A 57,671-nucleotide genomic window follows, 5' to 3' on the forward strand; every position below is an offset into this window, starting at 1 on the left:
CTGTAAAAGGTAAGAAGATCTGGGATGATGCTAATAACAAAGACGGTATTCGTCCAGACTCAATTACTGTAGCACTTCTTGCCAACGGTAAAGAAACTGGTAAGACTGTAACTGTTACAAAAGCAACAGCTCTTTCAGACAACGAGTGGGCCTTCGAGTTTACTGAGCTTGATCGTTACGCAAATGGTCAAGAAATCAAGTACACTGTCAAAGAAGTTGGCACTGTGAAAGGGTACACAGCAAAAGAAGATGGTAGGAACGTTACAAATACGCACACTCCAGAAAAACCAACACCAGGTAAACCAAATGAACCAGGAAAACCAGGACAAAAACCTCAACTTCCTAACACTGGTGAAAAAGCATCTAACGCAGCAGTAGTTGCAGGGCTTGCTTTGATGGCATTGACTGGTGGATTGTACTTTGTAAGCCGTAAAAATAAATAATCTAGCGTGAGAAAGATAGTTTTCATTTATTTTCTTAGGTTTAACCTGTGATAAAAAGACCAGAGGCTTCCTCTGGTCTTTTTAGGTAAAGGAGTAAAAGAAAAACCCGGTAATTAAATACAGGGTTAGTGATCATTTTATCATCATCAATTCGACAATCATTTCTATATAGATGATTAAGGTTAGGAGAAAACCAGCTCTCCAGAAGAATTTGATGAATTTAGGGTAATAAAAACTTCGTTTTTTGAGGAGGAAAAAGACAACTAGGAGGATTGCTAGGAGTGAAAGTGCTAGGCCAAGTCGCGGTAGAAAGTTGTGGGTAAAGGCTTTAGCAGTGATAAGGTAGTACTCGAATACCAAAAGTGGAAAAGCTAGATCCGCGAAATTAAATCCTATTTTCCTAAGTCCGAAAAACTTGGTGACAATAAAGCAAACCACCAAGGTTAATATCAATAATAAAATAGATGCTATTTTCATTAAAATCATACCCATATTGTATCATAAAAAAACGCTAAAGGAAATGAGAAACAAGGGAATTTGTAGGAAAGTCAGGCTTTTGAGATTGTTAGTGATTTTTGTTATAATGAAAGTTATGAAATCTTATAATACCTTGAATGATTATTATCGAAAACTCTTTGGAGAAAAGACTTTCAAAGTTCCTATTGATGCGGGGTTTGACTGTCCTAATCGCGATGGAACTGTGGCTCATGGGGGCTGTACCTTTTGTACGGTTTCGGGTTCTGGAGATGCCATTGTAGCACCAGATGCCCCTATCCGTGAGCAATTTTATAAGGAAATCGACTTTATGCACCGCAAGTGGCCAGATGTTAAAAAGTATCTGGTTTATTTTCAAAACTTTACCAATACCCATGAAAAGGTGGAAGTGATTCGGGAGCGCTATGAGCAGGCTATCAATGAGCCAGGTGTAGTAGGAATCAATATCGGAACGCGCCCAGACTGTTTACCTGATGAAACCATCGAATATTTGGCTGAGTTATCAGAACGAATGCATGTGACGGTAGAATTGGGCTTGCAGACCACCTTTGAAGCAACATCTGACCTGATTAACCGTGCTCATTCCTATGAATTGTATGTTGAAACGGTAAAACGCTTGAGGAAATATCCCAAGATTGAGATTGTTTCCCATTTGATCAATGGTTTGCCCGGTGAGACTCATGAGATGATGATCGAAAATGTCCGCCGCTGCGTAACGGATAACGATATTCAAGGGATTAAACTGCACTTGCTTCACCTCATGACAAATACTCGTATGCAACGAGATTACCACGAAGGACGCTTGCAACTGATGAGTCAGGACGAGTATGTCAAGGTCATCTGTGACCAACTGGAAATTATTCCTAAGCATATCGTCATCCACCGAATCACGGGAGATGCGCCTAGAGATATGCTGATTGGTCCCATGTGGAGCCTCAATAAATGGGAAGTGCTAAATGCTATTGAAACTGAAATGAGACGCCGCGGCAGTGTTCAAGGATGCAAGGCTGTAAAACAGGAGTTTGAAAATGAAAAGACCACTTGAGATGGCACATGATTTTTTGGCTGAAGTCGTGACAAAAGAGGATATCGTAGTGGATGCGACCATGGGCAATGGTCATGATACCCTTTTTTTAGCCAAGCTAGCCAAGCAAGTCTATGCCTTTGATATCCAAGAGCAGGCTTTGGAGAAAACCCAAGAGCGTTTAAATGAGGTAGGTTTAGAGAATGTCCAGTTAATCTTGCAAGGTCATGAGACACTTGATCAGTTTGTGACAGAAGCTAAAGCAGGGATTTTTAATCTGGGTTATTTGCCTTCTGCTGACAAATCCGTCATCACCCAACCTCAGACTACTATCGAAGCCTTAGAAAAGCTGTGTCATTTGCTTGTCAAAGGAGGACGGATTGCCATCATGATCTACTATGGTCATGAAGGAGGAGATACCGAGAGGGATGCTGTATTGGATTTTGTTAGCCAGTTGAACCAACAAGAGTATACAGCTACCATTTATCGGACTCTCAACCAAGTTAACAATCCACCGTTTTTAGTTATGATTGAAAAATTAGAAAGGTATAGACATGGATAAACAATACCTTCGTGAGAAGCTTGAGGCAATGCGCCAAAATTTTGTCGAGTCAACGCATCACGAGCGAGCAGTCGGGGTGCTCGACGAAGCACATATGAGCAAGAAAATGCTTAAAATCAAGAAAAAATTAGTGGCTCTTGAAATGGAACGATGCCAGAAAAAAATTGAGCACAAAGACTGTTCCAAGATTGATCAGAAAATTCAAGAGCAAAAGGAGATTTTTGAATCTTGTTGTAAAAAAGATTAAGGAGGAATTGTGTGGAATTACTCATTTACTTGATTCTATTTTTATTTGTCTTAATCATTTCAACTACGACCAATAAACTTCTCCCATTTTTACCCCTTCCTCTTGTGCAAATCCTTTTGGGGATTGGGATTGGCTTATTTGTTCCCGATGCGGACTTTCATCTCAATACAGAGCTGTTTCTAGCCATGGTTATTGGTCCCTTACTTTTCCGGGAGGCAGAAGAAGCTGATATTACGTCCATTTTGAAGCACTGGCGGATTGTTGTCTTTCTGATTTTTCCTGTGATTTTTATCTCGACCTTAAGCTTGGGGGGCATGGCTCACTTCCTTTGGATGACTCTTCCTTTGGCTGCCTGTTTAGCAGTTGGAGCGGCACTTGGGCCAACAGATTTGGTTGCCTTTGCGTCTCTTTCTGAACGTTTTCGTTTTCCTAAACGGGTTTCTAATATCCTAAAAGGGGAAGGGCTCTTAAATGACGCTTCTGGTTTGGTTGCCTTTCAGATGGCTCTTGCTGCTTGGACAACAGGAACCTTTTCTTTCAGCCAAGCTGGAACTTCCCTAGCGTTTTCTATCCTTGGTGGTTTTGTAGTCGGTTTTGTGACGGCTATGATCAATCGTTTTTTGCATACCTTTTTATTAAGTGTGCGAGCGATAGATATAGCCAGTGAATTATTGCTAGAGCTAAGTTTGCCACTCATGACCTTTTTTATCGCAGAAGAGTTTCATGTTTCAGGGATTATCGCAGTAGTGGTTGCAGGTATTTTGAAGGCCAGTCGTTTTAAGAAAATTACGCTCCTTGAGGCTCAGGTAGACACCGTGACGGAGACCGTTTGGCACACCGTGACCTTTATGCTAAATGGATCAGTCTTTGTTCTCTTGGGAATGGAATTAGAGTTGATAGCAGAGCCGATCTTGTCTAATTCTCTCTACAATCCCCTTCTTTTACTGCTTTCAGTTGTCGTTCTGACCTTCTTGCTTTTTGCGATCCGATTTGTCATGATTGCTGGTTTTTACTTTTTGAGAACGAGTCGACTTAAGAAAAAAATTCATAAGTACATGAAAGATATGCTTCTTTTGACCTTCTCTGGTGTCAAAGGGACAGTATCTATCGCGACCATTCTCCTCATACCAAGTCATTTGGAGCAGGAGTATCCTCTGTTGCTCTTCCTAGTAGCAGGCGTTACACTATTAAGCTTTTTAACGGGTTTACTGGTTCTCCCTCACTTATCTGAAGAACAAGAGGAAAGCAAGGATCATTTGATGCATATAGCGATTCTGAATGATGTAGCTGCAGAATTAGAAAAAGAACTGGACCATCACAAAAACAAACTTCCTCTTTATGCAGCTATTGATAATTATCATGGTCGGATTGAAAACCTCATCCTTAGTCTGGAAAATAAGAGAGTCCAAGAGGACTGGGAGTCCCTCAAGCTCCTTATCTTGAGTATTGAGAGTGACGGTTTGGAGCAAGCCTACGAGGAAAATAGAATTGGTGAGCGTAGCTATCGAGTTTACCAGCGTTACCTAAAAAACATGGAGCAGAGTATCAATCGGAATTTCGCTTCTAGAGTGACTTATTACTTCCTAGTTTCCTTACGGATACTGCGCTTTCTACTCCATGAAATGTTTACCTTTGGTAAGACCTTTCGCAGTTGGATGAATGAAGAATCTCGTAAACTACTAGCAGTTGACTATGATCAGATTTCAGAGTTGTATTTGGAAAATACCGAGCTGATTATCGAGAGTTTGGAAAACCTCAAGGGGGTTTACAAGAGTTCTCTGATTAGCTTTATGCAAGAGTCTCGTCTACGCGAGACGGCCATTATCGGAAGTGGTGCCTTTGTTGAGCGGGTTATCAATCGCATCAAGCCAAACAATATCGATGAAATGCTACGAGGCTACTATCTCGAACGTAAGGCAATCTTTGAATACGAAGAAGCTAAATTGATAACGGCCAAGTATGCCAAAAAATTACGCCAAAATGTGAATAATTTAGAGAATTATTCTCTGAAAGAGGCCGCAAATACCTTGCCTTATGATATGGTAGATTTAATCAGAAGAACTTAGATGATGAAGAAAATGACGGAGGATGGGACATGAAAAAGTGGTGGAAAGAGCTGATGGGCAGGCCCTTATTGAAAGCTTTTTTGCATTATTATCAAGCATCTGATAGTGAGTTGACCAGTGTTGCGGTTGCCTACTATTGGTTGATTTCAATCTTTCCTTTGCTAATGATAATGGTCAATATTTTGCCTTATTTTCAGATTCCGGTCTCAAATTTCTTACTTACAATCAAGGAATTCTTGCCTGATACGGTGTATGATGTGGTCGCTAAGATTGTCCGAGAAGTTCTGACTCAACCATCGACTGGTTTGCTGAGTTTTGCCGTTTTATCTGCACTCTGGACCTTTTCAAAATCAATGGATTTCCTCCAAAAAGCTTTTAACAAAGCCTATGGGGTGACCAAAAGTCGAGGGATTATCTCCCATCAGTTGATGAGTTTGCTTGTTAGCCTCGGCTTGCAGATTCTTTTTGCCCTAGCCTTGTTTTTGAGTATGTTTGGTCGTATGTTGCTCAACCTCCTCAAAACTTACTGGCAATCAGACAGTCCGCTATTCTCTTACCTGCAAGATTTTACAGGTCCTCTGGTCTATGCCATGATCTTTGCCATTCTAGTCATGATTTACTATTTCCTTCCAAAAGTAAAAACACCACGAATCCGCTATGTTTTACCAGGAAGTGTCTTTGTCTTGCTAACTCTTATCTTTTTATTGAATATCTTTTCTGTTTATGTCAATAGTTATGTCAATCATCTAGTTGACGTCCGATTTTTCAGTTCCATTATCGTGGTAGTCATGATGTTCTGGTTTATTCTCATTGCTAAAATCTTGATTATCGGGGCAGTTATCAATGCCAGTGTTCAGAGTTTGAAGGATCCAAGATTTCGTGGTAACACATCCATTTTAAAGAATGGGGAATAATAAAAATACGCTTTATTTACAAAGCGTATTTTGTTGCAAATGCAATAAAAATATGCTATTCTATCATCATAGATGCGAAAGGAGGAAACATGTCGTTATTACGCGAAATCGGAATTATAGCCCGTGCCTTGGACTCTATTGCCAATATCGAATTTCGTGATATAGACCTAGCTCGTGGTCAGTATCTTTATTTGGTTCGAATCAAGGAAAATCCAGGTATTATCCAAGAAGCTTTATCAGATTTGCTAAAGGTTGATCGCTCAACTGTTGCCCGTTCTGTAAAAAAGCTAGAAGAAAAGGGATTGATAGAGCAAAGAGCAGCTGTGGATAATCGGAAAAATAAGGAGTGGTTTGTAACAGAAAAAGGTGAGAGTCTCTATCCTTTTATTCTAGCTGAACGTCACTACTCGGAGAATTCAGCCTTAAAGGGATTTTCTAAGGAAGAAGCCAATGAACTGGAGAGTCTACTAATTCGGATTAGAAAAAATATTACAAGTGATTGGGATATGGTCAAAAAAGGCCAGAAAAGAGATTATTTATAATAAGAGGTGGAAGATGAAAGTTATCGTTGAAAATGAATTTTGGAGCTTGTTTCCAGAAGCACAGATTAGTGTTCTAGTAGTAAAGGGATTAGACAATACAGTTGATGAAAGCAAGGATCCCTATTTCAAATCTTTGCTAGACAAGGGAGCCAAGCGAGCTGAGGAGTATATCTCAGATGATAATTTCACACAAAATGAGGTCATTCAAGAATGGCGTCAGGCTTTCAGCAAGTTCAAAACGAAAAAAGGTGCTCGTTCTTCGATTGAAGCCCTACTTAAGCGGGTCAGTCAGGGAAGAGAGTTCAATCCCATCAATCCTTTAGTAGATATCTATAATAGTGTTTCATTATCTTATGCGGTTCCCTGTGGTGGTGAAGATTTGGAAAAAATTGCTGGTCATCTTCGTCTTGGAAAGGCCAAGGGAGGTGAATCATTTTTCCCACTAGGAGCTGAAAGCGATGCGCCTGCTTTACCTGAAGAAATCATCTATTATGATGATGAGGGAGCTGTTTGTCGCTGTCTCAACTGGAGAGAGGCACAGAGAACCATGTTGACAGAAGAGACAAAGGATGCTGTCTTAGTGATTGAAGCGATCAATGCTGAACAGGCAACACGTGCTCGGGCTGCCATGGAAGAATTACAGGATTTGGTGAAAGACTATTTTGGAGTTCAAGGGGAACTGACTCACCTTACTGCTGAAAATACGGAATTAGTCATTTAAACATCAATAGCTCAGTCATTTCTCTGGGGAGGAAATTCCCTTGAGAAACGGCCGAGCTATTTTTAATAGATAAACATGGCATCCCCAAAGCTAAAGAAGCGGTAGTGTTCTTGAATAGCATGGTGGTAAGCATCTAGGACTAATTCACGGCCTGCAAAGGCAGAGACCAGCATAACGAGAGTTGACTTGGGGAGGTGGAAGTTGGTTGAAAAAGCATCCACGACCTTCCATTCATAGCCAGGCTTGATAAAGATATTGGTCCATCCAGAATCTGCTTGAATTTGTCCGTCAAACTTAGAGCCGATGGTTTCTAGTGTACGGATCGAAGTGGTTCCAACAGCGATGACACGGCCTCCATTTTCCTTGACAGATTGAAGGGTGGTTGCTGCTTCATCAGAAAGTTGGTAGAACTCTGAGTGCATTTCATGTTCATCCAGATTGTCAACAGAAACGGGCCTAAAGGTTCCGAGTCCGACATGGAGAGTGAGATAGACTAGATGAACACCTTTGGCTTGGATTTCTGCTAGCAGTTCTTTGGTAAAGTGCAGTCCAGCAGTCGGTGCAGCAGCAGAGCCACTTTCTTTAGCGTAGACCGTTTGATAGCGTTCACGGTCATCCAGTTTTTCGTGGATATAAGGCGGTAATGGCATTTCACCTAGACTTTCCAAAACTTCTAGGAAAATTCCTTGGTATTCAAAGCGGACAATACGGCCTCCGTGGGTCAATTCTTCCGTAACGACAGCGCTGAGACGACCATCTCCAAAGCTGACGCGAGTACCGACCTTGAGGCGTTTGGCAGGTTTAGCGAGAACCTCCCACTCATCTCCAGCAGTATTTTTGAGCAGGAGAAGCTCCACATGACCTCCTGTTTCTTCCTTTTGACCATAAAGGCGGGCAGGGAGAACACGGGTGTCGTTCATGACAAGGGCATCACCTGGTTCCAACATATCGATGATGGAGTGGAAGTGCTTATCCTGCATTTCTCCCCTCTCCCGGTTTACGATGAGGAGCTTGGAGGCATCACGTTTTTCAAGTGGTGTTTGGGCAATCAAATCCTCAGGCAAGTGGAAATCAAAATCAGCTGTATTCATTTTTTTCATCATTCTTTCTAACTTCTAATTTTATCCATTATAACATGTTTCAAGTTTGGACGCTCTTTTTTTGGAAAATAAATCGTTTTCACTTGACAAAAATTGGTCTATACCATATAATGAATATAGAAATATGGAGGATATAAAATGAAAGTTATTAAAGTTGAAAACCAAATTGAAGGTGGAAAAGTGGCTTTTGAAATTTTGAAGGAAAAGTTGGCCAATGGTGCTCAAACATTAGGACTTGCGACAGGGAGCAGTCCGCTTGAGTTTTACAAGGAAATCGTTGAGAGTGACCTTGATTTTTCAAATCTAACCAGTGTAAACCTCGATGAGTATGTAGGGCTTGATGGGGACAATCCACAGTCTTACCGTTACTTCATGCAAGAAAACTTGTTCAACAAAAAACCATTTAAAGAAAGTTTCTTGCCACGTGGTGTTAAGGATAATGCTGAAGAAGAAGTAGAACGCTACAATCAAATTTTGGCTGACCATCCTGTTGATTTGCAAATCTTGGGAATTGGTCGCAATGGACATATCGGCTTTAATGAGCCTGGTACTCCATTTGACAGTCAAACGCATCTAGTCGAACTTGACCAGTCTACCATCGAAGCTAATGCTCGCTTCTTTGACAAGATTGAAGACGTCCCAACCCAAGCCATTTCAATGGGAATTAAAAACATCTTGGATGCCAAGTCTATCCTTCTCTTTGCTTATGGTGAGTCAAAAGCAGAAGCCATTGCTGGAACAGTGTCAGGCCCAGTAACTGAAAGTCTGCCAGCAAGTAGCCTACAAAACCACCCTGACGTGACGATTATTGCGGATGCAGCAGCGCTCAGCTTACTTGAAAAATAAAAAGTACAAGAACCGCTTGCTCTTTGGAGTGAGTGGTTTTTGAGATCTTGAATTGATATCGCTTAACAACCACCAAGCTCTCATTGTAAGTGGATAACGGAGAAAATTCTTGACAGTGCAGATTTTAAATATAGGTATCACGGTATCTATTGTAACAATTTGGTTCTTTCTAGGGAAGAAAGTGAAGATAATATAAGTTTATGGCAGTTTTCCTCTTGACATTTATTCATTTTGCATGTAAAATAGAATAGATCTTGAACTTGAAGGGAGTGAAAAAAATGTCTAAAACAGTAGTACGTAAGAATGAATCTCTTGACGATGCACTTCGTCGTTTCAAACGTGCGGTTACTAAAGCTGGTACTCTTCAAGAAACACGCAAACGTGAATTCTATGAAAAACCTTCTGTAAAACGTAAACGTAAATCAGAAGCAGCTCGTAAACGTAAAAAATTCTAATTTGAAATGAAAGGCTAGACTTGTCTAGTCTTTTTATTTTTAAATAAATACTGTAAATCCTGCAAAAAAAGGAAACTTCCAACTACAATTTGATATAATAGTAAGGAGAACTCGATTGAAGGAGGAAATTATGTCGGTTTTAGTAAGAGAAGTAATTGAAAAGCTCAGACTAGATATTGTATACGGCGAAGGCGAATTGCTCGAAAAAGAAATCAACACAGCGGACATTACGAGACCTGGTCTTGAAATGACGGGCTATTTTGATTACTACACTCCAGAACGGATCCAGCTTTTGGGGATGAAGGAGTGGTCCTATTTGGTTAGTATGCCTTCTCAAAACCGTTATCAAGTTTTGAAAAAAATGTTTCTGCCAGAAACACCAGCGGTCATCGTAGCCCGTGGCTTGGTGGTTCCAGAAGAAATGTTGAAGGCTGCTAGAGAATGCAGGATTGCGATTTTGACCAGTCGGACAGCAACCAGCCGTTTATCTGGAGAACTTTCTAGCTACCTTGATTCCCGTTTAGCTAAACGTACCAGTGTACATGGTGTCTTGATGGATATCTATGGCATGGGAGTCTTGATCCAAGGGGATAGTGGTATCGGTAAGAGTGAGACAGGTCTTGAACTCGTGAAGCGTGGCCACCGTCTAGTAGCGGATGATCGTGTCGATATTTATTCTAAGGATGAGATGACCCTTTGGGGAGAACCGGCTGAAATCTTAAGGCATCTACTTGAGATTCGTGGAGTTGGGATTATCGATGTTATGAGTCTCTATGGAGCAAGCGCTGTAAAAGATTCTTCGCAAGTTCAACTGGCTGTCTATTTGGAAAATTACGATACCCATAAGACTTTTGACCGTCTAGGAAACAATGCCGAAGAATTAGAAGTTTCTGGTGTAGCTATTCCACGTATCCGTATCCCAGTAAAAACAGGACGCAATATCTCTGTTGTTATTGAGGCGGCTGCCATGAACTACCGTGCTAAGGAAATGGGCTTTGATGCGACGCGTTTATTTGAAGAACGTTTGACAAATCTGATCGCTCAAAATGAGGTGAAACATGATTAATCCAGTTGCATTTGAAATCGGACCTTTTTCCATTCGTTGGTATGCCCTATGTATTGTGGCAGGCTTGGTCTTGGCAGTCTATCTTGCCATGAAAGAAGCTCCTAAGAAGAAGATTCTGTCAGATGACATTCTAGATTTTATATTAATTGCCTTTCCTGTTGCAATTTTAGGTGCCAGACTTTACTATGTGCTCTTCCGTTTAGATTACTATCTTCAAAATCCGGGTGATGTGATTGCCATCTGGAATGGTGGTTTGGCCATTTATGGTGGTTTGATAGCAGGAGCTATTGTACTTTATATCTTTGCAGATAGAAAACTCATCAATACTTGGGACTTTCTAGATATTGCGGCGCCGAGCGTTCTGATTGCCCAAAGTTTAGGCCGCTGGGGAAATTTCTTTAACCAAGAAGCCTACGGTGCAGCGGTAGACAGTCTGGATTATTTGCCAGGCTTCATTCGTGATCAGATGTATATTGATGGGAGTTACCGTCAGCCAACCTTCCTATTCGAGTCGGTTTGGAATCTGGTTGGATTTGCTTTGATTCTGATTTTTAGACGAAAATTGAAGGGAATCAGACGTGGTCATATCACTGCTTTCTACTTGATTTGGTATGGTTTTGGTCGTATGATCATCGAAGGAATGCGGACAGACAGCCTCATGTTCTTTGGTCTGCGAGTTTCCCAATGGTTATCAGTTATCCTTATCGGACTCGGTATTTTTATCATACTTTATCAAAATCGAAAGAAAGCCCCTTTCTATCATACAGAGGAGGAAAACTAAATGTTAGAAGTTGCTTATATTCTTGTTGCCATTGCTTTGATCGTTTGTTTAGTCTATCTGACGATCACCATTCAAAAAGCAGGTCGAATGATTGATGAGACGGAGAAAACCATTAAAACCTTGTCTTCAGATGTAGATGTTACCTTACATCATACCAATGAATTGTTGGTAAAAGTTAATGTCTTGGTTGACGATATCAATGTTAAGGTTGCGACTATCGACCCACTCTTTACGGCCGTAGCAGACTTGTCTGAGTCAGTGTCTGACCTCAATAGTCAAGCGCGTGTCTTGAGCAAGAAAGCTTCATCAGCTGGATCAAAAACACTTAAGACGGGTGCTGGATTATCTGCACTCCGTGTCGCAAGTAAATTTTTCAAAAAATAAAAAAGGAGAAATCTTATGGGAAAACTATCCTCTATCCTTTTAGGAACAGTTTCAGGTGCAGCTCTGGCCTTGTTCTTAACCAGTGACAAGGGCAAGCAAGTTTGCAGTCAAGCTCAAGATTTTCTAGATGATTTGAGAGAAGATCCAGAATATGCCAAAGAGCAAGTCTGTGAGAAATTGACAGAAGTGAAGGAACTGGCAACGAACTTTGTGCTGAAAACAAAGGAACAAGTAGAATCTGGTGAAATCACTTTTGACAGTGTCCTTGATCAAGCCAAAACATGTGCACGACAAGCGACAGAAGCATCAAAAGAAACCTTTAACAATCTCAAGGAGCAATGGCAAGAACAGCCAGCAACTCCAGATATCGTAGAAGACGAAGAAGAGATTATTATTGATATTACAGAAGAATAAAACATCACCATCTCTGGTTCTGGAGATGGTGATTTTTATCTGCAGCCTGTCTTTGTGGTATAATAAATACTATGCAGAAAAAACCAACATCAGCCTATGTGCATATTCCCTTTTGCACACAGATTTGTTATTATTGTGACTTTTCAAAGGTGTTTATTAAGAATCAACCAGTAGATAGTTATTTGGAGCATCTGCTAGAAGAGTTTCGTTCTTATGATATCCAAAAATTGCGAACCCTCTATATTGGAGGTGGGACACCAACAGCCCTGTCAGCTTCACAACTAGAAGTGCTCTTGGATGGCTTGACTAAACACTTGGACTTGTCGGTCTTAGAAGAATTAACCATTGAAGCTAACCCAGGAGATCTGGACGCTGATAAGATTGCGGTTTTGAAAAACTCGCCAGTCAATCGTGTTTCCTTAGGTGTGCAGACTTTTGATGACAAGATGCTGAAAAAGATTGGGCGCAGTCATTTGGAAAAGGATATTTATGAAAATATCGACCGCCTCAAACTGGCTGGCTTTGATAATATCTCCATCGATTTGATTTACGCTCTACCTGGTCAAACTATGGCTCAGGTCAAGGACAATGTGGCTAAAGCCATTTCGCTTGACATTCCTCATATGAGTCTTTATAGCTTGATTTTGGAGAATCATACGGTCTTTATGAATCGTATGCGTCGAGGGAAATTGCCCTTACCCAAGGAAGAGTTAGAAGCGGAGATGTTTGAGTACATCATCGCAGAACTGGAGCGAGCGGGTTTTGAGCATTATGAGATTTCCAATTTTTCCAAGCCTGGCTTTGAAAGCCGCCACAATCTCATGTACTGGGACAATGCTGAATATTATGGTATCGGTGCAGGCGCTTCAGGTTATGTGAATGGGGTGCGTTATAAAAACCACGGTCCAATCCGCCACTATCTCAACGCAGTAGAGGCAGGAAATGCTCGCATTACAGAAGAACACCTGAGTCAAAGGGAGCAGATGGAAGAAGAAATGTTTCTGGGACTCCGCAAGAAATCAGGGGTTTCCATGACACGATTTGAGGAAAAATTCGGACGGTCCTTTGAAGGACTATATGGAGAAATTGTCAGAGACTTGGTTCAACAAGGTCTTATGCAGATCGATGGTGATCGTGTCCGAATGACAAAGAGGGGTCTCTTTTTAGGAGACACTGTAGCAGAACGATTTATTTTGGAGTAGAACAATGGGCTTAACTTATCAAATGAAAATGAAAATTCCTTTTGATATGGCGGACATGAACGGTCATATCAAGCTGCCAGATGTGATTTTGCTGTCCCTGCAAGTATCAGGTATGCAATCGATTGAGCTGGGAGTCAGTGACAAGGACGTCTTGGAACGCTACAATCTGGTCTGGATTATCACGGATTATGAGATTGACGTGGTACGTTTGCCTCACTTTGCTGAAGAGATTACGATTGAAACGGAAGCTTTGAGCTATAATCGTCTCTTTTGCTATCGCCGCTTCACTCTCTACGATGAAGCTGGTCAAGAAATGATTCGCATGTTGGCAACCTTTGTTCTCATGGACCGCGATAGTCGAAAAGTTCATGGAGTCGAGCCTGAGATTGTTGCGCCTTACCAGTCTGAGTTTGATAAAAAACTCATCCGTGGGCCAAAGTATGCAAATCTAGAAAACTCGATCAGTAAAGACTACCATGTTCGTTTTTACGACTTGGATATGAATGGTCATGTTAACAACAGTAAATACCTGGATTGGATTTTTGAAGTCATGGGAGCAGATTTTTTGACCAAGTATATTCCAAAGAAAATCAATCTCAAATATGTCAAAGAAGTGCGACCAGGTGGTATGATTGCTTCAGCTTATGAACTCAAGGGACTAGAAAGCAAGCATGAGATTATCAGTGATGGCGAGATAAATGCCCAAGCTATGATTACGTGGCAAGAAATTGAAGGCAATTAGAAAGGGCGATATGGCTTATAAAGGTTATTTAATTGATTTAGACGGAACCATTTACAAGGGGAAAGACCGAATTCCGGCAGGAGAGGCTTTTGTCCATGAGTTGCAAAAGCGAGAAATTCCTTATCTCTTTGTAACCAACAATACAACTCGTACTCCTGAGAGCGTTCAAGAGATGTTGGCTAAGAATTTTAATATCAACACGCCTTTATCAACTGTCTACACGGCAACTTTGGCAACCATCGACTATATGAATGACTTGGGACTGGAAAAGACAGTCTATGTCATCGGAGAAGCAGGACTCAAGGATGCCATTCAGGCTGCTGGTTATGTGGAAGACAAGGAAAATCCTGCCTATGTGGTAGTTGGACTGGACTGGCAAGTCGACTATGAAAAATTTGCGACAGCAACTCTAGCCATTCAAAAGGGTGCTCACTTTATCGGAACCAATCCTGACCTCAATATCCCGACGGAACGTGGTCTCTTGCCTGGTGCTGGTTCACTAATTACACTTCTTGAAGTAGCAACACGGGTAAAACCAGTTTATATCGGGAAACCAAATGCTATCATCATGGACAAGGCGGTTGAGCACTTAGGCTTGAAAAGAGAAGAATTGCTCATGGTTGGGGACAACTACCTGACAGATATCCGAGCAGGGATTGACAATGGCATTCCAACGCTCTTGGTGACGACAGGTTTTACCAAAGCAGAAGAAGTGGCGGACCTGCCAATTGCACCAACTCATGTAGTTTCTAGCCTTGCGGAGTGGAATTTTGATGAAAACTAAACTGACCTTTTGGGGAAGTATGCTCTTTCTCCTCTCCCTGTCTATTCTCTTAACCATTTATCTGACATGGATTTTCTATCCTTTGGAAATTGAGTGGCTGAACTTAGCGGATCGAGTCTATCTAAAGCCAGAAACCATTCAGTACAATTTTCATATCTTGATGAATTACCTGACTAATCCCTTTAGTCAGGTCTTAGAGATGCCAGATTTTCGTTCATCAGCAGCAGGTCTACACCACTTTGCGGTGGTGAAGAATCTCTTCCACTTGGTTCAGTTACTCACTTTATTGACATTACCAAGTTTCTATTTCTTTGTTAGAAAGATTGTGAAAAAAGGATTTCTACCCCTATATCGTAAAAGTATCCTGATTCTAGTGCTACTACCTCTAGTCATTGGCCTTGTAGGAGTGTTGATTGGTTTTGAGCAATTCTTTACTCTTTTCCATCAGATTCTCTTTGTGGGAGATGATACCTGGCTTTTTGATCCAGCAAAGGATCCCGTTATTTGGATTTTGCCAGAGACTTTCTTTCTCCACGCCTTTGTACTTTTCTTTGTTTTATATGAAGGAATGTTTGGTTTCCTTCTTGCTAAAGCTTCAAGGAAATAGTGGAAAAAGTTCTGTATTTTTAATAAAAAACGAGAGAAGTTGCTCTACTCCCTATTTATTGTTAGGTTATCCTAAAGATAAACTTGCAAAGCAGGAGATTTTTGCAGAAAACAGTCTATTTTCTATGAAAAAATAGGCTTTTTTTCTAAAAATACCTAGTCAAGCGCTTTATTTTTTTGTATAATAGAAATAGCAAGTATAGATAAAAGAAGAGAAAAGCATGATTACACTATTTTTATCACCGAGTTGTACATCATGTCGTAAGGCAAAGGCTTGGTTAGAGACGCATAAAGTGCCCTTTCAAGAGCATAATATTATGACTAGTCCTTTAACAAGAAAAGAATTACAACATATTCTTTCCTTGACCGAAAATGGTACTGATGACATCATTTCAACTCGTTCAAAAATTTTTCAAAAATTGGATATTGATGTAGAGAGTATCTCGGTATCGGAGTTGCTTCAGTTGATTGAGCAATATCCTAGTCTTTTGCGTCGCCCAATTATTATAGATACCAAACGCATGCAGATCGGTTTTAATGAAGATGAGATTCGTGCTTTTCTCCCTCGTAGTTACCGTAAACAAGAACTAAAAGAAGCAACATTGAGAGCTGGTATAGGATAGATGAACAAACAGTATAGTTACCCACTAGATTTGTCGTGGAGCACTGAAGAACTTGCTTCAGTGCTTTCTTTTTTTAATGATGTTGAAGCTGCCTATGAAGACAAGGTAGAAGCTAAAAAACTGCTAGATTCCTACAAGAAATTTAAGTCTGTGGTTCCGAGCAAAAGCGAAGAAAAACGCTTAGGTCGCGAATTTGAGACAGCGAGCGGTTATTCCTTCTATCATGCAGTTCAATTAGCAAAAGAAAAAAGAGAAGGGAAGATTTCTCTTGGAAACTAAATTTGAATTTGCCAAACAGATTGTGCAGGAAGCTGCAGATTACATTTTGGCCCACATGCAAGAAGATTTGCAGGTCGAGCGAAAATCTTCACCTACCGACTTGGTGACGCGTTTGGATAAGGAAGTTCAGGATCTCTTGGTTGGTAGAATTTTAGCATCTTATCCAGAAGACTTGATTTGCGCGGAAGAGGGCTGTTTGCGTACGGCAGTCGGCCAGGGGAATGTTTGGGTGATTGATCCCATTGATGGTACCAATAACTTTGTCGCCCAGAAGGAAGATTTTGCCGTGATGTTGGCCTACTTTGAGAATGGGGTTGGGAAATTCGGTATCATTTATGATGTCATGAAAGGGGATTGTTACCATGGTGGTGGTGCCTTTCCTCCTTTTCGCAATAATGAGCCCTTACCGCCTTTTAAAAAGAAACCTCTTCAAGAATTTTTAGTTGCCGGTAACTCAGGTATGTTTGAAAGCAATGAGTGGGGCTTGGCGGATTTGGGTCGAGCAGCGTTGGGAGTCCGTGTCTATGGCAGTGCGGCTATTAGTTTTGCCAAGGTTTTATGTGGTCGTCTTCTGACTTATATTACCTACCTGCAACCATGGGATTACGCTGCGGCCAGTATCTTAGGGGAAAGTCTGGGTTATCGTCTTCTTACGGTATCAGGTGAGCCCGCTGATTTTAAAACGCGTCAGCCTGTCATGATGGTGCCAATCGAGATGCAAGAAGAGATTCAGTCTTATATCTACGAAAGGAAAGAAAACTAAATGCAATTTCCAGAAGGATTTGTTGAAAAATATGAAGCGATACTAGAAGATGAGGCAAGAGACTTTCTTGCCTCTTTTAAACAAGAAGCGGTTTCGGCTTTTCGGGTCAATCCCTTAAAAGAAAGTCAGTTATCGTTTGCTGATGCTATTCCCAATACACCTTGGGGGTATTATGGTAAGGTTTCTGGGAAGTCACCAGAGCACGTGACAGGTTTCGTTTATTCGCAAGAGCCTGCAGCCCAAATGGTGGCCCAGGTAGCTCAACCCCTTCCCGGTATGAAGGTTTTGGACTTGGCGGCAGCACCAGGTGGAAAATCCACTCAACTAGCAGCTTATCTGGCTAATCAAGGAGTCCTTGTCTCCAACGAAATTTCAAGTAAGCGTGCTAAGATTTTAGTAGAAAATATGGAGCGATTTGGAGCGACAAATGTTGTCGTGACCAATGAATCTGCTGACCGCTTGGCCAAGGTTTTTAAAGGTTACTTTGATGTGATTGTCCTTGATGCCCCCTGCTCGGGTGAAGGGATGTTTCGTAAGCAGCCCGATGCCATGGATTATTGGAGTACCGATTATCCTAGCCAATGTGCCAGTCTCCAAAGAGAAATTTTAGAAGATGCAGTGACCATGCTTGCTGAGGGTGGCCGTTTGGTCTACTCGACCTGTACTTGGGCACCAGAGGAAAATGAAGAAATCATCCACTGGTTGCTGGATACTTATGATTTTGAATTGCTTCCAGTCGAGCATGTGAACGGTATGGTAGCAGGAATTGATCTTCCTGAAACGGCTCGGATGTACCCTCACCATTTTAAGGGAGAAGGCCAGTTTGTTGCCCATTTGCAGTTTAAGGGACAAAATCCAGCACCTAAGTTCAAAGCCAGCAAGAGCAATCTCAGTCGTGAACAATTGGCTCTGTGGCAAGAATTTGCCCAAAAACATTTGCGAGTCAATCTAACTGGTATCTTGCAAACTTTTGGAGATCAGCTCTATCTCCTGCCAGAGATGCTACCTGATCTAGGAAAACTCAAAATTGCCCGAAATGGACTTCATCTGGGGACTTTTAAGAAGAAACGCTTCGAACCAAGCTTTGCTCTGGGATTAGCCTTGAAACCAAGTCAAGTAAAACAAAGGGTCGAAATCAATGGTGAGGACTTTGTAAAATATGTGGCTGGTGAAACAGTTCAGCTAGCTGAAAGTCTACCAAATGGCTGGTATCAAGTTCTGGTTCATGGAAACGGTCTGGGCTTTGCAAAAGTTACTGGAAATGTTTTAAAAAATTATTATCCAAAAGGCCTCAGATTCAAGTGAAAAAGCTAGTCAAAGAATCTATTCTATGTTATATTGGAAGTATGAGTTTTTTCTGATAGTCTTTCATTTTTACTTATATTATGTGATGAACCGACTGGTCTTCAAGGGGCTTCCAGTCTATAAATCGTAAACCAAATCCTATCATCACTGATTGTCATGATAGGAACTGAAAGAAATCAGAACATTCATCATTATGTTCAAGGAGAAAAATAGTGAAAAAAAGAAAAAAGCTCGTCCTATCTCTTGCGACATTTTTACTTGCAGGTTCTCTAGCGGGATGTGCAAGCTGGATTGATCGTGGAGAAACCATGACAGCTGTCGGTTCAACTGCTCTTCAGCCTTTGGTCGAAGCCGCAGCAGACGAATTTGGTTCAAGAAACATTGGAAAAACAGTCAACGTTCAAGGCGGTGGTTCGGGAACAGGACTTTCCCAAGTGCAGTCAGGAGCGGTAGATATTGGAAACTCTGACGTTTTTGCGGAGGAAAAAGATGGAATTGACGCTTCAGCGCTTGTGGACCATAAGGTTGCAGTAGCTGGTCTGGCAGTAATTGTGAACAAAGAAGTGACTGTTGAAAATCTGACAATTGAGCAACTTCGTAAAATCTTTACCGGTGAAGTGACTAACTGGAAAGAGGTTGGGGGCAAAGACCTTGCAATTTCGACTATTAACCGTGCAGCAAGTTCTGGTTCGCGAGCAACCTTTGACAATGTCGTAATGAATGGTCAAGCGGCTATGCAGAGCCAAGAACAGGATTCTAATGGAATGGTCAAGTCGATTGTCTCCCAAACTCCAGGAGCCATTTCTTATCTTGCCTTTGCCTATGTGGATGACTCGGTCAAGACCATGAAGCTCAATGGCTATGAGCCGACAACTGAAAATGTAACAACCAACAACTGGCCTTTGTGGTCTTATGAACACATGTATACCCTAGGTCAGCCGAATGAGTTGGCAGCTGAATTTTTAAAATTCATCCTCTCAGACGAAGCCCAAACTGGAATTGTTAAGGGCATGGGCTATATTTCTATCAATGAAATGAAAGTCCAAAAAGATGCGTCAGGTACCGTAACAGCCATAGAAGGGAGTCAATAATGAATCAAGAAGAACTTTCAAAAAAATTGCTCTCTCCTTCAAAGAACTCTCGTCTTGAGAAGTTTGGTAAAGGATTGACCTTCGCCTGTCTTTTTTTAATTGTCATCATTGTGGCGATGATTTTGATTTTTGTAGCGCAGAAAGGCTTGTCGACCTTCTTTGTCAATGGAGTGAACATCTTTGATTTCCTCTTTGGACAAACTTGGAATCCTTCAGGAAAACAATTTGGTGCTCTGCCAATGATTTTGGGTTCCTTTATTGTAACAATTTTGTCAGCCCTGATTGCAACTCCCTTTGCTATTGGTGCTGCAGTCTTTATGACAGAAGTATCACCAAAAGGTGCTAAGATTTTGCAACCAGCCATTGAACTTCTCGTTGGGATTCCATCGGTTGTCTATGGATTTATCGGTTTGCAGGTTGTGGTTCCATTTGTTCGTAGTGTCTTTGGTGGAACTGGTTTTGGGATCTTGTCAGGGATTTTCGTTCTCTTTGTCATGATTCTACCAACTGTAACCTTTATGACAACAGACAGCTTGCGTGCTGTGCCCCGTCACTACCGTGAAGCCAGTTTGGCAATGGGAGCGACTCGCTGGCAAACCATCTGGCGTGTGACCTTGAAAGCAGCGCGTTCAGGTATTTTTACAGCAGTGGTCTTTGGGATGGCACGTGCCTTTGGTGAAGCCCTTGCTATTCAGATGGTGGTCGGAAACTCAGCAGTTATCCCAACCTCGCTAACAACACCAGCTGCGACCTTGACATCTGTATTGACTATGGGTATCGGAAATACCGTCATGGGTACAGTTGATAATAACGTACTCTGGTCACTGGCCTTAGTCTTGCTCTTGATGAGTTTGGCCTTTAACAGTGTGATTAAATTGATTACGAAAGAAAGAGGAAAGAAAAACTATGCACGCTAAGAAATTAGATAAACTTGCAACAGCTGTCCTCTATACCATCTCGGGTATCATCGTGACCATTCTGGCGTCCTTGATTCTCTATATCCTAGTTCGCGGTTTGCCTCACATCTCTTGGTCCTTCTTGACTGGGAAATCTTCTTCCTATCAAGCAGGGGGAGGTATCGGGATTCAGCTTTATAATTCCTTCTTCCTTCTGGTTATTACCTTGGTTATTTCTGTTCCTTTATCCATGGGAGCGGGGATTTTCCTAGCTGAATATGCCAAAAAGGGTCCTGTGACCAATTTCATCCGTACCTGTATTGAGATTTTGTCTTCACTGCCATCAGTGGTTGTGGGTCTCTTTGGTTACTTGATCTTTGTAGTCCAGTTTGAGTATGGATTCTCAATCATTTCAGGTGCCTTGGCCTTGACGGTCTTTAATCTCCCTCAGATGACTCGAAATGTTGAGGACAGTTTGAGACACGTTCACCATACGCAGCGTGAGGCTGGCTTAGCTCTTGGGATTTCTCGTTGGGAGACAGTTGTTCATGTCGTCATTCCAGAAGCCCTTCCAGGTATTGTAACGGGTGTTGTCTTGGCATCTGGCCGTATCTTTGGTGAGGCTGCTGCTCTGATCTATACGGCAGGGCAGTCTGCACCAGCCCTAGACTGGTCTAACTGGAATATTCTCAGTGTTACCAGTCCTATCTCTATCTTCCGTCAAGCGGAAACCTTGGCTGTCCACATCTGGAAAGTCAATAGCGAGGGAACCATCCCAGATGGTGCCATCGTATCAGCTGGTTCTGCAGCTGTGCTCCTCATCTTTATCTTAATCTTTAACTTTGGAGCTCGCAAACTTGGAAGTTACCTACATAAGAAATTAACCGCTGCCTAAAGGAGAAGCCATGTCAAAATATAACTGGGATGAAAAGCATATCATCACCTTCCCTGAAGAAAAAGTGGCCCTCTCTACCAAGGATTTACATGTTTACTACGGTAAAAATGAATCCATCAAGGGCATCGATATGCAATTTGAAAAAAATAAAATTACAGCCTTGATTGGTCCGTCTGGATCAGGGAAATCTACCTATCTTCGCAGTCTCAATCGGATGAATGATACCATTGATATTGCCAAGGTAACAGGTCAAATTCTCTACCAAGGTATTGACGTTAATCGTCCAGAAATCAATGTTTATGAGATGCGCAAGCATATCGGAATGGTCTTTCAACGTCCAATCCCATTTGCTAAGTCTATTTACCGTAACATCACTTTTGCCCATGAACGTGCAGGTGTTAAGGATAAGAAGGTCTTGGATGAAATTGTGGAAACTTCTCTCCGTCAAGCTGCCCTTTGGGACCAGGTCAAAGATGATTTGCACAAGTCAGCCCTGACCCTGTCTGGAGGTCAGCAGCAACGGCTTTGCATCGCGCGAGCTATCTCTGTCAAGCCAGATATCCTCTTGATGGATGAGCCTGCGTCAGCCTTGGATCCGATTGCGACAGCCCAACTGGAAGAAACCATGCTGGAGTTGAAGAAAGACTTTACCATCATCATCGTTACCCACAGTATGCAACAGGCTGCCCGTGCGAGTGACTATACTGGATTTTTCTACTTGGGTGATTTGATTGAGTATGATAAGACGTCCAATATTTTCCAAAATGCCAAGCTACAGTCAACCAATGACTATGTAACGGGACACTTTGGTTAGAAAGGAAACAGCATGACAGAACCGATTTTGCAGGTTAAAGACCTGTCCGTTTATTACAACAAAAAGAAGGCCTTGAATAGTGTTTCCCTTTCTTTCCAACCCAAGGAAATAACCGCCCTCATTGGTCCGTCAGGTTCAGGGAAGTCAACTCTTCTCAAGGCCATCAACCGGATGGGAGATTTAAATCCTGAAGTGACAACAACGGGGACAGTGATTTATAATGGTCACAATATCTACAGCCCCCGAACTGATACGGTTGAATTGCGTAAGGAAATCGGCATGGTTTTCCAACAGCCCAATCCCTTCCCTATGTCTATCTACGAAAATGTTGTTTACGGACTGCGAATCAATGGAGTTAAGGATAAACAAGTCCTTGATGAAGCAGTAGAAAAGGCCTTGCAACGCGCTTCTATCTGGGATGAAGTCAAGGATCGTTTGCATGATTCGGCTATTGGTCTCTCAGGAGGTCAACAGCAACGTGTCTGTGTTGCCCGTGTTTTAGCGACCAGCCCTAAAATCATCCTCTTGGACGAACCAACCTCGGCCTTGGATCCTATCTCGGCTGGAAAGATTGAGGAAACCTTGTATGGTCTAAAGGATAAATATACCATGCTCTTGGTAACACGTTCCATGCAGCAGGCTTCTCGTATCTCTGATAAAACAGGCTTTTTCCTAGATGGAGATTTGATTGAGTTCAATGATACGAAAAAGATGTTCCTAGACCCACAAAACAAGGAAACAGAAGACTATATTACAGGAAAATTTGGATAAGGAGTTGAAAGATGTTACGATCTCAATTTGAAGAAGATTTAGAGAAATTGCACAACCAGTTCTACGCAATGGGACAAGAAGTGCTTTCGCAGATCAATCGTACAGTGCGTGCCTTTGTCACTCATGACCGTGATTTAGCTAAAGAAGTTATCGACAAAGATGCGGAAGTGAATGAATATGAAATTAAGCTGGAGAAGAAATCATTTGAAATTATTGCCCTTCAGCAACCCGTTTCTCAGGACCTTCGTACTGTCTTGACCGTTCTCAAGGCGGTTTCAGACCTCGAACGCATGGGAGATCATGCAGTCTCTATCGCTGAGGCAACCATTCGCATGAAAGGGGAGCAACGTATCCCTGCCGTTGAAGAAGAAATCAAACAGATGGGTCGCGATGTGAAGAACTTCGTCGAAGCAGCTCTAGATCTCTATCTGAATGGTTCTGTGGATCAAGCCTACGAAGTGGCGGCTATGGATGAAAAAATCAACCATTACTTTGATAGCATTCGTGAATTGGCTACAGAAGAAATCAAGAAAAATCCTGAAGCTATTGTTACAGGACGCGATTACTTCCAGGTTATTTCCTTCTTGGAACGTATCGGAGACTACGCAAAAAATATCTGTGAATGGGTTGTTTACTTTGAAACAGGTAAGATTGTTGAATTATAAAGTATTCAAATGATAAAATTATTGTGAAAGCTTACTTTTTAATAGTAAGCTTTCGTTGTATTGATGGTTTCTTTTATCGGAGGTGAGTAATGGACTACATACAGAATATAAGAAAAAAAGTTGGGAAAGATAAAATTATTTTAAATTTCACCTGTGGAATATTAAATCAATCAGGAAAAATTTTATTACAAAAACGAGCAGATAAAGGAACGTGGGGATTACCAGGTGGTGCGATTGAATTAGGTGAATCGGCTTTAGAAGCTTTAGTGCGAGAGTTTTATGAAGAAACGGGAATCGAAGTGAGAGCGGAAAAACTCTTAAATGTTTATACTAAATATTCAGATAGTTATCCGAATGGCGATGAGGCTCAAGTGCTTACAATTTTGTATTTAGTTTCATCTGAAAATTCTATTTCTACAAATTTTCTTTCAAGTAATGAAACTTTAGAATTAGGATTTTTTTATTATGGGGACATACAAAACATTGCAATTGTAAACCAGCAACATCAAGATATGATAAATGATTTTTTTGAAAATAAGTTCCCAATAGATAGATAAACTAATCTCTGAATATCTTTTTTTGTAACTATATTTTATGAAAATGCAAGAAAAACGTTGACAAGCAGTTTCAAACGGGTTATAATTATTCAGAAATAACAGAAAGGCCGTTTATTTATGAAAATTAAGAAATGGATATTAGTTGTGTGTAGCATACTTGCCAGCATGATTTTAGTAGCTTGTCAATCCAGTACGGATAGTTCCCAGTCTGCTGTGGATGCTATCAAACAAAAAGGGAAGCTAGTTGTTGCGACCAGCCCAGACTATGCGCCATTTGAATTCCAAGCCTTGGTTGATGGTAAAAACCAAGTGGTTGGTGCAGATATTGATATGGCTCAAGCGATTGCGGATGAACTTGGGGTTAAACTTGAAATCTCTAGTATGAGTTTTGACAATGTTTTGACCAGTCTTCAAACTGGAAAGGCTGACTTGGCTATTGCAGGAATTAGTGCCACTGATGAGAGAAAGGAAGTCTTTGACTTTTCTATCCCTTACTATGAAAACAAGATGAGCTTCTTGGTTAGAAAAGCCGATTTAGACAAATACAAGGATCTTTCAAACCTTGCAAGTGCTAATATCGCAGCTCAAAAGGGAACTGTTCCAGAAACCATGGTCAAGGAACAATTGCCAAATGCACAATTGACATCCTTGACCAATATGGGTGAAGCAGTCAATGAATTGCAAGCTGGAAAAGTGGATGCTGTTCATATGGATGAACCAGTTGCTCTTAGTTACGCAGGTAAAAACTCAGACCTTGTCGTTGCGACAGCTACTTTGACAATGAAAGATGGCGAAGCCAATGCCGTTGCTATCAAGAAAGGTCAATCAGACTTGAAAGCAGTAGTCGATAAGGTTATCCAAAAACTGAAAGATGAAGGAACCTATCAAACTTATCTGGAAAAAGCTGCGAAACTAACAGAAGTTGAACAGTAAAAAAGAAAGCAGAGTTGGACTTTAATCCAATTCTGCTTTTATGTATTGTAATAGTGCTTCTAGATTTTCGAGAGTGACTTTGGCGAACTGATAAGGGCAGGCATCCAAATAGGCCTTCTCAAAAAAGTCTAGTTTGAGGGAGCTATGCTTTAAACTGGCAATTTTAGGATAGGTCCTTAAATCAAGGAGAAGGCCATCATGTAGAGGATAGCAGGGCAAGGGACAGGTGTTTTTTTCAAGTACTTCCTTTATCCGAGCCTGATAGTTCTCTTGAAGGGTCAGTCTGGCAAGTCGATTTTTTTCAAATAACTGGCTATCGATGTAAAGAGAAAGAGCCTTTTGCATGATGAGATTGCTATCATAGTCCAGGATATTTTTGTAGGAAACAAAGGCCTCTTTTAGGGCATTTGGGAGAATGAGAGCGGTAATACGAAGGGCTGGAAAGAGACTGGTTGAGAAGGACTTGATATAAATGACGCGATCCTCAGTATCCAGATAGTGGAAGGTTTGACCCTTTCTAGGATCTAAGTCCCCTAAATAGTCATCCTCGACGATATATACACCATACTGGTTTGCTAGATCCAGAATAGCCCTCTTTTCCTGATCAGAATAGGAATGACCTAGAGGATAGTGGAAGCGAGGAATGGTATAGAAAAACTTGATTTTTCCAGATTTGAACTGTTTTTCCAGTTCGTCAAGGTCAATCCCATCGATTCGGCGTTCAATGGTTCTGTAGGCCAATCCCCGAGCGACCAAGAGGCGGTTCATCCGGTGGTAAGTAGGTTGTTCGACCAAAATCTCCTCTCCCTTACTTGGGAAGTTGATCTGTGAAAGGATAAAGAGAGCTTGCTGGGTGCCAGATGTTAGAACCAGTTGGTCGGGTTTGCAGTAGAGGGCTTGATTGAAAAGAAGTTGATGGACAGATTGTCTGAGTTCCTCAAGGCCTTCTTGGTTGTCATAGTAGTTGAAGAGGTAGTTTTCTCTTCCAATCAGTGTTTCATTGACGCAGAGTCTGAAATCGTCATAAGCACTGGCGTGTTCGTCAGTGACTTCGATTTCCAAGTCCTGATGCTGACCCTGTTCCAGAACATAATAGCCACTTTGGGGCTTGGCATAGAGGTATTGTTCATGGCGTAATTCTAGCAGGGCTCGTTGGACAGTGTCCTTGCTACAGTGGAAGTCTTGGCTCAGTTGACGGATGGAGGGAAGCCGGCTACCTGTTGGAAATTTTCCTGATTCGATACCTTTTTTGAGAAAGGAAACGACTGCTTGGTATTTACTTTCTTTCTTCATTCCAGACCTCCCTTGATTTTGTTACATTGTACCTTTTTTTTGTCTACTTGGCAATGGGAAAAGCATTTCTCCCTTTCACAACTAGGAGTAAATGTGGTATACTTAGAAAGTATGATGATTCATTGAAAAGAAGATAAGAAAGAGAATGGATAGAAAAGTGCAGGAACCAGTAAAATTATTTCAATACAATACCCTAGGTGCCCTAATGGCAGGTCTCTATGGTGGAACCATGACAGTGGGAGAATTACTGGAACATGGTGACCTCGGTTTGGGAACCCTTGATTCGATTGATGGGGAGTTGATTGTCCTTGATGGCAAGGCTTATCAAGCCAAGGGTTCAGGGGAACAACCTGAAATTGTAGAAGTTTCACCTGATGCCCTTATCCCTTATGCGGCTGTTGTTCCCCATCAGGCAGAAGTGATTTTTCGACAACGCTTTGAGATGACGGACAAGGAATTGGAAAAACGAATTGAGTCCTACTATGATGGGGAAAATCTTTTCCGTTCCATCAAGATTCATGGCGAATTTGCTCACATGCATGTGCGAATGATTCCTAAATCCACACCTGATACCAAGTTTGCTGATGTCGCGACTCACCAACCTGAATATAGCCGTGAAAATGTATCGGGAACCATTGTTGGATTTTGGACACCGGAGATTTTCCATGGGGTGAGTGTTGCAGGTTACCATTTGCATTTTATCTCAGATGATTTGACCTTTGGTGGGCATGTGATGGACTTTGTTATCAAAGAAGGAATGATCGAGGTTGGGGCAGTCGACCAGTTGGACCAACGTTTTCCAGTCCAAGATCGCCAGTATTTATTTGCCAAATTTAACGTTGACGAGATGAAGAAAGATATTGATAAGTCAGAATAGGAGAAAAAGATGACAGTACATATTATCCTCACCATGATCGCTTTAGTTCTCATTCTAGTAGGTGGAACTTGGTATGCCAAAAAACGGTTTAAAATCTCTCTTGCAGTGATGGGCTTGGGGGCAATCGCATTTTTTGTTTCTTCTCAAGTGTTAGAGAAGATGGTTCACCTTCTGGTACTCCATCCGCAAAAAGATGGAACCATTCCGCTCATGCAGGAGCAGCCTCTCTTATACGTCCTTTATGGGATTGCCATGGCTGCCCTCTTTGAGGAAACAGCTCGTCTTGTCTTTTTTAAATGGTTGGAGAAAAAGAGAAAGCTAGAAGATCGAGATGCTTTGGCTTATGGTTTGGGACATGGGGGCTTGGAGATGCTCTATCTCGGAATGGGAAGCTTGATTAGCCTTTTGATCCTCTTTTCACTAGTACAGTCATCAAATACTGATGCGGCGAATCTTCTTACAAAGACGACACTCGAAACGGTTCAGTCTCTATCAGCATGGCAGATATATCTACTAGGAGTTGAGCGTGTCCTTGCTCTGGTTCTCCAAATGAGCCTTACTGTCTGGGTCTATCAAAGTGTCCGTCAAAAGAAATGGATTTATCTCGTTGCTGCCTATGGATTACATGCCTTGTTCGACTTAGCTCCAGCTCTATCTCAAGTGGGCTGGATTGCAAATCCACTTCTAGTGGAGGGCATTCTTCTTGTAGAAGTACTTGCCTTTGTCTGGCTTACAAAATCTACATTTTGGAAAAAATCATCATAAAAAGAGGTTCACCTCTTTTTTTATGCAATGCTTTGATACTTCCATTTTTCGGTTCGTCAAAAGCCTTTAAAAATGGTATAATGAAATGACTTTACAAAAGGATGAGAGATATGACATTAGTAACTAAAATACAAGAACAATTAGAAGGAATTGATATTCGTTTCAAGGAACCCTTGAAGACCTATACCTATACCAAGGTCGGAGGTCGAGCGGATTATCTGGTTTTGCCACGCAATCGCTATGAGATGGCGCGTGTCGTTCAATTTGCCAATCAAGAGAATATTCCTTGGATGGTGCTAGGAAATGCCAGCAATATTATCGTGCGTGACGGTGGAATTCGTGGATTTGTCATCTTGTGTGACAAGCTCAATAACGTTTCAGTTGATGGTTATACCATTGAAGCGGAAGCTGGGGCCAACTTGATTGAAACGACACGTATTGCCCTTCGTCATAGTTTGACTGGTTTCGAGTTTGCCTGTGGCATTCCAGGGAGCGTCGGTGGAGCAGTCTTTATGAATGCGGGTGCCTATGGAGGAGAGATTGCCCATATCTTGCAGTCTTGTCAAATTTTGACCAAGGAAGGGGAGATTGTGACCTTATCTTCCAAGGAATTGGCTTTTGGTTACCGTCATTCGGCTGTTCAAGATTCTGGAGCTGTTGTTTTGTCAGCTAAATTTGCCCTAGCTCCAGGAAATCATCAGGTTATCAAGCAAGAAATGGACCGCTTAACGCACCTACGTGAACTCAAACAACCTCTAGAATACCCATCTTGTGGTTCAGTCTTTAAGCGTCCAGTGGGGCATTTTGCAGGTCAGTTGATTTCAGAGGCTGGCTTGAAGGGCTACCGTATTGGTGGTGTCGAAGTCTCAGAAAAACATGCAGGCTTTATGATTAATGTAGCCGATGGGACTGCAAGAGATTATGAAGACTTAATTGAGTCTGTCATTGAAAAAGTTAAAGAACATTCAGGTGTTACCTTAGAGCGAGAAGTTCGTATCTTAGGTGAACACGAATAACATTATTTTTACATAGCATTCAAAGATTGGGATTTTATCGCTAAATGAGGTTTAGGTCATTTTATTTCCTACGCTTGTGTCTAGCATTCTAACAAGGTCCCAATCTGTTAATTTACGAAGAAGAAGGAATTTAGAGGAATTGAAAAAACCAATTATTGAGTTCAAAAACGTCTCTAAAGTTTTTGAAGACAGCAACACCAAGGTTCTCAAAGACATTAACTTTGAGTTGGAAGAAGGGAAGTTCTACACTCTTTTAGGCGCATCTGGTTCAGGAAAATCAACCATCCTAAACATCATTGCAGGTTTACTGGATGCGACGACAGGGGATATTTTACTGGATGGGGTAAGGATCAATGATATCCCAACTAATAAACGAGATGTCCATACCGTCTTTCAATCCTATGCCTTGTTTCCACATATGAATGTGTTTGAAAATGTTGCCTTTCCACTCCGCTTGCGTAAAATCGACAAGAAAGAAATCGAGCAACGTGTAGCGGAAGTTCTCAAGATGGTCCAGCTGGAAGGTTACGAGAAGCGTTCCATCCGTAAACTCTCTGGAGGACAACGTCAGCGTGTAGCCATTGCTCGTGCCATCATCAACCAACCCCGTGTGGTCTTGCTGGACGAGCCCTTGTCAGCGCTGGACTTGAAATTGCGGACAGACATGCAGTACGAACTGCGTGAACTGCAACAACGATTGGGAATTACCTTTGTCTTTGTCACTCACGATCAGGAGGAAGCTCTCGCTATGAGTGACTGGATTTTCGTTATGAACGATGGTGAGATTGTCCAATCTGGAACACCTGTTGATATCTACGATGAGCCAATCAACCATTTTGTTGCGACCTTTATAGGTGAGTCAAATATCTTGCCAGGAACCATGATTGAAGACTACTTGGTCGAGTTCAATGGCAAACGCTTTGAAGCGGTCGATGGTGGGATGAAGCCAAATGAGCCTGTTGAGGTTGTCATTCGTCCAGAGGACTTGCGCATTACCCTTCCTGAAGAAGGCAAGCTCCAAGTTAAGGTTGATACTCAACTTTTCCGTGGGGTTCATTACGAGATTATCGCCTATGACGAGCTCGGAAATGAATGGATGATTCACTCAACTCGTAAGGCCATCGTTGGTGAGGAAATCGGTCTGGACTTTGAACCAGAAGATATCCATATCATGCGTCTCAACGAAACCGAAGAAGAATTCGATGCTCGTATCGAAGAATACGTAGAAATCGAAGAGCAAGAAGCAGGTCTGATTAATGCGATCGAGGAGGAAAGAGATGAAGAAAACAACCTCTAAACTCTTTGTAGTGCCCTACATGCTTTGGATTGCCCTCTTTGTTCTCGCACCCTTGGTCTTGATTTTCGGTCAATCCTTTTTCAACATTGAAGGGCAGTTTAGTTTAGAAAACTATAAATCCTATTTTGCGTCACAAAACTTAACCTATCTCAAAATGAGCTTCAACTCTGTGCTTTATGCAGGAATTGTAACTCTGGTGACCCTTCTCATCAGCTATCCAACAGCCCTCTTTTTGACTCGTCTCAAACACCGTCAACTCTGGCTCATGCTGATTATCCTGCCAACATGGATTAACCTGCTCCTTAAGGCTTATGCCTTTATTGGGATTTTTGGTCAAAATGGCTCTATTAACCAATTCTTGGAATTTATCGGAATCGGTTCGCAGCAGTTGCTCTTTACAGATTTCTCCTTTATCTTCGTTGCAAGCTACATCGAGCTTCCCTTTATGATTTTGCCGATTTTCAATGTCTTGGATGATATGGATAACAATCTCATCAATGCCAGCTACGATCTCGGTGCGACCAAGTGGGAAACTTTCCGCCATGTCATCTTCCCTTTATCTATGAATGGTGTGCGAAGTGGAGTCCAATCTGTCTTTATCCCCAGCTTGAGCCTCTTCATGCTGACACGTTTAATCGGTGGGAACCGCGTTATCACCCTGGGGACAGCCATTGAGCAGAACTTCCTGACAAATGATAACTACGGTATGGGTTCAACCATCGGTGTGATTCTCATCCTGACCATGTTTCTCACCATGTGGGTGACCAAGGAAAGGAGAGAACGATGAAAAAATTTGCCAATCTCTACCTAGCCTTTGTCTTTATCATCCTATATTTGCCAATTTTTTACTTGATTGGCTATGCCTTCAATGCCGGGGATGATATGAATAGCTTTACAGGCTTTAGTTTGTCTCACTTTGAAACCATGTTTGGTGATGGAAGACTCATGCTGATTTTGGTTCAGACCTTTTTACTTGCCTTCTTATCAGCCCTGATTGCGACTGTCATTGGTACCTTTGGTGCTATCTACATCTATCAATCACGTAAAAAGTACCAAGAAGCCTTTCTATCTCTCAATAATATTTTGATGGTTGCACCCGACGTTATGATTGGTGCCAGCTTCTTGATTCTCTTTACCCAACTCAAGTTTTCACTTGGATTTTTGACAGTTCTGTCTAGTCACGTGGCTTTCTCGATTCCTATCGTAGTGCTCATGGTCTTGCCGCGATTGAAAGAGATGAATGGGGATATGATTCATGCGGCCTATGACCTTGGAGCTAGCCAGTTCCAGATGTTTAAGGAAATTATGCTTCCTTACTTAACGCCGTCTATCATTGCAGGCTACTTTATGGCTTTCACCTATTCATTGGATGACTTTGCCGTGACCTTCTTTGTAACAGGGAATGGATTTTCAACCCTCTCAGTCGAGATTTACTCTCGGGCTCGTAAGGGAATTTCTCTAGAAATCAATGCTCTTTCAGCCTTGGTCTTTCTCTTTAGTATTATCCTGGTTGTAGGATATTACTTTATTTCACGTGAGAAGGAGGAGAAAGCATGAAACGACTCTATTCATTTTTAGCTGGAATTATAGCCATTATCCTTGTCTTGTGGGGAATTTCCTATCATCTTGATAGTAAAATCAATAGTCGTGATAGTCAAAAATTGGTCATCTACAACTGGGGAGACTATATCGATCCTGAACTTCTAGAGAAATTTACAGAAGAAACAGGAATCCAAGTCCAGTACGAGACCTTTGACTCCAACGAAGCCATGTATACCAAGATCAAGCAGGGTGGAACGACCTACGACATTGCCATCCCAAGTGAATACATGATCAACAAGATGAAGGACGAAGACCTCTTAGTTCCGCTTGATTATTCAAAAATTGAAGGAATCGAAAATATCGGACCAGAGTTTCTCAACCAGTCTTTTGACCCAGGCAATAAATTCTCTATCCCTTATTTCTGGGGGACCTTGGGAATCGTCTACAATGAAACCATGGTAGATGAGGCGCCTGAACATTGGGATGATCTCTGGAAGCCAGAATATAAGGATTCCATCATGCTTTTTGATGGGGCGCGTGAGGTGCTGGGACTCGGGCTTAACTCGCTCGGTTACAGTCTTAACTCTAAGGATCCTCAGCAGTTGGAAGAAACGGTAGACAAGCTCTACAAACTGACTCCAAATATCAAGGCCATTGTGGCAGACGAGATGAAGGGTTACATGATCCAGAACAATGCTGCTATCGGGGTGACCTTCTCAGGAGAAGCCAGCCAGATGTTGGAGAAAAATCCTAACCTTAAATATGTCGTTCCGACTGAGGCCAGCAATCTCTGGTTTGATAACATGGTCATTCCCAAAACCGTGAAAAACCAAGATGCAGCCTATGCCTTTATCAACTTTATGTTGAAACCCGAAAATGCTCTGAAAAATGCGGAGTATGTAGGCTACTCAACACCAAACCTACCAGCCAAGGAAATGCTCCCAGAGGAGACTCGTGAGGACAAATCCTTCTATCCAGACGCTGATACCATGAAACACCTAGAAGTTTATGAGAAATTTGACCATAAATGGACAGGAAAATACAGCGACCTCTTCCTACAATTTAAGATGTATCGGAAGTAGGAGATTATCTGCTAGCGGAAATAATTTCATCAGACAAAAAAATAAAACCTAGCCATAGAAAATTAACCATTTTATGGCTAGATTATTTATTAAAATAGATCATGAATTAGTAGAAAAATATACTTAATCATGCTATAATTTCGATAGAGTTAAAGGCAATTAAGCTTATGATTGAGGTAGTAGCTATGATTAAAAAAGCTATTTTTAGAGGAATGATTCCTTTTGTCATTATGACCAGTTTAGCAATTTTTATGAGACTTCAAGGGATTGATATTTTTCAAGTTAAAAGTACATTTTTGGTTGGCATTATTGCTACCTCGATAGCATCAGCCTCGGTAATTTATGAAATTGAAAAATGGTCTCTATTTAAACAATCTACTATACATTTTATCATTATGCTTTTTACTGTTCTTCCCTGTCTTCTATTTAGTGGATGGTATAAGTTAGTCTCAATTTTGGATTATTTCATTGTTTTTGGTCAATTTTTATTGGTTGGAAGTTTCTTGTGGTCTATCGCCTATATAATATTTGGTAAACTGTTAAAGAAATGAGTTTTACTTCATGGTTATTAAGCTTGACGAACCTCTTCAAAAACGGTATAATACTAGAGTTGAGAATTGATTTTCTCTCCATCTTAGTCCAGAGAAATGGCGGTGCTGCGAGCCATCTAAGATAGAAAATCATGCTACTCGATTGTAACAATTGCATAAGAATAAAGAATGACAAGTTCATTGAATGAAGGTGGTACCGCGGTTTTTCGCCCTTCGTGATATGAATTTGTCTTTTATTTTTGGAGGTGCTTATGAGAAGATTTCTTGTCAAACAAAAATTTCGCCTAGGTGGTGAACGCTTTGATATCAAGGATGAAATGGGCAATGTCGCCTATCAGGTTGAAGGTTCATTTTTTAAGATTCCTAAGACTTTTACTATTTTTGATAATTCTGGTGAACAGGTTAGTGAGATTAGTAAAGAAATGTTGACCTTCATGCCACGCTTTGAGATTCAACTGACTAACGGAGATAGTTTTTATATCCGAAAGAAGTTGACTTTCTTTAGAGATAAGTATGAATTTGACAACCTAGGTCTTCGCATTGAGGGAAATATCTGGGATTTAAACTTTAAACTTCTGGATGACCGTGATCAAGTGATTGCGGAAATCGCCAAGGAACTCTTCCATTTAACCTCTACCTATACTGTAACAGTCTATGACGAATCTTATGCAGACCTAGTCATTTCCCTCTGTGTCGCTATCGACTATGTGGAAATGCTAGAAAGTCAATCAAATTAGTAAAAAGGAGATATTATGAAACAATTATCTAGTGCACAAGTCCGCCAAATGTGGCTTGATTTCTGGGCGACCAAAGGTCATTCTGTAGAACCATCTGTTAGCTTGGTTCCAGTAAACGATCCAACCCTTTTGTGGATCAACTCAGGGGTTGCCACTCTTAAAAAATACTTTGACGGGACTATTATCCCTGAAAACCCACGGATTACCAATGCTCAAAAGGCTATTCGTACCAACGATATTGAAAACGTAGGGAAGACGGCGCGTCACCATACCATGTTTGAAATGTTGGGAAACTTCTCAATTGGGGATTACTTCCGTGACGAAGCCATTACTTGGGCTTATGAACTTTTGACAAGTCCTGAATGGTTTGACTTCCCAGCTGAAAAACTCTACATGACCTACTACCCAGCTGATACAGATTCTTACAACCGCTGGATTGAAGTGGGCGTGGATCCAAGTCACTTGATTCCAATCGAAGACAACTTCTGGGAAATTGGTGCGGGACCTTCTGGACCAGATACAGAAATCTTCTTTGACCGTGGGGAAGCCTTTGACCCAGAAAATATTGGTATTCGCCTTCTCGCAGAAGATATCGAAAACGATCGTTATATCGAAATCTGGAACATTGTCTTGTCACAATTTAACGCAGATCCAGCTGTACCTCGTAGCGAGTACAAGGAATTGCCACACAAGAACATTGATACGGGCGCTGGTTTGGAGCGTTTGGTGGCTGTTATCCAAGGGGCTAAGACAAACTTTGAAACAGACCTCTTCATGCCGATCATCCGTGAAGTTGAGAAATTGTCTGGTAAGGTCTACGACCAAGATGGCGACAACATGAGCTTTAAGGTCATTGCGGACCACATCCGTTCTCTTTCATTTGCCATCGGTGATGGTGCCCTCCCAGGAAACGAAGGTCGTGGCTATGTCCTTCGTCGTCTCCTCCGTCGCGCTTCCATGCACGGTCAAAAATTGGGCATCAACGAGCCTTTCCTTTACAAACTCGTTCCAACTGTTGGAAAAATCATGGAAAGCTACTACCCAGAAGTGCTTGAAAAACGTGACTTTATCGAAAAAATCGTGAAGAGCGAAGAAGAGTCATTTGCCCGTACCCTTCATTCAGGTCAACACTTTGCAGAAACCATTGTAGCTGATTTGAAAGCGAAAGGTCAAAACGTTATCGCTGGGCAAGATGTCTTCAAACTCTACGATACTTACGGATTCCCGGTTGAGTTGACGGAAGAAATCGCTGAAGAAGCTGGGATGACTGTAGACCGTGAAGGTTTTGAAGTAGCCATGAAAGAGCAGCAAGAACGTGCGCGTGCGTCAGCTGTCAAAGGCGGCTCAATGGGGATGCAAAATGAAACCCTTCAAAATATCACAGTGGAAAGTGTCTTCAACTACAATGCCAGTCAATTGCCTTCTAAGTTGGTGGCTATCGTAGCGGACAATGCTGAAGTTGAAGCTGTTTCAGAAGGAACTGCCTCCCTGTTCTTTGCAGAGACTCCATTCTACGCTGAAATGGGTGGACAGGTAGCTGACCATGGTCAAATCTTGGATGCTGCAGGAAAACTTGTGGCTACTGTGACAGATGTTCAAAAAGCGCCAAACGGACAAGCTCTTCATACGGTTGAAGTTCTTGCACCGCTTGCTTTGAATCAGGAATACACCTTGGCAATTGATACAAATCGTCGTCACCGTGTCATGAAAAACCACACTGCAACTCACTTGCTCCATGCAGCCCTTCACAATATCCTTGGAAACCATGCGACACAAGCAGGATCCCTTAACGAAGTCGAATTCCTTCGTTTTGACTTCACACACTTCCAAGCCGTAACTCCTGAAGAGTTGCGCGCCATTGAACAACAAGTCAATGAGAAAATCTGGGAAGCAATTGCAGTAGAAACTGTTGAGACAGATATTGACACTGCTAAAGAAATGGGAGCTATGGCCCTCTTTGGTGAGAAATACGGTAAAGAAGTCCGCGTTGTAACCATCGGTGACTACTCTGTGGAACTCTGTGGTGGTACCCACGTTGGCAACACTTCTGAGATTGGCCTCTTCAAGATTGTCAAAGAAGAAGGGATTGGATCAGGAACTCGTCGTATCTTGGCAGTGACTGGTAAGGAAGCCTTTGAAGCCTACCGTGAACAAGAAGACGCTCTGAAAACAGTAGCAGCAACCTTGAAAGCACCTCAACTCAAGGAAGTGCCTCATAAGATTGAAGGACTTCAAGAACAACTTCGTCAGCTCCAAAAAGAAAATGCTGAGTTGAAAGAAAAAGCAGCGGCAGCGGCAGCAGGCGATGTCTTTAAGAATGTTCAAGAAGCAAACGGCCACCGTTACATTGCAAGCCAAGTTTCTGTATCAGATGCTGGTGCCCTTCGTACCTTTGCGGACAACTGGAAACAAAAAGATTACTCTGACTTGCTTGTTCTAGTTGCTGCTATCGGTGATAAGGTTAACGTTCTTGTAGCAAGCAAGACAAAAGACATCCATGCAGGTAACTTGGTTAAAGAATTGGCTCCAATCGTTGATGGACGTGGTGGTGGAAAACCAGACATGGCCATGGCAGGAGGGAGCAACCAAGCGAAAATTCAAGAATTGTTGGATTCAGTAGCAGGTAAATTGTAAGAAAACAAAGATCTATCCATTTGGGTAGGTCTTTTTGTGAATACAAAAAAGTCAAATCCGGTTGGATTTGACTTGTAACTGATAGGTTTATTTTGTTGCCCAGACACTGACTGAACCCGCTGCTACTGGAAATTCTCCATAACCTTCCTCATCAATTGTAACTTGACTTTGGTGGTTTCCAAGTAAATCTACAAATGTTTGGTCAGCCCATTCTTGACCGACAAACATGGACTTGCTGTTTTCTTGGTCGTTTGAGATAAGGACTGCGATTGGGGATTGATTTTCAGCACCTGAACGAACCCATCCGATACAGTTGGCATCGTCAAAGTAGTCTGTTTGCTCTCCATAGGCCCTGTCTTTTCGGATGGCCAGGAGACGATCAAGAACTTCTTTGAAATCTTGTTGAGCATATTGCCCTGAAATGCCGTAATAGTCTCCATAAAAGACACATGGAAGACCCTGCTCACGAAGAAGGATGAGGGCGTAGGCTGCAGGTTTAAACCATTCTTGGACGGTTGATTCAAGTGCCTGTCCTCTTTGAGTATCATGGTTGTCAACGAAAGTGACAGCCTTATCAGGTTTGATTTCCACTAAACTATCAGCAAAAATACTACGAAGATCATAACTTGCTCCTGCTTGGCTGGCTTCAAAGAGATTTTGGTGAAGACGAACATCCACAAGGTCAAAGCGCTCCTCAATTTTCTCAAGATAGTCCAGATTAGCTTCTTTGTCTGGATTCCAAAATTCCCCAAAAACATAGAAATTCTCACCGTATTTTTCCTTCATATCACGGATGAAATTGGCCATAAAGAAGGAGTCAATGTGTTTAACGGCATCCAAGCGGAAACCTGAAACTCCAGTCGTTTCCATGAACCAGTCAGCCCAGTCATAGATGTTTTGGATGACTTCAGGGTGCTTAAAGTCCAGGTCAGCATACATGAGGTAGTCGTAGTTACCGTTTTCGTTATCGACCAATTCCTCGTTTGCCCAACCTTTATTGTCCCCCTGGATCAGGTAAATGCCAGACTTACGGCGCTTGGCATCGTAGTCTGTACCTGTAAAGTGGTACCAGTGCCAGTGGAAGTCATTGTAGGTATTTTGACGACCATCGAAAGTAAAGTGAGTCCAGCCATTGATAGTGAAGGGCTCGCTTAGTTGAACGGTACGGTCCTCGGGATCGACTTCGATAACTTGAAAGGCTTCTAATTTATCTGCTGCAGCCTTGTGATTAAGAACGATGTCAGCCATTGGTTGGATTCCGTGATCCTTGAGAGTCTGAATCGTTTGGAGATAATCTTCCTTAAAACCATACTTAGTACGAACAGTCCCTTTTTGGTTAAATTCACCCAGATCAAAAAGATCATAAACGCCATAGCCAACATCTTTTTCATTGGTTGCCTTGAAGGCAGGTGGCATCCAGACATGACTGATACCGAGATTTGCTAGGTGTTCTGCGTCATCTGCCAATCGTGTCCAGTGTTGTCCGTCGTGGGGCAGATACCACTCAAAGTATTGCATAAGTGTCTGATTTTGCATTGTTTTTCCTCTTACTTATCAATGATGTGTTATATTCTACCATAAAGTCCAAAACTACGCAAACGTTTGCGCAAATTTTCTCTACTCATTTCTAGAAATGTCTATTTTTAGAGAATGACCATTATCTTTTCATTGGTTAGGAAAGAAGGATTAGAAAAAATGAATTGACTAAACTTTTTTTAACAAAAATAACACTTAGTAAACTAAAGTAAAAATGGAGAAACGCTTTCTATTTTGAGAATTGTCACAAAATTTGCTATAATAGTAGCTATGAATAGAATTAGGGTCAGCAGACGTGTTGAAAAAAAACTAGCTAAGGGTCTAGTTCTTTTGGAAGCAAGTGATTTAACAGATATTGATCTGACGGATCAGGAAGTCGAAGTTCTTAGTCAAGACGGGAAGTTTTTAGGGAGTGCCTATCTTTCTCAGCAGAACAAGGGCATTGGCTGGTTGGTCAGCAAGGAAAAGGTTGGTTTCAACCAAGCCTTCTTTGAAACTCTGTTTCGTAAAGCTAAGGAAGCTAGAAAGTCTTATTATCAGGATGACTTGACAACTGCCTTTCGCCTTTTTAACCAAGAGGGAGATGGTTTTGGTGGGCTGACTATTGATCTCTACGGAGATTATGTGGTCTTTTCTTGGTACAACTCCTATGTTTATCAGATTCGTGAGCTGATCATAAAGGCTTTTAAGGAAGTCTTTCCTGAGATTTTGGGAGCATATGAAAAGATTCGTTTTAAAGGTCTAGATTACGAGTCTGCTCATGTCTATGGTGAGAAAGCGCCAGACTACTTTACTGTTCTTGAGAATGGCGTACTCTATCAGGTCTTTATGAATGATGGCTTGATGACAGGGATTTTCCTAGATCAGCATGAGGTTCGTGGGAGTTTGGTAGACGGTTTAGCTATGGGTAAATCCTTGCTCAATATGTTTTCCTATACAGCTGCCTTTTCAGTTGCTGCAGCTATGGGAGGCGCGAGTGAGACGACTTCTGTCGATTTGGCCAAACGGTCTAGAGAGCTGTCAGAAGCTCATTTTCATGCAAATGGACTCAGCACGGACAATCATCGTTTTATCGTCATGGATGTCTTTGAATATTTCAAGTATGCCAAGCGAAAAGGCTTGACCTATGATGTGATTGTTCTTGATCCGCCGAGCTTTGCCCGCAATAAAAAACAAACATTCTCTGTAGCTAAGGACTATCACAAGCTGATTTCCCAAAGTCTAGAGATTTTAAATCCGGGAGGTATTATCATTGCCAGTACCAATGCTGCCAATGTTTCCCGTCAGAAATTTACAGAACAAATTGATAAAGGTTTTGCAGGAAGAAAATATCAGATTTTAAACCAATATGGTCTTCCAGCAGACTTTGCCTATAATAAAAAAGATGAAAGCAGTAATTACCTCAAGGTGATTAGTATGAAGGTTAGTAGATGAAATTAATCGTTTCAGTAATGCCAAGAAGTTTAGAAGAAGCCCAAGAACTGGATGCCACACGGTATGAAGATGCCGATATCATCGAGTGGCGTGCAGACTTCCTCGCAAAGGAAGCCATTTTACAGGTAGCGCCTGCAATCTTTGAGAAATTCGCAGGCCGCGAACTGGTCTTTACCCTTCGGACTCGCGCTGAGGGAGGAGAAATCGAACTGTCTTCTGAGGAGTATGTTCAAATCATCAAGGAAGTCACTCAACTCTATCAACCAGACTATGTGGATTTTGAGTACTTCAGCTACAAGGATGTATTTGAGGAAATGTTGGATTTTCCCAATCTCGTTTTGAGTTACCATAATTTCCAAGAGACACCTGAAAACATGATGGAGATTCTGTCTGAGTTGACCAGTCTTTCTCCAAAAGTGGTCAAGGTATCTGTCATGGCCCATACGGAGCAGGATGTTTTAGACTTGATGAACTACACACGAGGATTTAAAACACTCAATCCTGAACAAGACTACGTAACCATTTCCATGGGGAAAATGGGCAAGGTATCTCGGATTACTTCAGATGTGACGGGTTCAAGTTGGTCATTTGCTAGTCTGGATGAAGCGAGTGCCCCAGGTCAGATTTCTCTATCAAACATGAAAAAAATCAGGGAGATTTTGGATGAAGCTTGATGGCTACACACGTATGGCGGCTGTCGTTGCAAATCCCATTAAACACTCTATTTCACCTTTTATCCACAATAGTGCCTTTGAGGCGACAGCGACAAATGGTGTCTATGTGGCTTGGGAAATTGAAGTGGATGATTTGGCAGAAACAGTCGCTAATATTCGCCGTTACCAGATGTTTGGTATCAATCTCTCCATGCCGTACAAGGAACAAGTGATTCCCTTTTTGGATGAATTGAGTGATGAAGCGCGTTTGATTGGGGCGGTCAACACCGTTGTCTATGATAATGGCAATTTAATTGGATATAATACAGATGGCAAGGGATTCTTTAAGAGCTTGCCTTCTTTTACAATTTCGGATAAGAAAATGACCATTCTGGGAGCAGGTGGTGCGTCCAAGGCTATTTTGGCACAGGCTATTTTGGATGGTGTCAGTCAGATTTCAGTCTTTGTTCGCTCAGTTTCCATGGAAAAAACAAGACCTTACCTAGAAAAGTTACAGAATCAGACAGGCTTTAAAGTGGACTTGTATGCTTTAGAAAATCTTTCTGAACTGCAAGCAAGGATTGCTGAGTCGGACCTGCTCGTCAATGCTACCAGTGTGGGCATGGATGGGCAGTCGTCCCCCGTTCCAGAAAGCATCAATTTGCCAGAGGATTTCTTGGTTGCAGATATCATTTACCAACCTTTTGAGACGCCATTTTTGAAATGGTCTAGAAGTCAGGGCAATCCCACCATCAATGGCCTTGGAATGTTGCTCTATCAAGCTGCAGAAGCTTTTCAACTGTGGACAGGTAAAGAAATGCCAACAGAAGAGATTTGGCAGTCCTTGACAGAAAAATACCAATAATTAAAAGGAGAACCTACTATGAAAATCAGAATCGATATTCCGCATCATCCCTATGATATTCAGATTGAAAAAGGTTGTCTATCGCAAGCAGGTCAATGGTTGCGAGAACTCTGGCAACCTCAAAAAGTGGTTATCGTAACAGATAACCATGTAGCTTCTCTCTATGCAGAGAAGGTTAAACTCAGCCTAGAAGATGCTGGTTTTCAGGTAGCTGTTTTTGATTTCTTAGAAGGCGAAGAACGAAAAAATTTAACAACTGTTCAGAAGGTCTATGAATTTTTAGTCAAGCAGGGTTTGACTCGTAGCGATGGGATTGTGGCTCTTGGTGGTGGTGTCGTTGGGGACTTGGCTGGCTTTGTGGCTTCGACCTATATGCGTGGGATTCACTTTGTTCAGATTCCGACCAGTTTGACAGCCCAGGTTGATTCCTCTATCGGTGGAAAGACAGGCGTCAACACTCCATTTGCTAAAAATATGGTGGGGACCTTTGCCCAACCTGATGGGGTTCTGATTGATCCACTTGTACTTGAAACACTTGGAAAGAGAGAGCTGATTGAAGGGATGGGTGAGGTTATCAAGTACGGCTTGATTGAGGATCCAGAACTGTGGGCTCTCTTAACGGAGCTGGATGGTTCTGTTGAGAGCATTCTGGAACAAGCAGAGACTTTGATAGAACATTCTTGTCAGGTTAAGTGCAAGATGGTAGTTGAGGATGAGTTGGATAACGGTGTTCGCCTTTACCTCAATTTTGGGCACACTATTGGCCATGCCATTGAAGCGACTGCTGGTTATGGCAAGGTCATGCATGGAGAAGCTGTGGCCATGGGCATGGTTCAGATTTCCAAGGTTGCTGAGGAGAAGGGCCTTATGCCAGAAGGAATAACTCAGTCCATCACAGAGATGTGCCAGAAATTTGGTTTGCCAGTTGATTATGAAAACTGGGATGTTGATAAACTTTATCAAGCTTTGACTCATGATAAGAAAGCGCGTGGCAACACCTTGAAATTGGTCTTGGTACCAGAGCTTGGTTCAGCGACCATTCACCCAGTTTCTCTGGAAGAGATGAAAGACTACTTGGTAAAATAAGGAGAACGTATGAGATATTTAACTGCAGGAGAATCACACGGTCCGCGTCTGACGGCAATTATCGAAGGAATTCCCGCTGGACTTCCTTTGACAGCAGAGGACATCAATGAGGATCTAAAACGCCGTCAAGGTGGTTATGGTCGTGGTGGTCGTATGAAAATTGAGAGTGACCAGGTGGTTTTTACCTCTGGCGTTCGTCACGGGAAGACGACAGGATCTCCCATTACCATGGATGTCATCAATAAGGACCACCAGAAATGGCTGGATATCATGTCTGCTGAGGACATTGAAGACCGCCTCAAAAGCAAGCGGAAAATCACTCATCCACGTCCAGGTCACGCCGATTTGGTAGGGGGCATCAAATACCGTTTTGATGATTTGCGAAATTCCTTGGAGCGGTCATCTGCTCGTGAAACCACCATGCGAGTGGCAGTTGGGGCAGTAGCCAAACGACTGTTGGCTGAACTGGAGATAGAAATTGCCAACCATGTCGTGGTCTTTGGTGGTAAGGAAATCGATGTTCCTGAAAATCTGACGGTCGCTGAGATTAAGGAAAGAGCTGCCCAGTCAGAAGTTTCTATTGTCAACCAAGAACGGGAACAAGAAATCAAGGATTATATTGACCAAATCAAGCGTGATGGTGATACCATAGGTGGAGTTGTTGAGACAGTCGTCGGAGGTGTTCCAGTTGGCCTTGGATCCTATGTTCAATGGGACAGAAAATTGGATGCGCGATTGGCCCAAGCAGTTGTTTCTATCAATGCCTTTAAAGGGGTGGAATTTGGTCTTGGATTTGAGGCGGGTAACAGAAAAGGCAGCCAAGTTATGGACGAAATTCTCTGGTCTAAAGAAGACGGCTATACTCGTCGCACCAATAATCTAGGTGGTTTCGAAGGTGGTATGACCAATGGGCAACCCATCGTTGTCCGTGGTGTCATGAAACCAATTCCCACTCTTTATAAACCATTGATGAGTGTGGATATCGAGACTCACGAACCTTACAAGGCAACTGTGGAGAGAAGTGATCCAACCGCTCTTCCAGCGGCAGGTGTGGTTATGGAAGCTGTTGTGGCAACGGTTCTGGCACAAGAAATCCTTGAAAAATTCTCATCAGATAATCTTGAGGAATTAAAAGAAGCGGTAGCCAAACACCGAGACTATACAAAGAACTATTAAGGAGTTCCTATGGCAAAAACAGTCTATATAGCAGGTCTTGGATTGATTGGTGCTTCAATGGCACTCGGTATCAAGCGCGATCATCCTGATTATGAAATTCTAGGTTATAATCGCAGTCAGGCTTCGAGAGATATTGCCTTGAAAGAAGGTATGATTGACCGTGCAACGGATGATTTTGCCAGTTTCGCTCCCCTAGCAGATATCATCATCCTGACCTTGCCAATCAAACAGACCATTGCTTTTATTCAGGAATTGGCAGGTTTAGACTTGAAAGAAGGCGTCATTATCTCGGATGCTGGCTCAACCAAGTCAGCCATTGTGGAAGTTGCTGAGGAATACTTGGCTGGCAAGTCTGTTCGATTTGTCGGGGCCCATCCCATGGCTGGTAGCCACAAGACAGGAGCTGCTTCTGCAGATGTTAATCTCTTTGAAAATGCCTATTATATCTTCACACCTTCGAGCCTGACAGGTCCTGACACACTTGAGGAAATGAAGGATCTGCTTTCTGGTCTCCATGCTCGTTTCATTGAAATTGATGCCAAGGAGCACGATCGGGTCACTTCACAGATTAGCCATTTTCCCCATATCTTGGCATCAGGTCTCATGGAGCAAACAGCTGTCTATGCTCAAGAACATGAGATGACAAGGCGCTTTGCGGCGGGTGGCTTTCGAGATATGACCCGGATTGCAGAGAGTGAACCAGGTATGTGGACTTCTATCCTCTTGTCCAATCGCGAGACCATCCTAGAGCGGATTGAGGATTTCAAGGAACGCTTAGATGAGATTGGTCAGGCTATTAGTAAGGGGGAAGAAGAGCAGATTTGGAACTTTTTCAACCAAGCACGTGAGCAACGTCAGGCCATGGAAATCCATAAACGTGGTGGTGTGGATAGTTCTTATGACCTCTATGTCGATGTTCCCGATGAAGAAGATGTCATCTTGCGGATTTTGGAATTGCTTCGTGGAACTTCTTTGGTTAATATCCACATCAACGAAGAAAACCGTGAGGATGTTCACGGGATTCTACAAATTTCATTTAAAAATGCTCAAGATTTAGAACGAGCTGAGCGCTTAATTACAGAAAATACGGACTACACAGTCGTCATCAAATAAGGAGAAAATCATGTCAAATATTTACGATACTGTAAATGAACTCAGTCGTGGGTTACGCGAATTACCAGAATACAAGGCGGTTAAGGCGGCAAAAGATGTCATCCAAGCAGATGAACAAGCTAGCAAGATTTTTGCAGACTATATCGCCTTCCAGCAAGAAATCCAAGTCATGGCCCAAACTGGACAAATGCCAGATGCCTCTTTCCAAGAAAAGATGCAGTCTTTCAGCAGGCAAATCCAAGAGAACGCTCTTTTGTCAGATTTTTTTGCCAAACAGCAACAATTGTCCATTTACCTTTCAGACATTGAAAAAATTGTCTTTGAACCTGTTTCAGAATTATTGAAATAGTATTTTATCTGTATAAAAGCCAGAAATTTCAGGAATTTCTGGCTTTTTTGTGATAAAATAAGAAAAGTATTGCAAGTATGAGGTCAACTATGAAACTAAAAACAAACATTCGCTACTTACATGGCAGTATCCGGGTACCAGGTGACAAGTCTATCAGCCACCGTTCGATTATTTTTGGAAGTTTGGCTGAGGGCGAGACTAAGGTTTATGATATTCTGCGTGGAGAGGATGTGCTCTCAACCATGCAGGTTTTTCGTGACCTTGGTGTTAAAATTGAGGACAAAGATGGGGTTATTACCATTCAAGGTGTAGGCATGGATGGCTTAAAAGCTCCGCAAAACGCCTTGGATATGGGAAATTCTGGCACCTCGATTCGCCTGATCTCAGGTGTCCTTGCTGGTGCAGACTTCGAAGTAGAGATGTTTGGAGATGATAGTCTTTCTAAACGTCCTATGGACCGTGTGACGATTCCTCTGAAAAAAATGGGTGTCAGCATTTCAGGCCAAACTGAACGAGACCTACCCCCTCTTCGCTTGAAAGGGACGAAAAATTTAAGACCGATTCATTATGAGTTGCCAATTGCCTCTGCACAAGTCAAGTCCGCCTTGATGTTTGCAGCCTTGCAGGCTCAGGGGGAGTCCGTTATTCTCGAGAAAGAATGTACTCGTAACCACACCGAAGATATGCTTCAGCAATTTGGTGGTCATTTAAGTGTGGATGGCAAAAAGATCACAGTCCAAGGACCACAAAAACTGACAGGACAAAAGGTAGTTGTTCCAGGAGATATTTCCAGTGCCGCCTTTTGGTTGATCGCTGGTTTGATTGTGCCAAACTCTCGTGTGGTGCTACAGAATGTGGGGATCAATGAAACGCGTACTGGTATTATTGATGTCATTCGTGCCATGGGTGGAAAATTAGAAATAACTGAAATCGACCCAATCGCTAAATCTGCAACGCTGACTGTCGAGTCTTCAGACCTGAAAGGAACAGAGATTGGTGGAGCCTTGATTCCACGCTTGATTGATGAATTGCCTATTATTGCCCTTCTAGCGACCCAAGCGCAAGGTGTAACGGTCATTAAGGATGCTGAAGAACTCAAGGTTAAGGAAACCGACCGCATTCAGGTGGTGGCAGATGCTTTAAATAGTATGGGAGCGGATATCACTCCTACAGCAGATGGGATGATTATCAAAGGGAAATCAACCCTTCATGGCGCTAGAGTCAATACGTTTGGTGACCATCGTATCGGAATGATGACAGCCATCGCAGCCCTCTTGGTTGCAGATGGAGAAGTGGAACTTGACCGTGCTGAAGCCATCAATACCAGCTATCCTAGCTTCTTTGATGATTTGGAGAGCTTGATTCATGGCTAAGGTATTACTCGGATTTATGGGGGCAGGCAAGTCGACAATCGCTAGAGGATTGGACCCAGACCACATCGATATGGATGCCTTAATCGAGGAACGTTTGGGCATGTCCATTGCGGATTTTTTCGCTGAAAAGGGAGAAGAGGCCTTTCGTCAGGTGGAGTCTGAAGTTTTAGCGGACTTACTAAAAACGGACCGAGTTGTGTCAACTGGTGGAGGAATAGTCGTTTCTCAGAGAAATCGTGACTTGCTTAAGACTAATCCTGATAACATTTATCTGAATGCAGATTTTGAAACCCTTTACCAACGTATTTCAGCTGATAAGGACAATCAACGGCCACTTTTTCTCAACAACAGTAAGGAAGAGTTGCGAGAGATTTTTCAAGAAAGACAGGTTTGGTATGAGGAAGTAGCCAGTCGTGTTCTAGATGTGACCAAGCTAAGCCCAGAGGAAATTATAGAGGAACTGAGATGAAAATTGCCTATCTAGGTCCCAAGGGATCTTTTTCGAATCATGTTGTGCAGACAGCCTTTCCCAAAGAGGAATTGCAGGCTTTTGCCAATATCACAGATGTTATCAAGGCCTATGAGCAAGGCTTAGTGGACTATTCTGTTGTACCAGTTGAAAACTCCATTGAAGGTAGTGTCCATGAAAGTTTGGATTATCTTTTTCATCAGGCTCGCATCCAAGCAGTTGCAGAAATCGTCCAGCCCATTCATCAGCAGCTGATGGCGGTTCCCGGTCAGTCAAAAATTGAGAAGATTTTTTCCCATCCTCAGGCTCTGGCTCAAGGGAAAAAGTTTATCGATGAGCACTATCCAGAAGCCCAGCTGGAAGTGACGGCAAGCACAGCCTATGCAGCCCGCTTTATCGCTGAACATCCAGACCAGCCTTTTGCGGCTATTGCGCCTAGAAAATCAGCTAGAGAGTATGGTTTAGAATTAATAGCAGAAGACATCCAAGAAATGGAAGCCAATTTCACACGTTTTTGGGTCTTAGGGGCAGAGATACCGATGATTCCTTTGAACTCGCAAGCTGAAAAAATGAGTTTGGCCTTGACCTTGCCAGACAACCTACCTGGGGCTCTTTACAAGGCACTTTCGACCTTTGCTTGGAGAGGGATTGACTTAACAAAGATTGAAAGTCGCCCCCTTAAAACAGCCTTGGGAGAATACTTTTTCATTATCGATGTAGACTATAGTGACAAAGAACTGGTTCATTTTGCCAGAAAAGAACTAGAAGCCATTGGAATTCAGCACAAGATACTGGGAACCTACCCGATTTTTACCATAACTGATTTAGAAAAGGAGAGTCAATGAGCAAAGAAAATCCTTTAAGTCATCACGAGCAGTTACGTTATGACTATCTCTTCAAAAATATTCATTATCTCAACGACCGTGAACGGAGGGAGTTTGACTATCTGCAGCAAAAAATGACAGGTCCCAAGTCTGAAGTTCACCATTTCTATCAAGAAGAAAAAGAAGAAACTTGGGGTAGAGATATTGATCTTCCGACTTATGGCAGTAGAAGTCGATCTAAGAGACGTGAAAAGGTAGCTCCTCTGCCTAAAGTCAAAAAGAAAAAAAGAAGAATTCGCTTCAAACGAATACTGACTTGGTTCTTGCTGTTGATTACATGTGTGGCTGCAGGGATGATTTTCATGTTTCTTCGAGGGTTCCAGTCAGCGGCCAATCCAACAAATAAGCCAGCTGATGCCAAGGCAGCTCAAGTAGAGGTCTTTAACGGTCAGGATACCAAAGACGGTGTGAATATCCTAGTCATGGGGACAGATGGCCGTATCGGTCAAAATAGTGCAGAAACCCGTACTGACACGATCATGGTACTGAATGTCAGTGGATCGGATAAGAAGATCAAACTAGTCAGCTTTATGCGTGACAACTTAGTTTATATCGACGGGTACAGTAAGATTGTAAATGGCCAGAAACAGACGGATAACAAACTAAATGTTGCTTATGAACTTGGGGAACAAGAAGGGCAAAAAGGGGCTGAAATGGTCCGCAAGGTTCTAAAAGACAACTTTGATTTGGATATTAAGTACTATGCCCTAGTTGACTTCCAGGCCTTTGCAACAGCTATTGATACCCTCTTCCCTGACGGAGTAACGATTGATGCCCAATTCTCAACATTGAATGGTCAACCTTTGACAGAAGCCACAGTTGGAGACGACCTTCATGCAACAGAGACAGAGTCCCCAACTCAAACCATCAAAGTTGGAAAACAGCAAATGAATGGATCCACCTTGCTGAACTATGCTCGCTTCCGTGATGATGATGAGGGAGACTATGGCCGTACCAAACGTCAGCAACAAGTCATGTCAGCAGTTCTTGAGCAAATCAAAGATCCAACCAAGCTCTTTACAGGATCAGAGGCACTTGGAAAAGTTTTTGGCATGACTTCAACAAATTTACCATATAGCTTCTTGTTGACCAATGGATTATCTGTCCTAGAAGGTGCTCAAAATGGAATCGAAAGACTCACAGTACCAGAACTTGGTGACTGGGTAGATGCTTATGATGTCTATGGAGGGCAAGGACTTCTTGTCGATCAAAATAAATACCAAACCAAACTCGCTCAAATGGGGATGAGATAAGAGGCGATAAATGAAAATCAAAGTTTGATTCACTAGTGAAATGGTGGTCTGAGCTTTGGTTTTTCTTACTATCTGATAGATTTTTATAGCTTTTTTATGGTATAATAAAATGATATAACTCGTTATTGGACAGAAGAGGAGAGATATGAGTGATTTGAAAGCGATTCAGGCTCGTAGTCTGGAAATGGCTGAATATTTTGTCGCGTTTTGTAAAGAACATGATTTGTTATGCTACCTCTGTGGTGGAGGAGCTATTGGCGCCCTTCGTAATAAGGGTTTCATTCCTTGGGATGATGACTTAGACTTTTTCATGCCGCGTAAGGACTATGAAAAATTAGCAGAACTGTGGCCACGTTATGCAGATGAGCGTTATTTCTTGTCAAAGAGTCACAAGGATTTTGTAGACCGTAACCTTTTTATTACTATTCGTGATAAAGAAACAACTTGTATCAAGCCTTATCAACAGGATTTGTATTTGCCACATGGTTTAGCCTTGGATGTTTTGCCTTTGGATTATTATCCTAAAAATCCAGCTGAGCGCAAGAAACAAGTCCGCTGGGCTTTGATTTATTCACTCTTTTGCGCCCAAACTATCCCAGAAAAGCATGGTGCCATCATGAAATGGGGAAGTCGTATTTTACTCGGTTTGACTCCTAAATCTCTACGTTATCGCATTTGGAAAAAAGCTGAAAAAGAAATGACCAAGTATGGTCTGGCTGAGAGCGATGGAATCACGGAATTATGCTCAGGTCCTGGCTACATGAGAAACAAGTACCCAATCGCATCCTTTGAAGATAATCTTTTCTTGCCATTTGAAGGAACTGAGATGCCCATTCCAGTCGGCTATGATGCCTATCTCAGCACTGCTTTTGGGGATTATATGACACCACCACCAGCAGACAAGCAAGTACCGCATCATGATGCCATTATAGCAGACATGGACAAGAGTTACACAGAGTACAAGGGAGAGTACGGAGCATGATGGGAGAAAAAATAAGCGTTATCGTTCCAGTCTACAATGTAGAAGCCTATCTGGAGAAGTGTGTCGAATCCATTTTAAAACAGACCTATAGCAACTTGGAAATTCTTCTTGTCAATGACGGCTCAACGGATTCTAGTGGAGAACTGTGTGAACAATTAGCTCAAAGAGATCAACGGATTCGTGTCATTCACAAGGAAAATGGGGGCTTGTCTGATGCTCGAAATAGAGGGATTGAAGAGGCAAGTTCAGATTTGATCGGTTTTATCGATAGTGATGACTACATTGACGAAGATATGTATGAGACCCTTTACCGTCAAATGCTAGAATCCAATGCTGATCTTTCTATGTGTGGACATTATGATGTCTATCACCAAATTCCAGAAAAGCAAGTTGCAGCGATTCAGACTTGGGAGTTGACGCCTCAAGAAGCCATTAAAATGGTCATGGAAGCTAAAATTCTCTCTGTCACAGCTGTCAACAAACTTTATAAAAAAGAACTCTTTGAACACCTACGATTTGAAATTGGCAAAATAGCAGAAGATGCCTTTATCATGATTGCCTTGATTCATCACTGTCGCAAGGTTGTTGCAACAAATGAAAAAAAATACTACTATGTTCATCGTGAAAATAGTATCACGACTCAAAAATTCTCCTTGAAATTCTTAAACGTTATTGAGGCTTATGAGCAAAACGCGAATATTATAAGAGAGAATTATCCTGAACTAGCAGATGTTGCAATCATGCGTTTAAATTGGGCTTACTTCTATGTATTGGATAGGCTCTTAGTCGATGCAGATTTCAAGGATAGGGTCTTAGAAGACCGTTTGATGGCCTATCTAAAGAAAAACACAAAGAACATTCTTTCAGATAGTCGTTTTACAAGAGCAAGAAAAGTGAGCTTTTTAGCTTTGTGCCTGAGTCGAAAATTGTATAGAAAAATCTTGCTTGCACAAACTAAGCGTTAGGAGAAACAATGATTTTATTTATTGAAAAAAACTATTTTAAAATCAATCTGCTGTTTTTATCAGTTATATCTTTTTACTGTATGGCAGGCTTGATTGTCCCACTTCAGGCCATTTCGGCCAATAAATTTGTCACTCTTGGCATGACCCTCATGGGTGTTTTATTGGGACTTTATAATTTCTTTATCAAAAAAGTCTATCTGACTGTCAGAAAAATTGAGTATTTGATTCTCTTTTTTCTAATGAATATCCTGACAGCTGCCTTAGTTGTCAAGTATGGATTTTCAACAAACATAAAGAATTTAGTTGTCTTTTTCATCTATTTCTTTGCAATCTATCCAGCCTTTCAGTCTTTCTCAGTGAAAAAAGCACGTGCCCTCTTTGATGCCTTCTTCTCAGTTATCACTGTTGCAAATACTATAGGTGTACTTGTATCAATTTGGCAATTCTTCATGCTGCAGGGTTACCGCGTATTTGATTACAAGGGGTTATTGATCCGCCAAGGATTTGTAGAGTCTCGTCTATTTGGGATTCTAGCCAGTCCCAACTATCTCTCTATTATTTCTTTGATGGTGATTATTTATTTGTGGATGCGCTTGTCACTTTACAATACTGTCCTTAAAACCCTGGCTATCTCATCGATTTTGCTAAATTTTGCTTATATTGTATTATCAGGTTCCAGAACAACCTATATCTGTTTGGTTATCGTTGCCCTGTTATACGCTTTGATGACGGCTAACTGGACTAAAAAAATCAAGTCACTTCTTACTGTTCTAGTAACTGTAGGTCTGGTATTTGTCTGTTATAATGGTATCAAATATAGTAGCGATATATATTTGAAAGCTCACTCAGCTCAAATCCAAAAGAACCAAGAAAATGGACAAAATGGAGACAACAATCTTTCTCTTGAGAGAACAGACACAAGTGAAGAGAATATCTCCAATAACCGTTTTGCCATTTGGCAGTCAACAGCTTCCTTTATCCCTAGACGCCCTCTATTTGGATATTCAGGTGGAAACTGGTATGAGTTAGGTAAAGAGTATGACGCTTCAGCCTACATCATCAAAAGACATTACCTTACTCACAACGGCTACCTTGAGTTGCTATTCTATGATGGTATCACAGGTTTTATCCCTATGGCTATCTTTATGCTTTCCTTCATTGTTTCAAGTCTCAAGAAATATAAAAAAGACCTTCAAGAAGGTCGACACAATCATGAATTGATTACCATTCTCTTGATCACTGTAGTTATTCTCATCTCTAATTTGTTCTTGAGTTCAACCTTCTATGGAATTTCTCTTTTGGGTTTTATCTTGTTTGTGATTTCAGGTTACTATTTCTCTGTTCTCTATAAAAAAAGAGACGGCTACAGAAAACTAGATGAAGCGGAGATTAAAGAAGTTGAACTAGGTGTCATGGATTATATCCACAATCTCTGTCAAAAAGAGAATATCAACTATTCACTAGCTTATGGAACCTTGCTGGGAGCAGTGAGACACAAGGGTTACATTCCTTGGGATGACGATATTGATATCTCTTTGAAACGCGATGAATACGACAAATTGTATCAAGCTATTTTGCAAGATAATGATCCTGTCTACAAAGTGGTTTCTTGGGAAAATGACAGTCGTTACCCTTACCCATTTTACCGAGTCTATGATGCGCGAACTGTCTATGATAATAACTATATCGACAATGATATTGATTTAGGAATTTGTGTAGACGTTTTCCCATTTGACTATTATGCTGATGTTAACAAGGACATGGTAAAACTGGATACTTACCGTCGTTTATCAGTCTATACCCTTTATGGCATCCATAACAAGAATGCGAAACTCAAGAATATCATCAGATATCTACTTGTCCTTGTATTCCGTTTGACTCGCGTCAAAACTTGGAACCGTAAGATGAACATCCTATCTATGCGAGAAAAAGATGGAGACTTCATTGATTACCTCATGGAGAACAAAAGAGTTTCTACGAAATTTGACAAGTCCTTCTTGGATACGACGATTGATAGTCCATTTGAAGATAGAGTTTACAAAATCCCTGAGGCCTATCAGCCGATCCTTTCTGCCATCTACGGAGATGACTTTATGGAAATTCCTCCTCTAGAAAAACGAGTGAAGCACGATGACTTTCTTGCATACATAAAGGAGGGATAGAAGGTGTTACAATGGTTAAAAAGAAGTTTAGCTAGTCTCTTAGGAGATAAGAAAGATCTGGTTAAAAACCTACCAATTATCAAAAATTTAAATCAAAAAGCCAATATCGACTTAGATTCAAAGAGAAGCAATTTGCTCAAAGAAAACTTTGAAGATATTCTAAAGGCCATCTACCAATCTAATCTGAAATCCTATGATATCTGGTTAGACTTTGGGACTTTACTTGGTTTCTATAGAGAAAATGATTTGATTCCGCATGATTTAGATATGGACTTTGGGATTATTATCCCAGACTATGAAGCCTTTTTAAAGGATGAGAAAGTTCTTTTGGAGAAAGGCTTTGTCAGAACCAAAGAGTTCTATTACAATGATAAGCTTGTAGAATTATCCTATAGTTACAAGGGCCTCAATGTGGATTTTATTGTCTATGATAAAAAGGAAGGTACCATCTCCTCAGATACTATTTTCTACATGACAAATGCCTTGGGAAATCCTACAAGATATGAAGTTTATCATTATGAATTGCCTTTTACAGCACTAAGTGAATGCAGTTTTAAAGAAATTCTAGTAAAAGTTCCAGAAAATACAAGAGAATACATTAGTCACTTGTATGGGGAGGATTTTGAAATCCCTAACACCCACTACAACTGGAAAGAAAATCCAATTTACAAACAAAAAGATGCTAAATTGGCTAAAGTACTTTTGAAAAAGTAAACTTCGAAATACAAGAAAAGAGGGGATGGTGAAGTTCTTCCTTGTTAACTCTAGTCCCTACTCTAGTGTAACAAACGGGCTTCTCCTTCCCTCTTTTTGTCTTATAATGACGGAAAGGAGCTAGAAAAGTTGCTACTAGGATGAATCTTCCATCCTAGCTTCCGCTATCAAAGAAAGAAGTGGTTTATATGAAAAAGAAACAGATAAAAGAAACCCTTGTATTTATTTCCCTAGTCTTGATGCTCGTCTCTGGACTCTTGACACCAGCAGTTCAGGCAGATGCTTCAAGCAATCGAATCCATTTTATCAATACCAAAGGAGTATCAGGAAGTGATGCCATTATTCTAGAAAGTAATGGTCACTATGCCTTGATTGATATGGGTGAAGACTATGATTTTCCAGATGGGGAAGATCCTCGCTATCCCAGTCGTGTAGGAATTAGTAGACAGAACGATTATGTATTAGAAGATCGTCTCTTCCGTCACATGAAACACCTTGGGATACAAAAGTTAGATTTTATTCTAGGAACCCATGTCCATAGTGACCATATTGGATCTGCGGATGAAGTTCTGAAACGTTATCCTGTAGACAGATTTTATCTAAAGAGATACTCAGATGAGCGCATCACATCAAAATAGCGATTGTGGGACAATCTTTTTAATTATGACAATGCTGTCAAGACAGCTCTAGAGCGTGGCGTAACTCTTGTGCAAGACATCACTGAGAAGGAAAGTCACTTCACTTTAGGTGACATGGATATTCAGCTTTATAACTATAAAAACGAATATGACAGTGATGGCAAACTCAAGAGAGTTTATGATGATAATTCCAATTCGATTGTGGCAGTGGTTACTGTAGCGGGGAAAAAGATTTATCTCGGTGGTGACTTGGATAATGCTGAGGGGGCAGAGGATAAGTTAGGTCCTGAAATTGGTAAAGTGGATATGATGAAATGGAACCATCATTATGATGCCCACATTTCAAATACGATTCCTTTCTTAGACTCCCTATCTCCAAGTATGGTGGTACATACATCCGCAGCAGATGCCAATCTTGCTACAACTAGAGACTATCTTAAGAAACATGGTATTGAGGTAGTTCATGCTTCTAGCCAGACCAAGGATGCAACAGTCTTTACAATTAGCAGAAATGGTTTTACAAATGTGTCTGATTCACTACCTAATATTCCTACTGTTAGTGAAAGATGGTATAAAGAAGATGGTTACTGGAAGTATCGCTTGTCTGATGATCAGATGGCAATCGGTTGGCGCAAAATAGAAGGTATTTACTATTTCTTTAATGGCCAAGGACAAATGCAGGCAGGTAGATGGCTTCATTTGAACGACTCTCGTGAAAAACCTGATGGTAACTGGTATTATTTAAACAACAATGGACAAATGCAAGATACTGGTTGGTTTAAACACGATGGTACTTGGTATTATATTGCTTCAAGTGGAGCAAGGAGCTATAGTCAGTTAGTTGAAATTGATGGGCAAAAATATCTATTTGACAAAGATGGGAAGATGCTGACTGGCCTTCAGGTCTATAATGGTAAGAAGATGGTCTTTGCTAGTAGTGGTGCCCTGCAGTCGGAGGGCAAAGCATCATCTTGGCAAAAGATTGCCTCAAATTGGTACTATTATGATGAAGACGGCATTTTGACAGTTGGTAAGAAAGACATCAAGGGAACAACTTACTACTTTGACAAAGAAGGTATCATGCAAACTGGCTGGGCCGTGGTAGATGGTAAATGGAACTACTTTGCGAATTCAGGCGCCATGCAAACTGGCTGGGTCAAGGACAAAGACATTTGGTTCTACCTTGATAAAGACGGCAATATGCTAACTGGAAATCAAGAAATCAATGGCTCTCGTTACTATTTCAAGGCAAGTGGTGCTATGCAAACTGGTTGGCAATGGCAGGACAAGGGTTGGCAGTATTATACTAGCTCTGGTGCCATGAAGACGGGTTGGTTAAAATCGGGCGAATCCTGGTATTATCTGGATCCAGAAACTGGTATCATGGCAGTCGGATCGCAAGAAATTAATGGAAAGAACTATTTCTTCAAGTCTTCAGGAATCATGCAAGTTGGTTGGCAGTGGGTAAATGATAGTTGGCATTATTATACCTCTACAGGTGCTCTGCAAACAGGCTGGCTTAAAGATGGGGGCACTTGGTATTATCTGGATGCTAAGGAAGGAACCATGTCGGTCGGTCTGCATGCAGTAAATGGTGAACAGTACTACTTTAGCACTTCCGGTGCTATGCAGACAGGTTGGCAGTGGATTGATGGTCAGTATCGATACTTCCAAGCAAGTGGCGCCATGAAGACTGGCTGGATTAAAGATCAAGGCAAGTGGTATTATCTTGAAAAAGAAACAGGTATCATGTTGGTCGGTCTTCATAAGGTGAATGGTCAAACCTACTATTTTGGTCCGAACGGAGCTATGCAAACGGGTTGGAAACAGCTTGATGGCAATTGGTACTATTTCCAAACAGACGGAGCTTTACTGAAAAATGCCACCACACCTGATGGTTACAAGGTAAACGAAGAAGGTATCTGGAAACAGGCTGTTGCTGCTGTAAATAGCGAGGCAGTCAAGCCAGAACAGAAACAAGAAGCAAATTCTAATCTTGTTGAACAAGAAAAACAAGATTCAAAGGTAGAAGCCAATACTTCTGATAAGAAAGAATAAATAAGAAAACACCCTGCTGATAGACATTATCTATCAGTAGGGTGTTCTTTTAATTTCTTTTAAGCTTAGCAAGTACTAAGTCTAGAGCATAGTGGAGTGTTTTATCTTTGGCGATAAAGAGTGTCAAGAGATAATAGATACCACAAGCCGCAACAGTCGAGAGAACCATGAGAATCATGTTGAAGTTTACTGTATAAGAGTTGACTTGGAAAAGGAATTTAAAGGCAAAATAAATCGGTATGAATCCAAGGGATACAATAGTATAGCGTGTTAGAGTAGCAAAGATTTCTTTCAAATCAATCAGTTGGTGTTTCTGGATAAAGCGAATTTCCAAGAGAACGACGATAGTCTCCGCAAGAATGGTCGTAGCGATATAGTACTCTGGTGCGAAAATATTATTGAAATACAAGAGGCAGTTGAAGAGGATATTGGCTCCGCCACCAAGGAAGTAAAAGGCAGTCAAGCGATTTTCGTGGTCATTGATAAAGATAATTTGTTTACCAAGGATCAACTCGATAGCCCAGATGATGGTACGAAAGGCGAAGACACTAGTCACGATACCCGCTTCGAGATATTTTTCAGAAGAGTAGATAACTGCCGCGTAGTTCCCTAATACCATAATCCCAATACTGGTTGGAACGATGAGGAAGTAAAAGAGGGCAGCCCCTTGATTCAGAAGACTCTTATAAGAGGTGTAGTCTTTCTTACCGAGATAGTAGCCGAGACGTGGGATACTCACATTGAGAGCCCCACTTAAGACACTGGCAATCAACATCACAATGCTGGAAGCAATGGTGTAGTAAGAAATGTAGTTTTCATCAGGTCCCTTGGTGATAAACATTCTATCAAGTAAGGTATAGAGCATGTTGGCATTCGCTAAGAGAAGCATAGTCAAGAGCGGTTTAGATGCTTTGATTAATTCCACAAGACCAATCTTGACAAAGGAAACTTCTCTCTTGATCCAAAGAAAACTGAGCAGGTAGTTTAGGATAGTGGTTGCACTCATGACGATGGCATAAGGAACGATATCATCTGCAGTTTTAACAAAGGTAAAGATAGCAACCAGCATGGCAATCCGAATAATCAATGTCTTGTAGAGGATGAAGGCATAGTTTTCATAAGCCTCGTTCATCCATTCGATATTGAGGAATTGGAAGAGTGCCTGAGCTCCTAGGATATAG

At 41.6% G+C, this 57,671-nt stretch carries 60 protein-coding genes and 1 pseudogene (1 of these 61 running past the window's edge); 56 read left to right on the top strand and 5 right to left on the bottom strand.

The window, feature by feature from the left end; genetic code table 11:
* On the top strand, window positions 1-443 hold a 443-nt coding region (locus ADI74_RS08390), incomplete at its 5' end, for a Cna B-type domain-containing protein (RefSeq protein ID WP_049538280.1).
* Between the two features lie 132 nt (window positions 444-575).
* On the opposite strand, the gene ADI74_RS08395 is transcribed toward ADI74_RS08390, so the two are convergent.
* Window positions 576-935 (bottom strand): DUF3397 family protein, encoded by a 360-nt coding sequence (locus tag ADI74_RS08395; RefSeq protein ID WP_049538282.1) that lies wholly within the window; start codon window positions 933-935, stop codon window positions 576-578.
* A gap of 91 nt (window positions 936-1,026) precedes the next feature.
* On the opposite strand from ADI74_RS08395, the gene ADI74_RS08400 reads away from it, so the two are divergent.
* The 7 genes from ADI74_RS08400 to ADI74_RS08430 all read left to right on the top strand — a co-directional run bounded on the left by ADI74_RS08400 (window position 1,027) and on the right by ADI74_RS08430 (window position 7,014).
* Entirely contained in the window at window positions 1,027-1,983 is a 957-nt protein-coding gene (locus ADI74_RS08400; protein ID WP_000867018.1) for a TIGR01212 family radical SAM protein, read from the top strand.
* Entirely contained in the window at window positions 1,967-2,524 is a 558-nt protein-coding gene (locus ADI74_RS08405) for a tRNA (mnm(5)s(2)U34)-methyltransferase (RefSeq protein WP_049538283.1), read from the top strand. The genes ADI74_RS08400 and ADI74_RS08405 overlap by 17 nt, the downstream gene beginning before the upstream one ends.
* The gene (locus tag ADI74_RS08410) at window positions 2,517-2,771 is read left to right on the top strand and encodes a hypothetical protein (RefSeq protein ID WP_000361094.1); all 255 of its coding nucleotides are present in this window, start codon (window positions 2,517-2,519) and stop codon (window positions 2,769-2,771) included. The genes ADI74_RS08405 and ADI74_RS08410 overlap by 8 nt, the downstream gene beginning before the upstream one ends.
* An 11-nt stretch (window positions 2,772-2,782) precedes the next feature.
* The gene (locus tag ADI74_RS08415; protein ID WP_049538285.1) at window positions 2,783-4,837 is read left to right on the top strand and encodes a cation:proton antiporter; all 2,055 of its coding nucleotides are present in this window, start codon (window positions 2,783-2,785) and stop codon (window positions 4,835-4,837) included.
* A gap of 29 nt (window positions 4,838-4,866) precedes the next feature.
* Window positions 4,867-5,751, top strand: coding sequence for a YihY/virulence factor BrkB family protein (locus ADI74_RS08420; RefSeq protein WP_049538287.1), 885 nt, complete (start codon window positions 4,867-4,869; stop codon window positions 5,749-5,751).
* An 89-nt stretch (window positions 5,752-5,840) separates the two neighbouring features.
* Window positions 5,841-6,293: a MarR family winged helix-turn-helix transcriptional regulator gene (locus ADI74_RS08425; protein WP_049538289.1), complete on the top strand. Its 453-nt coding sequence runs from the start codon at window positions 5,841-5,843 to the stop codon at window positions 6,291-6,293.
* 13 nt (window positions 6,294-6,306) lie between these two features.
* Window positions 6,307-7,014: a B3/B4 domain-containing protein gene (locus ADI74_RS08430; RefSeq protein ID WP_049538290.1), complete on the top strand. Its 708-nt coding sequence runs from the start codon at window positions 6,307-6,309 to the stop codon at window positions 7,012-7,014.
* A 62-nt stretch (window positions 7,015-7,076) separates the two neighbouring features.
* Here the strand turns inward: ADI74_RS08430 and queA are convergent, their stop codons facing one another.
* Window positions 7,077-8,105 carry a tRNA preQ1(34) S-adenosylmethionine ribosyltransferase-isomerase QueA gene (gene queA / locus ADI74_RS08435; RefSeq protein WP_049538393.1) on the bottom strand — a complete coding sequence of 343 codons (1,029 nt, stop codon included), beginning with the start codon at window positions 8,103-8,105 and terminating at the stop codon, window positions 7,077-7,079.
* Window positions 8,106-8,252: 147 nt separating this feature from the next.
* Between queA and ADI74_RS08440 the strand changes: the two genes are divergently transcribed.
* The 22 genes from ADI74_RS08440 (at window position 8,253) to ADI74_RS08545 (ending at window position 24,986) form a co-directional block, all read left to right on the top strand.
* Complete coding sequence (locus ADI74_RS08440) at window positions 8,253-8,960, top strand: glucosamine-6-phosphate deaminase (RefSeq protein ID WP_049538292.1); 708 nt, start codon at window positions 8,253-8,255, stop codon at window positions 8,958-8,960.
* Window positions 8,961-9,238: 278 nt separating this feature from the next.
* A complete protein-coding gene (gene rpsU / locus ADI74_RS08445) occupies window positions 9,239-9,415 on the top strand; it encodes a 30S ribosomal protein S21 (RefSeq protein WP_000048054.1) in 177 nt (58 codons plus the stop codon).
* Between the two features lie 130 nt (window positions 9,416-9,545).
* Window positions 9,546-10,481 (top strand): HPr(Ser) kinase/phosphatase, encoded by a 936-nt coding sequence (gene hprK / locus ADI74_RS08450; protein ID WP_049538294.1) that lies wholly within the window; start codon window positions 9,546-9,548, stop codon window positions 10,479-10,481.
* Entirely contained in the window at window positions 10,474-11,262 is a 789-nt protein-coding gene (lgt, locus tag ADI74_RS08455) for a prolipoprotein diacylglyceryl transferase (protein WP_049538296.1), read from the top strand. The genes hprK and lgt overlap by 8 nt, the downstream gene beginning before the upstream one ends.
* Complete coding sequence (locus tag ADI74_RS08460) at window positions 11,263-11,646, top strand: DUF948 domain-containing protein (protein ID WP_049538298.1); 384 nt, start codon at window positions 11,263-11,265, stop codon at window positions 11,644-11,646.
* Window positions 11,647-11,661: 15 nt separating this feature from the next.
* Window positions 11,662-12,060 (top strand): YtxH domain-containing protein, encoded by a 399-nt coding sequence (locus tag ADI74_RS08465; RefSeq protein ID WP_049538300.1) that lies wholly within the window; start codon window positions 11,662-11,664, stop codon window positions 12,058-12,060.
* A gap of 71 nt (window positions 12,061-12,131) precedes the next feature.
* Complete coding sequence (gene hemW, locus ADI74_RS08470; protein WP_049538302.1) at window positions 12,132-13,262, top strand: radical SAM family heme chaperone HemW; 1,131 nt, start codon at window positions 12,132-12,134, stop codon at window positions 13,260-13,262.
* A gap of 4 nt (window positions 13,263-13,266) precedes the next feature.
* Window positions 13,267-14,004 carry an acyl-[acyl-carrier-protein] thioesterase gene (locus tag ADI74_RS08475; RefSeq protein WP_049538303.1) on the top strand — a complete coding sequence of 246 codons (738 nt, stop codon included), beginning with the start codon at window positions 13,267-13,269 and terminating at the stop codon, window positions 14,002-14,004.
* Between the two features lie 10 nt (window positions 14,005-14,014).
* Window positions 14,015-14,788: a TIGR01457 family HAD-type hydrolase gene (locus tag ADI74_RS08480; RefSeq protein WP_049538306.1), complete on the top strand. Its 774-nt coding sequence runs from the start codon at window positions 14,015-14,017 to the stop codon at window positions 14,786-14,788.
* Complete coding sequence (locus ADI74_RS08485; RefSeq protein WP_000850636.1) at window positions 14,778-15,395, top strand: TIGR01906 family membrane protein; 618 nt, start codon at window positions 14,778-14,780, stop codon at window positions 15,393-15,395. The genes ADI74_RS08480 and ADI74_RS08485 overlap by 11 nt, the downstream gene beginning before the upstream one ends.
* 220 nt (window positions 15,396-15,615) lie before the next feature.
* Window positions 15,616-16,017, top strand: coding sequence for a Spx/MgsR family RNA polymerase-binding regulatory protein (locus ADI74_RS08490; RefSeq protein WP_000631261.1), 402 nt, complete (start codon window positions 15,616-15,618; stop codon window positions 16,015-16,017).
* A complete protein-coding gene (locus tag ADI74_RS08495) occupies window positions 16,018-16,296 on the top strand; it encodes a UPF0223 family protein (protein ID WP_001041963.1) in 279 nt (92 codons plus the stop codon).
* Window positions 16,286-17,059 carry an inositol monophosphatase family protein gene (locus tag ADI74_RS08500; RefSeq protein WP_000448244.1) on the top strand — a complete coding sequence of 258 codons (774 nt, stop codon included), beginning with the start codon at window positions 16,286-16,288 and terminating at the stop codon, window positions 17,057-17,059. The genes ADI74_RS08495 and ADI74_RS08500 overlap by 11 nt, the downstream gene beginning before the upstream one ends.
* On the top strand, window positions 17,060-18,364 hold the full coding sequence (locus ADI74_RS08505; RefSeq protein WP_049538307.1) for an RsmF rRNA methyltransferase first C-terminal domain-containing protein: 1,305 nt from the start codon (window positions 17,060-17,062) through the stop codon (window positions 18,362-18,364). It begins immediately after the preceding gene.
* Between the two features lie 212 nt (window positions 18,365-18,576).
* Window positions 18,577-19,455 (top strand): phosphate ABC transporter substrate-binding protein PstS, encoded by an 879-nt coding sequence (locus ADI74_RS08510; RefSeq protein ID WP_049538308.1) that lies wholly within the window; start codon window positions 18,577-18,579, stop codon window positions 19,453-19,455.
* A complete protein-coding gene (gene pstC / locus ADI74_RS08515) occupies window positions 19,455-20,372 on the top strand; it encodes a phosphate ABC transporter permease subunit PstC (RefSeq protein ID WP_049538311.1) in 918 nt (305 codons plus the stop codon). Before ADI74_RS08510 ends, pstC begins: the two co-directional genes overlap by 1 nt.
* Entirely contained in the window at window positions 20,362-21,246 is an 885-nt protein-coding gene (gene pstA / locus ADI74_RS08520) for a phosphate ABC transporter permease PstA (RefSeq protein ID WP_049538312.1), read from the top strand. The genes pstC and pstA overlap by 11 nt, the downstream gene beginning before the upstream one ends.
* Before the next feature lie 10 nt (window positions 21,247-21,256).
* Window positions 21,257-22,060 (top strand): phosphate ABC transporter ATP-binding protein PstB, encoded by an 804-nt coding sequence (pstB, locus tag ADI74_RS08525; protein ID WP_049538314.1) that lies wholly within the window; start codon window positions 21,257-21,259, stop codon window positions 22,058-22,060.
* Window positions 22,061-22,072: 12 nt separating this feature from the next.
* On the top strand, window positions 22,073-22,831 hold the full coding sequence (pstB, locus tag ADI74_RS08530) for a phosphate ABC transporter ATP-binding protein PstB (RefSeq protein WP_049538316.1): 759 nt from the start codon (window positions 22,073-22,075) through the stop codon (window positions 22,829-22,831).
* 11 nt (window positions 22,832-22,842) lie between these two features.
* Window positions 22,843-23,496, top strand: coding sequence for a phosphate signaling complex protein PhoU (phoU, locus tag ADI74_RS08535; RefSeq protein WP_049538318.1), 654 nt, complete (start codon window positions 22,843-22,845; stop codon window positions 23,494-23,496).
* Between the two features lie 89 nt (window positions 23,497-23,585).
* The gene (locus ADI74_RS08540) at window positions 23,586-24,053 is read left to right on the top strand and encodes an NUDIX hydrolase (protein ID WP_049538319.1); all 468 of its coding nucleotides are present in this window, start codon (window positions 23,586-23,588) and stop codon (window positions 24,051-24,053) included.
* A 117-nt stretch (window positions 24,054-24,170) separates the two neighbouring features.
* On the top strand, window positions 24,171-24,986 hold the full coding sequence (locus ADI74_RS08545; protein WP_049538321.1) for an ABC transporter substrate-binding protein: 816 nt from the start codon (window positions 24,171-24,173) through the stop codon (window positions 24,984-24,986).
* Between the two features lie 21 nt (window positions 24,987-25,007).
* Here ADI74_RS08545 and ADI74_RS08550 read toward each other — a convergent pair whose 3' ends face one another.
* Entirely contained in the window at window positions 25,008-26,279 is a 1,272-nt protein-coding gene (locus ADI74_RS08550; RefSeq protein WP_049538322.1) for a PLP-dependent aminotransferase family protein, read from the bottom strand.
* Between the two features lie 145 nt (window positions 26,280-26,424).
* On the opposite strand from ADI74_RS08550, the gene budA reads away from it, so the two are divergent.
* The 10 genes from budA (at window position 26,425) to alaS (ending at window position 36,780) form a co-directional block, all read left to right on the top strand.
* On the top strand, window positions 26,425-27,156 hold the full coding sequence (gene budA, locus ADI74_RS08555; RefSeq protein ID WP_049538323.1) for an acetolactate decarboxylase: 732 nt from the start codon (window positions 26,425-26,427) through the stop codon (window positions 27,154-27,156).
* 9 nt (window positions 27,157-27,165) lie between these two features.
* Entirely contained in the window at window positions 27,166-27,921 is a 756-nt protein-coding gene (locus ADI74_RS08560; RefSeq protein WP_049538324.1) for a YhfC family intramembrane metalloprotease, read from the top strand.
* 110 nt (window positions 27,922-28,031) lie between these two features.
* Entirely contained in the window at window positions 28,032-28,937 is a 906-nt protein-coding gene (gene murB, locus ADI74_RS08565) for a UDP-N-acetylmuramate dehydrogenase (RefSeq protein ID WP_049538325.1), read from the top strand.
* Between the two features lie 139 nt (window positions 28,938-29,076).
* Complete coding sequence (locus tag ADI74_RS08570; protein WP_000742901.1) at window positions 29,077-30,234, top strand: ABC transporter ATP-binding protein; 1,158 nt, start codon at window positions 29,077-29,079, stop codon at window positions 30,232-30,234.
* Window positions 30,215-31,021 (top strand): ABC transporter permease, encoded by an 807-nt coding sequence (locus ADI74_RS08575; protein WP_000754115.1) that lies wholly within the window; start codon window positions 30,215-30,217, stop codon window positions 31,019-31,021. Before ADI74_RS08570 ends, ADI74_RS08575 begins: the two co-directional genes overlap by 20 nt.
* Window positions 31,018-31,791: an ABC transporter permease gene (locus tag ADI74_RS08580; RefSeq protein WP_049538326.1), complete on the top strand. Its 774-nt coding sequence runs from the start codon at window positions 31,018-31,020 to the stop codon at window positions 31,789-31,791. Before ADI74_RS08575 ends, ADI74_RS08580 begins: the two co-directional genes overlap by 4 nt.
* The gene (locus tag ADI74_RS08585; RefSeq protein ID WP_049538327.1) at window positions 31,788-32,858 is read left to right on the top strand and encodes an ABC transporter substrate-binding protein; all 1,071 of its coding nucleotides are present in this window, start codon (window positions 31,788-31,790) and stop codon (window positions 32,856-32,858) included. Before ADI74_RS08580 ends, ADI74_RS08585 begins: the two co-directional genes overlap by 4 nt.
* A gap of 185 nt (window positions 32,859-33,043) precedes the next feature.
* A complete protein-coding gene (locus ADI74_RS08590; protein WP_049538394.1) occupies window positions 33,044-33,409 on the top strand; it encodes a DUF3021 family protein in 366 nt (121 codons plus the stop codon).
* Window positions 33,410-33,660: 251 nt separating this feature from the next.
* On the top strand, window positions 33,661-34,146 hold the full coding sequence (locus ADI74_RS08595) for an LURP-one-related/scramblase family protein (protein WP_049538328.1): 486 nt from the start codon (window positions 33,661-33,663) through the stop codon (window positions 34,144-34,146).
* 15 nt (window positions 34,147-34,161) lie between these two features.
* A complete protein-coding gene (gene alaS / locus ADI74_RS08600; protein WP_049538329.1) occupies window positions 34,162-36,780 on the top strand; it encodes an alanine--tRNA ligase in 2,619 nt (872 codons plus the stop codon).
* An 87-nt stretch (window positions 36,781-36,867) separates the two neighbouring features.
* Here the strand turns inward: alaS and ADI74_RS08605 are convergent, their stop codons facing one another.
* A complete protein-coding gene (locus ADI74_RS08605; RefSeq protein ID WP_049538330.1) occupies window positions 36,868-38,316 on the bottom strand; it encodes an alpha-amylase in 1,449 nt (482 codons plus the stop codon).
* Between the two features lie 270 nt (window positions 38,317-38,586).
* On the opposite strand from ADI74_RS08605, the gene ADI74_RS08610 reads away from it, so the two are divergent.
* From ADI74_RS08610 to ADI74_RS08685, 16 genes and pseudogenes are all read left to right on the top strand, one after another.
* Window positions 38,587-39,750: a class I SAM-dependent rRNA methyltransferase gene (locus ADI74_RS08610; RefSeq protein ID WP_049538395.1), complete on the top strand. Its 1,164-nt coding sequence runs from the start codon at window positions 38,587-38,589 to the stop codon at window positions 39,748-39,750.
* The gene (gene aroD / locus ADI74_RS08615) at window positions 39,747-40,424 is read left to right on the top strand and encodes a type I 3-dehydroquinate dehydratase (protein ID WP_049538331.1); all 678 of its coding nucleotides are present in this window, start codon (window positions 39,747-39,749) and stop codon (window positions 40,422-40,424) included. Before ADI74_RS08610 ends, aroD begins: the two co-directional genes overlap by 4 nt.
* A complete protein-coding gene (locus ADI74_RS08620; RefSeq protein WP_049538332.1) occupies window positions 40,414-41,268 on the top strand; it encodes a shikimate dehydrogenase in 855 nt (284 codons plus the stop codon). Before aroD ends, ADI74_RS08620 begins: the two co-directional genes overlap by 11 nt.
* Window positions 41,269-41,286: 18 nt before the next feature.
* Complete coding sequence (gene aroB, locus ADI74_RS08625; RefSeq protein WP_049538334.1) at window positions 41,287-42,354, top strand: 3-dehydroquinate synthase; 1,068 nt, start codon at window positions 41,287-41,289, stop codon at window positions 42,352-42,354.
* Between the two features lie 9 nt (window positions 42,355-42,363).
* Window positions 42,364-43,530: a chorismate synthase gene (gene aroC, locus ADI74_RS08630; RefSeq protein ID WP_049538337.1), complete on the top strand. Its 1,167-nt coding sequence runs from the start codon at window positions 42,364-42,366 to the stop codon at window positions 43,528-43,530.
* Window positions 43,531-43,539: 9 nt separating this feature from the next.
* Window positions 43,540-44,643, top strand: coding sequence for a prephenate dehydrogenase (locus ADI74_RS08635; RefSeq protein WP_049538338.1), 1,104 nt, complete (start codon window positions 43,540-43,542; stop codon window positions 44,641-44,643).
* A 10-nt stretch (window positions 44,644-44,653) separates the two neighbouring features.
* Window positions 44,654-44,992 carry a YlbF/YmcA family competence regulator gene (locus ADI74_RS08640; RefSeq protein WP_049538339.1) on the top strand — a complete coding sequence of 113 codons (339 nt, stop codon included), beginning with the start codon at window positions 44,654-44,656 and terminating at the stop codon, window positions 44,990-44,992.
* Between the two features lie 89 nt (window positions 44,993-45,081).
* Window positions 45,082-46,365 carry a 3-phosphoshikimate 1-carboxyvinyltransferase gene (aroA, locus tag ADI74_RS08645; protein WP_049538341.1) on the top strand — a complete coding sequence of 428 codons (1,284 nt, stop codon included), beginning with the start codon at window positions 45,082-45,084 and terminating at the stop codon, window positions 46,363-46,365.
* Window positions 46,358-46,834 carry a shikimate kinase gene (locus tag ADI74_RS08650; RefSeq protein WP_049538343.1) on the top strand — a complete coding sequence of 159 codons (477 nt, stop codon included), beginning with the start codon at window positions 46,358-46,360 and terminating at the stop codon, window positions 46,832-46,834. Before aroA ends, ADI74_RS08650 begins: the two co-directional genes overlap by 8 nt.
* A complete protein-coding gene (gene pheA / locus ADI74_RS08655; protein WP_049538345.1) occupies window positions 46,831-47,679 on the top strand; it encodes a prephenate dehydratase in 849 nt (282 codons plus the stop codon). The genes ADI74_RS08650 and pheA overlap by 4 nt, the downstream gene beginning before the upstream one ends.
* Window positions 47,676-48,971, top strand: a complete 1,296-nt coding sequence (locus ADI74_RS08660; protein WP_049538347.1) for an LCP family protein — start codon at window positions 47,676-47,678, stop codon at window positions 48,969-48,971. Before pheA ends, ADI74_RS08660 begins: the two co-directional genes overlap by 4 nt.
* Before the next feature lie 145 nt (window positions 48,972-49,116).
* The gene (locus ADI74_RS08665; RefSeq protein ID WP_049538348.1) at window positions 49,117-49,953 is read left to right on the top strand and encodes a LicD family protein; all 837 of its coding nucleotides are present in this window, start codon (window positions 49,117-49,119) and stop codon (window positions 49,951-49,953) included.
* Window positions 49,950-50,918 (top strand): glycosyltransferase family 2 protein, encoded by a 969-nt coding sequence (locus tag ADI74_RS08670; protein ID WP_192833039.1) that lies wholly within the window; start codon window positions 49,950-49,952, stop codon window positions 50,916-50,918. The genes ADI74_RS08665 and ADI74_RS08670 overlap by 4 nt, the downstream gene beginning before the upstream one ends.
* Window positions 50,919-50,926: 8 nt before the next feature.
* The gene (locus ADI74_RS08675) at window positions 50,927-53,080 is read left to right on the top strand and encodes a LicD family protein (protein WP_049538351.1); all 2,154 of its coding nucleotides are present in this window, start codon (window positions 50,927-50,929) and stop codon (window positions 53,078-53,080) included.
* Between the two features lie 3 nt (window positions 53,081-53,083).
* A complete protein-coding gene (locus tag ADI74_RS08680) occupies window positions 53,084-53,794 on the top strand; it encodes a LicD family protein (RefSeq protein WP_049538352.1) in 711 nt (236 codons plus the stop codon).
* Window positions 53,795-53,982: 188 nt separating this feature from the next.
* Window positions 53,983-56,490, top strand: a pseudogene (locus tag ADI74_RS08685) (MBL fold metallo-hydrolase).
* Window positions 56,491-56,539: 49 nt separating this feature from the next.
* Here ADI74_RS08685 and ADI74_RS08690 read toward each other — a convergent pair.
* Window positions 56,540-57,671, bottom strand: partial view of an oligosaccharide flippase family protein gene (locus tag ADI74_RS08690; RefSeq protein WP_049538354.1) — the 3' portion only. The gene runs 347 nt beyond the window's last position; only the last 1,132 of its 1,479 coding nucleotides appear in the window; its start codon lies beyond the right edge, outside the window — the gene reads right to left on this strand; its stop codon occupies window positions 56,540-56,542.

This window comes from Streptococcus pseudopneumoniae, from assembly GCF_001074565.1.
In the GTDB taxonomy this organism is placed as follows: Bacteria; Bacillota; Bacilli; order Lactobacillales; family Streptococcaceae; genus Streptococcus; species Streptococcus pseudopneumoniae_J.

Bases quoted from the DNA above. Each gene is read 5' to 3' on its own strand.
- ADI74_RS08395 (WP_049538282.1), bottom strand. From the start codon at position 935: ATGGGTATGATTTTAATGAAAATAGCATCTATTTTATTATTGATATTA.
- ADI74_RS08400 (WP_000867018.1), top strand. From the start codon at position 1,027: ATGAAAGTTATGAAATCTTATAATACCTTGAATGATTATTATCGAAAA.
- ADI74_RS08405 (WP_049538283.1), top strand. From the start codon at position 1,967: ATGAAAAGACCACTTGAGATGGCACATGATTTTTTGGCTGAAGTCGTG.
- ADI74_RS08410 (WP_000361094.1), top strand. From the start codon at position 2,517: ATGGATAAACAATACCTTCGTGAGAAGCTTGAGGCAATGCGCCAAAAT.
- ADI74_RS08420 (WP_049538287.1), top strand. From the start codon at position 4,867: ATGAAAAAGTGGTGGAAAGAGCTGATGGGCAGGCCCTTATTGAAAGCT.
- ADI74_RS08425 (WP_049538289.1), top strand. From the start codon at position 5,841: ATGTCGTTATTACGCGAAATCGGAATTATAGCCCGTGCCTTGGACTCT.
- ADI74_RS08430 (WP_049538290.1), top strand. From the start codon at position 6,307: ATGAAAGTTATCGTTGAAAATGAATTTTGGAGCTTGTTTCCAGAAGCA.
- queA (WP_049538393.1), bottom strand. From the start codon at position 8,105: ATGAATACAGCTGATTTTGATTTCCACTTGCCTGAGGATTTGATTGCC.
- ADI74_RS08440 (WP_049538292.1), top strand. From the start codon at position 8,253: ATGAAAGTTATTAAAGTTGAAAACCAAATTGAAGGTGGAAAAGTGGCT.
- rpsU (WP_000048054.1), top strand. From the start codon at position 9,239: ATGTCTAAAACAGTAGTACGTAAGAATGAATCTCTTGACGATGCACTT.
- hprK (WP_049538294.1), top strand. From the start codon at position 9,546: ATGTCGGTTTTAGTAAGAGAAGTAATTGAAAAGCTCAGACTAGATATT.
- lgt (WP_049538296.1), top strand. From the start codon at position 10,474: ATGATTAATCCAGTTGCATTTGAAATCGGACCTTTTTCCATTCGTTGG.
- ADI74_RS08460 (WP_049538298.1), top strand. From the start codon at position 11,263: ATGTTAGAAGTTGCTTATATTCTTGTTGCCATTGCTTTGATCGTTTGT.
- ADI74_RS08465 (WP_049538300.1), top strand. From the start codon at position 11,662: ATGGGAAAACTATCCTCTATCCTTTTAGGAACAGTTTCAGGTGCAGCT.
- hemW (WP_049538302.1), top strand. From the start codon at position 12,132: ATGCAGAAAAAACCAACATCAGCCTATGTGCATATTCCCTTTTGCACA.
- ADI74_RS08475 (WP_049538303.1), top strand. From the start codon at position 13,267: ATGGGCTTAACTTATCAAATGAAAATGAAAATTCCTTTTGATATGGCG.
- ADI74_RS08480 (WP_049538306.1), top strand. From the start codon at position 14,015: ATGGCTTATAAAGGTTATTTAATTGATTTAGACGGAACCATTTACAAG.
- ADI74_RS08485 (WP_000850636.1), top strand. From the start codon at position 14,778: ATGAAAACTAAACTGACCTTTTGGGGAAGTATGCTCTTTCTCCTCTCC.
- ADI74_RS08490 (WP_000631261.1), top strand. From the start codon at position 15,616: ATGATTACACTATTTTTATCACCGAGTTGTACATCATGTCGTAAGGCA.
- ADI74_RS08495 (WP_001041963.1), top strand. From the start codon at position 16,018: ATGAACAAACAGTATAGTTACCCACTAGATTTGTCGTGGAGCACTGAA.
- ADI74_RS08505 (WP_049538307.1), top strand. From the start codon at position 17,060: ATGCAATTTCCAGAAGGATTTGTTGAAAAATATGAAGCGATACTAGAA.
- pstC (WP_049538311.1), top strand. From the start codon at position 19,455: ATGAATCAAGAAGAACTTTCAAAAAAATTGCTCTCTCCTTCAAAGAAC.
- pstA (WP_049538312.1), top strand. From the start codon at position 20,362: ATGCACGCTAAGAAATTAGATAAACTTGCAACAGCTGTCCTCTATACC.
- pstB (WP_049538314.1), top strand. From the start codon at position 21,257: ATGTCAAAATATAACTGGGATGAAAAGCATATCATCACCTTCCCTGAA.
- pstB (WP_049538316.1), top strand. From the start codon at position 22,073: ATGACAGAACCGATTTTGCAGGTTAAAGACCTGTCCGTTTATTACAAC.
- phoU (WP_049538318.1), top strand. From the start codon at position 22,843: ATGTTACGATCTCAATTTGAAGAAGATTTAGAGAAATTGCACAACCAG.
- ADI74_RS08540 (WP_049538319.1), top strand. From the start codon at position 23,586: ATGGACTACATACAGAATATAAGAAAAAAAGTTGGGAAAGATAAAATT.
- ADI74_RS08545 (WP_049538321.1), top strand. From the start codon at position 24,171: ATGAAAATTAAGAAATGGATATTAGTTGTGTGTAGCATACTTGCCAGC.
- ADI74_RS08550 (WP_049538322.1), bottom strand. From the start codon at position 26,279: ATGAAGAAAGAAAGTAAATACCAAGCAGTCGTTTCCTTTCTCAAAAAA.
- budA (WP_049538323.1), top strand. From the start codon at position 26,425: ATGGATAGAAAAGTGCAGGAACCAGTAAAATTATTTCAATACAATACC.
- ADI74_RS08560 (WP_049538324.1), top strand. From the start codon at position 27,166: ATGACAGTACATATTATCCTCACCATGATCGCTTTAGTTCTCATTCTA.
- murB (WP_049538325.1), top strand. From the start codon at position 28,032: ATGACATTAGTAACTAAAATACAAGAACAATTAGAAGGAATTGATATT.
- ADI74_RS08575 (WP_000754115.1), top strand. From the start codon at position 30,215: ATGAAGAAAACAACCTCTAAACTCTTTGTAGTGCCCTACATGCTTTGG.
- ADI74_RS08580 (WP_049538326.1), top strand. From the start codon at position 31,018: ATGAAAAAATTTGCCAATCTCTACCTAGCCTTTGTCTTTATCATCCTA.
- ADI74_RS08585 (WP_049538327.1), top strand. From the start codon at position 31,788: ATGAAACGACTCTATTCATTTTTAGCTGGAATTATAGCCATTATCCTT.
- ADI74_RS08590 (WP_049538394.1), top strand. From the start codon at position 33,044: ATGATTAAAAAAGCTATTTTTAGAGGAATGATTCCTTTTGTCATTATG.
- ADI74_RS08595 (WP_049538328.1), top strand. From the start codon at position 33,661: ATGAGAAGATTTCTTGTCAAACAAAAATTTCGCCTAGGTGGTGAACGC.
- alaS (WP_049538329.1), top strand. From the start codon at position 34,162: ATGAAACAATTATCTAGTGCACAAGTCCGCCAAATGTGGCTTGATTTC.
- ADI74_RS08605 (WP_049538330.1), bottom strand. From the start codon at position 38,316: ATGCAAAATCAGACACTTATGCAATACTTTGAGTGGTATCTGCCCCAC.
- ADI74_RS08610 (WP_049538395.1), top strand. From the start codon at position 38,587: ATGAATAGAATTAGGGTCAGCAGACGTGTTGAAAAAAAACTAGCTAAG.
- aroD (WP_049538331.1), top strand. From the start codon at position 39,747: ATGAAATTAATCGTTTCAGTAATGCCAAGAAGTTTAGAAGAAGCCCAA.
- ADI74_RS08620 (WP_049538332.1), top strand. From the start codon at position 40,414: ATGAAGCTTGATGGCTACACACGTATGGCGGCTGTCGTTGCAAATCCC.
- aroB (WP_049538334.1), top strand. From the start codon at position 41,287: ATGAAAATCAGAATCGATATTCCGCATCATCCCTATGATATTCAGATT.
- aroC (WP_049538337.1), top strand. From the start codon at position 42,364: ATGAGATATTTAACTGCAGGAGAATCACACGGTCCGCGTCTGACGGCA.
- ADI74_RS08635 (WP_049538338.1), top strand. From the start codon at position 43,540: ATGGCAAAAACAGTCTATATAGCAGGTCTTGGATTGATTGGTGCTTCA.
- ADI74_RS08640 (WP_049538339.1), top strand. From the start codon at position 44,654: ATGTCAAATATTTACGATACTGTAAATGAACTCAGTCGTGGGTTACGC.
- aroA (WP_049538341.1), top strand. From the start codon at position 45,082: ATGAAACTAAAAACAAACATTCGCTACTTACATGGCAGTATCCGGGTA.
- ADI74_RS08650 (WP_049538343.1), top strand. From the start codon at position 46,358: ATGGCTAAGGTATTACTCGGATTTATGGGGGCAGGCAAGTCGACAATC.
- pheA (WP_049538345.1), top strand. From the start codon at position 46,831: ATGAAAATTGCCTATCTAGGTCCCAAGGGATCTTTTTCGAATCATGTT.
- ADI74_RS08660 (WP_049538347.1), top strand. From the start codon at position 47,676: ATGAGCAAAGAAAATCCTTTAAGTCATCACGAGCAGTTACGTTATGAC.
- ADI74_RS08665 (WP_049538348.1), top strand. From the start codon at position 49,117: ATGAGTGATTTGAAAGCGATTCAGGCTCGTAGTCTGGAAATGGCTGAA.
- ADI74_RS08670 (WP_192833039.1), top strand. From the start codon at position 49,950: ATGATGGGAGAAAAAATAAGCGTTATCGTTCCAGTCTACAATGTAGAA.
- ADI74_RS08675 (WP_049538351.1), top strand. From the start codon at position 50,927: ATGATTTTATTTATTGAAAAAAACTATTTTAAAATCAATCTGCTGTTT.